General features: G+C 64.4%; 52 protein-coding genes and 1 pseudogene (1 of these 53 only partly in view). 28 read left to right on the top strand and 25 right to left on the bottom strand.

The genetic code is table 11. The annotated features are described in order from the left end of the window. From mobF to AX725_RS18250, 6 genes and pseudogenes are all read right to left on the bottom strand, one after another. Window positions 1–2579 carry the 5' portion of a MobF family relaxase gene (mobF, locus tag AX725_RS18270; protein WP_066114616.1) on the bottom strand. 220 nt of this gene lie to the left of the window's left edge, so the window shows 2579 of its 2799 coding nt (coding positions 1–2579); the start codon lies at window positions 2577–2579; the stop codon falls past the left edge of the window. After that, window positions 2579–4390 carry a type IV secretion system DNA-binding domain-containing protein gene (locus tag AX725_RS18265; RefSeq protein ID WP_066114618.1) on the bottom strand — a complete coding sequence of 604 codons (1812 nt, stop codon included), beginning with the start codon at window positions 4388–4390 and terminating at the stop codon, window positions 2579–2581. The genes mobF and AX725_RS18265 overlap by 1 nt, the downstream gene beginning before the upstream one ends. Further along, window positions 4387–4752, bottom strand: a complete 366-nt coding sequence (locus AX725_RS21725) for a ribbon-helix-helix protein, CopG family (RefSeq protein ID WP_066114620.1) — start codon at window positions 4750–4752, stop codon at window positions 4387–4389. Before AX725_RS21725 ends, AX725_RS18265 begins: the two co-directional genes overlap by 4 nt. A 172-nt stretch (window positions 4753–4924) precedes the next feature. Further along, entirely contained in the window at window positions 4925–5227 is a 303-nt protein-coding gene (locus AX725_RS21050; protein WP_155645856.1) for a hypothetical protein, read from the bottom strand. A 69-nt stretch (window positions 5228–5296) separates the two neighbouring features. After that, a pseudogene (locus AX725_RS18255) lies at window positions 5297–5941 on the bottom strand (magnesium chelatase domain-containing protein); the annotation flags it as partial. 77 nt (window positions 5942–6018) lie between these two features. Next, entirely contained in the window at window positions 6019–6687 is a 669-nt protein-coding gene (locus tag AX725_RS18250; protein ID WP_230962426.1) for a winged helix-turn-helix transcriptional regulator, read from the bottom strand. A gap of 127 nt (window positions 6688–6814) precedes the next feature. Between AX725_RS18250 and AX725_RS18245 the strand changes: the two genes are divergently transcribed. The 8 genes from AX725_RS18245 to yghU all read left to right on the top strand — a co-directional run bounded on the left by AX725_RS18245 (window position 6815) and on the right by yghU (window position 11960). After that, complete coding sequence (locus AX725_RS18245) at window positions 6815–7306, top strand: VOC family protein (RefSeq protein WP_060977394.1); 492 nt, start codon at window positions 6815–6817, stop codon at window positions 7304–7306. Window positions 7307–7342: 36 nt separating this feature from the next. Next, window positions 7343–7726, top strand: coding sequence for a DUF1428 domain-containing protein (locus AX725_RS18240; protein WP_060977393.1), 384 nt, complete (start codon window positions 7343–7345; stop codon window positions 7724–7726). 15 nt (window positions 7727–7741) lie between these two features. Beyond that, entirely contained in the window at window positions 7742–8527 is a 786-nt protein-coding gene (locus AX725_RS18235; RefSeq protein ID WP_060977392.1) for a VOC family protein, read from the top strand. After that, complete coding sequence (locus tag AX725_RS18230) at window positions 8524–9183, top strand: glutathione S-transferase family protein (RefSeq protein ID WP_060977391.1); 660 nt, start codon at window positions 8524–8526, stop codon at window positions 9181–9183. The genes AX725_RS18235 and AX725_RS18230 overlap by 4 nt, the downstream gene beginning before the upstream one ends. A gap of 18 nt (window positions 9184–9201) precedes the next feature. Next, on the top strand, window positions 9202–9666 hold the full coding sequence (locus tag AX725_RS18225; RefSeq protein ID WP_060977442.1) for an SRPBCC domain-containing protein: 465 nt from the start codon (window positions 9202–9204) through the stop codon (window positions 9664–9666). 164 nt (window positions 9667–9830) lie between these two features. Further along, entirely contained in the window at window positions 9831–10541 is a 711-nt protein-coding gene (locus tag AX725_RS18220) for a hypothetical protein (RefSeq protein ID WP_060977390.1), read from the top strand. 122 nt (window positions 10542–10663) lie between these two features. Beyond that, entirely contained in the window at window positions 10664–10885 is a 222-nt protein-coding gene (locus AX725_RS18215) for a hypothetical protein (RefSeq protein ID WP_060977389.1), read from the top strand. A gap of 187 nt (window positions 10886–11072) precedes the next feature. Then, window positions 11073–11960: a glutathione-dependent disulfide-bond oxidoreductase gene (gene yghU, locus AX725_RS18210; RefSeq protein WP_060977388.1), complete on the top strand. Its 888-nt coding sequence runs from the start codon at window positions 11073–11075 to the stop codon at window positions 11958–11960. A gap of 6 nt (window positions 11961–11966) precedes the next feature. On the opposite strand, the gene AX725_RS18205 is transcribed toward yghU, so the two are convergent. Genes AX725_RS18205 through AX725_RS18195 form a run of 3 tightly spaced genes read right to left on the bottom strand, consistent with a single transcriptional unit; the run spans window position 11967 to window position 16460 of the window. Continuing rightward, window positions 11967–12842: an ROK family protein gene (locus AX725_RS18205; RefSeq protein ID WP_060977387.1), complete on the bottom strand. Its 876-nt coding sequence runs from the start codon at window positions 12840–12842 to the stop codon at window positions 11967–11969. Further along, window positions 12832–13980, bottom strand: a complete 1149-nt coding sequence (locus tag AX725_RS18200) for a glycoside hydrolase family 68 protein (RefSeq protein ID WP_060977386.1) — start codon at window positions 13978–13980, stop codon at window positions 12832–12834. The genes AX725_RS18205 and AX725_RS18200 overlap by 11 nt, the downstream gene beginning before the upstream one ends. 2 nt (window positions 13981–13982) lie before the next feature. After that, the gene (locus tag AX725_RS18195) at window positions 13983–16460 is read right to left on the bottom strand and encodes a TonB-dependent receptor (RefSeq protein WP_066114623.1); all 2478 of its coding nucleotides are present in this window, start codon (window positions 16458–16460) and stop codon (window positions 13983–13985) included. A gap of 180 nt (window positions 16461–16640) precedes the next feature. On the opposite strand from AX725_RS18195, the gene AX725_RS18190 reads away from it, so the two are divergent. The 4 genes from AX725_RS18190 to AX725_RS18175 all read left to right on the top strand — a co-directional run bounded on the left by AX725_RS18190 (window position 16641) and on the right by AX725_RS18175 (window position 23887). Next, complete coding sequence (locus AX725_RS18190; protein ID WP_060977384.1) at window positions 16641–18005, top strand: MFS transporter; 1365 nt, start codon at window positions 16641–16643, stop codon at window positions 18003–18005. 62 nt (window positions 18006–18067) lie between these two features. Next, window positions 18068–18694 (top strand): ATP-dependent Clp endopeptidase proteolytic subunit ClpP, encoded by a 627-nt coding sequence (gene clpP, locus AX725_RS18185; RefSeq protein ID WP_060977383.1) that lies wholly within the window; start codon window positions 18068–18070, stop codon window positions 18692–18694. Window positions 18695–18857: 163 nt separating this feature from the next. After that, window positions 18858–20132 (top strand): ATP-dependent Clp protease ATP-binding subunit ClpX, encoded by a 1275-nt coding sequence (gene clpX / locus AX725_RS18180; protein WP_023838127.1) that lies wholly within the window; start codon window positions 18858–18860, stop codon window positions 20130–20132. Between the two features lie 443 nt (window positions 20133–20575). Continuing rightward, the gene (locus tag AX725_RS18175; RefSeq protein ID WP_060977382.1) at window positions 20576–23887 is read left to right on the top strand and encodes a TonB-dependent receptor; all 3312 of its coding nucleotides are present in this window, start codon (window positions 20576–20578) and stop codon (window positions 23885–23887) included. Window positions 23888–24035: 148 nt separating this feature from the next. Here AX725_RS18175 and thrS read toward each other — a convergent pair whose 3' ends face one another. Continuing rightward, complete coding sequence (gene thrS / locus AX725_RS18170; protein WP_060977441.1) at window positions 24036–26033, bottom strand: threonine--tRNA ligase; 1998 nt, start codon at window positions 26031–26033, stop codon at window positions 24036–24038. Between the two features lie 574 nt (window positions 26034–26607). Here thrS and AX725_RS18165 point away from each other — a divergent pair. The 4 genes from AX725_RS18165 (at window position 26608) to AX725_RS18150 (ending at window position 28373) form a co-directional block, all read left to right on the top strand. Beyond that, window positions 26608–26787 (top strand): hypothetical protein, encoded by a 180-nt coding sequence (locus AX725_RS18165; RefSeq protein WP_060978616.1) that lies wholly within the window; start codon window positions 26608–26610, stop codon window positions 26785–26787. Next, window positions 26787–27209, top strand: a complete 423-nt coding sequence (locus tag AX725_RS18160) for a hypothetical protein (protein ID WP_060978615.1) — start codon at window positions 26787–26789, stop codon at window positions 27207–27209. The genes AX725_RS18165 and AX725_RS18160 overlap by 1 nt, the downstream gene beginning before the upstream one ends. Then, on the top strand, window positions 27206–27397 hold the full coding sequence (locus AX725_RS18155; RefSeq protein WP_060978614.1) for a helix-turn-helix transcriptional regulator: 192 nt from the start codon (window positions 27206–27208) through the stop codon (window positions 27395–27397). The genes AX725_RS18160 and AX725_RS18155 overlap by 4 nt, the downstream gene beginning before the upstream one ends. A 208-nt stretch (window positions 27398–27605) precedes the next feature. After that, window positions 27606–28373: an alpha/beta hydrolase gene (locus AX725_RS18150; RefSeq protein WP_060976909.1), complete on the top strand. Its 768-nt coding sequence runs from the start codon at window positions 27606–27608 to the stop codon at window positions 28371–28373. Between the two features lie 85 nt (window positions 28374–28458). Here AX725_RS18150 and AX725_RS18145 read toward each other — a convergent pair whose 3' ends face one another. Continuing rightward, complete coding sequence (locus tag AX725_RS18145) at window positions 28459–28866, bottom strand: acyl-CoA thioesterase (protein ID WP_060976908.1); 408 nt, start codon at window positions 28864–28866, stop codon at window positions 28459–28461. 13 nt (window positions 28867–28879) lie between these two features. Then, complete coding sequence (locus AX725_RS18140) at window positions 28880–29170, bottom strand: hypothetical protein (RefSeq protein WP_060976907.1); 291 nt, start codon at window positions 29168–29170, stop codon at window positions 28880–28882. Between the two features lie 144 nt (window positions 29171–29314). Here AX725_RS18140 and AX725_RS18135 point away from each other — a divergent pair, with 144 nt between their 5' ends. Then, window positions 29315–29743, top strand: a complete 429-nt coding sequence (locus tag AX725_RS18135) for a CBS domain-containing protein (protein WP_060976906.1) — start codon at window positions 29315–29317, stop codon at window positions 29741–29743. A gap of 136 nt (window positions 29744–29879) precedes the next feature. On the opposite strand, the gene AX725_RS18130 is transcribed toward AX725_RS18135, so the two are convergent. From AX725_RS18130 to AX725_RS18115, 4 genes are all read right to left on the bottom strand, one after another. Further along, complete coding sequence (locus tag AX725_RS18130; protein WP_066115100.1) at window positions 29880–31463, bottom strand: helicase HerA-like domain-containing protein; 1584 nt, start codon at window positions 31461–31463, stop codon at window positions 29880–29882. Between the two features lie 213 nt (window positions 31464–31676). Further along, a complete protein-coding gene (hemH, locus tag AX725_RS18125; protein WP_060977612.1) occupies window positions 31677–32675 on the bottom strand; it encodes a ferrochelatase in 999 nt (332 codons plus the stop codon). A gap of 26 nt (window positions 32676–32701) precedes the next feature. Further along, window positions 32702–35005, bottom strand: coding sequence for a xanthine dehydrogenase family protein molybdopterin-binding subunit (locus AX725_RS18120; RefSeq protein WP_060977613.1), 2304 nt, complete (start codon window positions 35003–35005; stop codon window positions 32702–32704). A gap of 4 nt (window positions 35006–35009) precedes the next feature. After that, window positions 35010–36002: an Mrp/NBP35 family ATP-binding protein gene (locus tag AX725_RS18115; protein ID WP_060977646.1), complete on the bottom strand. Its 993-nt coding sequence runs from the start codon at window positions 36000–36002 to the stop codon at window positions 35010–35012. Between the two features lie 185 nt (window positions 36003–36187). On the opposite strand from AX725_RS18115, the gene hflK reads away from it, so the two are divergent. From hflK to phbB, 4 genes are all read left to right on the top strand, one after another. Continuing rightward, window positions 36188–37303 carry an FtsH protease activity modulator HflK gene (hflK, locus tag AX725_RS18110; protein ID WP_208597852.1) on the top strand — a complete coding sequence of 372 codons (1116 nt, stop codon included), beginning with the start codon at window positions 36188–36190 and terminating at the stop codon, window positions 37301–37303. Further along, entirely contained in the window at window positions 37303–38154 is an 852-nt protein-coding gene (gene hflC, locus AX725_RS18105; RefSeq protein WP_060977615.1) for a protease modulator HflC, read from the top strand. Before hflK ends, hflC begins: the two co-directional genes overlap by 1 nt. A gap of 145 nt (window positions 38155–38299) precedes the next feature. Further along, on the top strand, window positions 38300–39826 hold the full coding sequence (locus tag AX725_RS18100; RefSeq protein WP_196490654.1) for a Do family serine endopeptidase: 1527 nt from the start codon (window positions 38300–38302) through the stop codon (window positions 39824–39826). Between the two features lie 179 nt (window positions 39827–40005). After that, entirely contained in the window at window positions 40006–40728 is a 723-nt protein-coding gene (gene phbB, locus AX725_RS18095; RefSeq protein WP_060977648.1) for an acetoacetyl-CoA reductase, read from the top strand. 58 nt (window positions 40729–40786) lie between these two features. On the opposite strand, the gene AX725_RS18090 is transcribed toward phbB, so the two are convergent. After that, window positions 40787–41980, bottom strand: coding sequence for an ABC transporter permease (locus tag AX725_RS18090; RefSeq protein ID WP_060977616.1), 1194 nt, complete (start codon window positions 41978–41980; stop codon window positions 40787–40789). Continuing rightward, entirely contained in the window at window positions 41973–42917 is a 945-nt protein-coding gene (locus AX725_RS18085) for an ABC transporter ATP-binding protein (protein ID WP_060977617.1), read from the bottom strand. The genes AX725_RS18090 and AX725_RS18085 overlap by 8 nt, the downstream gene beginning before the upstream one ends. Before the next feature lie 78 nt (window positions 42918–42995). Here AX725_RS18085 and queG point away from each other — a divergent pair, with 78 nt between their 5' ends. From queG to dapD, 3 genes are read left to right on the top strand one after another with little or no spacing between them, the layout of a single operon-like run. Further along, window positions 42996–44141, top strand: coding sequence for a tRNA epoxyqueuosine(34) reductase QueG (gene queG / locus AX725_RS18080; protein ID WP_060977649.1), 1146 nt, complete (start codon window positions 42996–42998; stop codon window positions 44139–44141). Between the two features lie 13 nt (window positions 44142–44154). Further along, a complete protein-coding gene (locus AX725_RS18075; RefSeq protein ID WP_060977618.1) occupies window positions 44155–44829 on the top strand; it encodes a pyrimidine 5'-nucleotidase in 675 nt (224 codons plus the stop codon). Then, window positions 44826–45668, top strand: coding sequence for a 2,3,4,5-tetrahydropyridine-2,6-dicarboxylate N-succinyltransferase (gene dapD, locus AX725_RS18070; protein ID WP_060977619.1), 843 nt, complete (start codon window positions 44826–44828; stop codon window positions 45666–45668). The genes AX725_RS18075 and dapD overlap by 4 nt, the downstream gene beginning before the upstream one ends. A 27-nt stretch (window positions 45669–45695) precedes the next feature. Here dapD and gltX read toward each other — a convergent pair whose 3' ends face one another. Genes gltX through AX725_RS18050 form a run of 4 tightly spaced genes read right to left on the bottom strand, consistent with a single transcriptional unit; the run spans window position 45696 to window position 49333 of the window. After that, window positions 45696–47021, bottom strand: coding sequence for a glutamate--tRNA ligase (gltX, locus tag AX725_RS18065; protein WP_060977620.1), 1326 nt, complete (start codon window positions 47019–47021; stop codon window positions 45696–45698). Window positions 47022–47065: 44 nt separating this feature from the next. Further along, window positions 47066–47350: a HigA family addiction module antitoxin gene (locus AX725_RS18060; protein ID WP_060977621.1), complete on the bottom strand. Its 285-nt coding sequence runs from the start codon at window positions 47348–47350 to the stop codon at window positions 47066–47068. Window positions 47351–47361: 11 nt separating this feature from the next. Further along, window positions 47362–47640, bottom strand: coding sequence for a type II toxin-antitoxin system RelE/ParE family toxin (locus tag AX725_RS18055; protein WP_060977622.1), 279 nt, complete (start codon window positions 47638–47640; stop codon window positions 47362–47364). 37 nt (window positions 47641–47677) lie between these two features. Next, entirely contained in the window at window positions 47678–49333 is a 1656-nt protein-coding gene (locus AX725_RS18050; protein ID WP_060977623.1) for an NAD+ synthase, read from the bottom strand. 147 nt (window positions 49334–49480) lie between these two features. On the opposite strand from AX725_RS18050, the gene AX725_RS18045 reads away from it, so the two are divergent. Genes AX725_RS18045 through hisN form a run of 4 tightly spaced genes read left to right on the top strand, consistent with a single transcriptional unit; the run spans window position 49481 to window position 52486 of the window. Next, on the top strand, window positions 49481–50416 hold the full coding sequence (locus AX725_RS18045) for a ribose-phosphate pyrophosphokinase (RefSeq protein ID WP_060977624.1): 936 nt from the start codon (window positions 49481–49483) through the stop codon (window positions 50414–50416). Between the two features lie 7 nt (window positions 50417–50423). Further along, on the top strand, window positions 50424–50855 hold the full coding sequence (locus tag AX725_RS18040) for a cupin domain-containing protein (RefSeq protein ID WP_060977625.1): 432 nt from the start codon (window positions 50424–50426) through the stop codon (window positions 50853–50855). Next, window positions 50852–51652 carry an arylamine N-acetyltransferase family protein gene (locus tag AX725_RS18035; RefSeq protein ID WP_060977626.1) on the top strand — a complete coding sequence of 267 codons (801 nt, stop codon included), beginning with the start codon at window positions 50852–50854 and terminating at the stop codon, window positions 51650–51652. The genes AX725_RS18040 and AX725_RS18035 overlap by 4 nt, the downstream gene beginning before the upstream one ends. A 48-nt stretch (window positions 51653–51700) precedes the next feature. Beyond that, on the top strand, window positions 51701–52486 hold the full coding sequence (gene hisN / locus AX725_RS18030) for a histidinol-phosphatase (protein WP_060977627.1): 786 nt from the start codon (window positions 51701–51703) through the stop codon (window positions 52484–52486). A gap of 85 nt (window positions 52487–52571) precedes the next feature. Here the strand turns inward: hisN and AX725_RS18025 are convergent, their stop codons facing one another. From AX725_RS18025 to AX725_RS18015, 3 genes are all read right to left on the bottom strand, one after another. Continuing rightward, window positions 52572–53579, bottom strand: coding sequence for a DUF6607 family protein (locus AX725_RS18025; protein WP_060977628.1), 1008 nt, complete (start codon window positions 53577–53579; stop codon window positions 52572–52574). A gap of 39 nt (window positions 53580–53618) precedes the next feature. Next, the gene (locus AX725_RS18020) at window positions 53619–55820 is read right to left on the bottom strand and encodes a TonB-dependent hemoglobin/transferrin/lactoferrin family receptor (RefSeq protein WP_060977629.1); all 2202 of its coding nucleotides are present in this window, start codon (window positions 55818–55820) and stop codon (window positions 53619–53621) included. 176 nt (window positions 55821–55996) lie between these two features. Next, the gene (locus tag AX725_RS18015) at window positions 55997–56443 is read right to left on the bottom strand and encodes a cupin domain-containing protein (RefSeq protein WP_060977630.1); all 447 of its coding nucleotides are present in this window, start codon (window positions 56441–56443) and stop codon (window positions 55997–55999) included. Window positions 56444–56547 lie beyond the last annotated feature (104 nt).

Here is a 56547-nt window from a genome sequence, read left to right as displayed (position 1 = left end):
CTTTCCAAATGTGCCATCACCCGCTCACAAGTGACGCCTTGTGCTGAATGGACGGTTTGAACCCAAGCAGGACGAATGTGGCGGTCGCGGACTGTGGCCATGTCAAGTTGCTGACGCTTCCCACCCTTCAGGCGAACGGTGACAATGGCGTTATCGAAATCGATGGCGAGAACCTCAGCTGTGCGGCCATTGAGGCGCTTTGCAGCATAATCGTTACGAGTGAACTGAATGCGATCACCAGTGCGAAGCTCTTGGGCTATCTCTGTATATATGTCGGCTTCGACACTACCGCTGGCGGCGGGAGACCAGAGCATTGGCTTACCACCGGGATCAAGGAGCTTCAACGTGCCAGTTTCCGCGTTGACCTGTTCGACGCGGTAGCCAGTGTTGCGACGTGGAGTGCCATCCTCGCCGCCCTTGCGAAAAATGATAATGTTGCCCGGACGATAATTGGCGGCATGGGCACGCGCAGCCTCAGTAAAACCAAGTGATTCCAACATGGGGACTATAATTGCACGCTTGCCCAGCGTTCCGTCGCTAACCAGTTCGGTGCGGATAGCGTCTGTGAGTGCTTGACGCCCTTCACGGGTCGGATCGAGGATGAGAGTCCGCGCGCGTTCTTGCGGCGCTAAGCGGGCAAAGTCGCGAGCGAGCCTTAATCGACGCTCGTGATGGTCAGCGCATGAAATGACCTCGCCCCCACCTTCGTTGAGTGCCGCGAACGCGGTCGTGGCATCACCCGCGAGCAGCGATTCAACAGCGCATTTGGTTTTGGCATTGGATTGACGGACGATCTCGGCAAGCTTGGCGGTCTGCATGCCCGCCTCTTGAAGCTGAGCGAATGCCCGACCGGCCGCAACGCTGCCAAGTTGCTGCACGTCACCGACTAGAACGATGCGCGCGCCCTGCGATTGTGCGTGCGCAAGAAGTTCTTCAGTGTCACGAGCACCCGTCATGCTGGCTTCATCGACGATCCAGACCTCGGGTTTTCGTTCACCGCCTACCATACCAGGTGCAGCCGTGAGCATGAGTTTGACGGTCAATGGTTGAGCGCCGATTGCTTGTGCCAATTCATCAGCAGCCGTTGCTGTCGGCGCTAGCGCACGCACGATAAACCCTTGCGATTTTGCCGCCTCGGAATAGACGCGCAAAACAGTTGTCGTTTTTGCAGTGCCGGCGCTGCCTTGTACACCGACAACTCTATTGCGAGAAGTTAGCAACGCCTTGGTGGCACAACGCTGCCCTTCGGTCCACTTGTGACCGTTCTTCGCAGACACAGTCTCCGCCTTAGCTACCGTGTAGCGCGCGACATAATCATCACATATCGGATGAAGGGCGCCTCGACCAGCACGCTCCAGGTTTAGCATCCGTTCTTCGGTCGCAATGGCTTCGGGGGTGGTGAAGCCTACGACGCCCCGCGCCATCCGTGGAGCATCCCGGATAACAAGCTCGTGACGCCGTTTAGCGCGAGATATTGCAGCCACGATGTCGCTAGGGAAGACCTTGCCGCAGGCATAGTTGCCCGCTTCACGCTCAAGGACGGCAGAGGCGAACACGGCGTCATGCTCGCTGATATGGGCCTTGGCGTATGCAACGGCCTGGTCGGCGAGGCGCATCCTATTTCTGGCGCTAGGGGCAGTCTCAGCCCTTGCTTCGGCCTCGTTCAGAAGAGTGCGGCGGACATCTTCGGTAAAGCCTAGCTGATCGGCGCGCATGCGCCACGCGGTTCTAAGCAGTTGGTGATCCACGGCCTCCTTCGGATTGCGGGTGTCGAGTGCGATCACGGCCTTTTCGGCCGCCGTAGCATCGGCCCTGGTCAGGCCTCGCGCGGCAAGCGCCGCCTCGATCTGGTTGGAGCGGTTCGCGAAGGCTTCGATGACCTCGGGAGCAATGCCATCAAGTTCGAAGAGACCATTATTTCCAGTTAGATGGACCGTGTAGCCCAGTCGCTGCACCTCAGCCGCCAGATGTTGATGATATATGGCACCAACAGCCATCTGGAGCGCATAGAGCGGCTGCGTTTCGAGGCTGCGCCATGTTTTGTTTTCGTCGCACGTGGCGTTGAGGATGACGCAATGAGTGTGAACCTGTGGGTCCGGCAATTTCTCTGTTTCGCGGGCGGTAAAGTGCGGGAAAGTAGCAACGGCGAAAGTTCCGGTCGCTACCCGTTCGCCTATATTGCTTCTGTCGCTTTGGCGGATTCGGGTAACGGCCGCGTGCCTTTCGGCGTAGTCGAGCGCTGCGCGCACTGCACGGTCATGGGCATCAAGCAACCGACGGTCGCCAACGACTAAGGCCGCGACTGACACAGATTTAGGTGCTGAGCAGGTCAGATCCCAACCCGGTCTATGTTGGCGCTGGCCGTCGCGACTGCTGCCGAGTACAGCGTTGTTTGGAAGCTTTCCCTCGAGCATCGCGGCGAACATCTCTGGCGTGACCTCGCCACGAAGCCCTAGCTTGGCTGCACCACGGCCATACCAAGCTGAGGGCGCCTTGCTATCGCCCACATAATAATCATCTGCCTCGTAATAGCCGATTGCGTCGCGGGAGCTCGTAAGATTTATGAGGGTGGCAACCATTACCGGGCACCTATGGTGAGCCAGTCATCCCGATCCTCAATGCGGGCAGGATTTGGAATTACATCCCCGAAAGTTCTGGTGACCTCAGAGGCCGCAGGGGATGTGGGCACCCATGCGGGTGCGATCGGCAATATGGTTGGGCCTGGCGCGATGGTAACCTTGGCGAGCGGAAAGCCAGAAAGGCGGAGAAATGCCTCACCTGTCCTGAGCTCCATGACTTCGCTATCGAGAATAAGGGCCTTTCGTTCGCGTTGCATGGCAAACGACCCACGATCGCCTTTGGCGTTGTCATCCAGCGACTCGGTTGTGCGCTGATTCTCAACCTCAACTTGACCACACAACTCTACCGCCCACGTCGCGGTTGGGTGGTCGCCCACGGACATGATCAACTGGGTCGCGGTCTGACCGGTTATGACATGTACACCCTCTGGGCCGTATTTGTCCCGAAGCTGCGCAACCGATTGGAAGGCTATGGTGATTGCGGCTCCAAATTTCCTGCCCTCGGGGAAAAGCGTCATCAGTGACGTAATCGGGGGCAGTGAAGGCAACTCATCCAAAATCAGCCATGCCCGGCAGGGGGCGTCGATGTCGCGCTGCAATATGGCGGATGCGGCAGCGTCGAGCCACGCCGTTACAACAGGCAGGCCAGCGTCGCGGTAGCGACGTGGAGCTGCAAGGAAAATAAATGGTTTTGGTCCGATGTGTTGATCGAGCGAAGCGTAGAAGGCATCAAAGCTGAAGGCTGGGGAGTCGCTTGGATGCTGCGCCAGCATCGCAACGATGCGAGCAGGCTGGCTCAGCATAAAGGCAACGCTAGAGGCTGCGCGTTCAGCTCCCGGCTCAAACGCACGTGCAGCCTCGGTTTTCGCGACGAGTTCCCTTAACGTGTCAACATTGGCAGCGGTCAGGGTGTTGGCAAGCTCGTCTAAATCAGTGCGGCCTTCGCGCACGAATCTGTAAATGATGCGGGCGATAACCGCGCGCGCCTGTTCATACCAGATGTCGTTGTCGCTGCGACCCTTGGGAACAGGGAGCAGGATGGCAGCCAGCCGATAGGCGTCTGCGGGATCGGCGATGTCCGCCAAAGGATTCCACCGCGCTGTCCTTGCATCCCAGACGTTGAGAATAATGTCGCCCCTCTCGGGGCGGTAGAAGCTGCGGATATATGAGCCATCGGGGTCATATATGAGCGCATGCTCGGCTCGTTCGGCGACCTGACTGATTAAATTGCGTAAAGCGGTGGTTTTGCCCGAACCCGATTTGCCGACCGCCAACAAATGCCGCGTTTCGCTCTCCAAAGGGATAGGCACTCCGCCTAACTCGATTGGTGGTGTATCGTTCTTCCTTGCCCATAGGAGCTGTTTGGCCAGTTCATTGGATTCAACGACGCAGTTGCCGCGCTTCACTTGATCGCGCGCCGCCTCTCGTGAAGCTTTGACCCACTGGCGAGCAATCAAGGCAGGAATTCCGGGCCCAAACAGAGCCATGAGCGGTAGGACGAAAAATGCGAGCCGGTAGAGAACTCTGATGGCCGCGGCCTGCTCCGGCGATTGTTGTACATCGACATGGTGCGGAGGGGTTTGCTGCCATTGCAGCATCATCGTAGGGTTCAAATACAATCTGGCCTGTTGGCGTAGCCAAGATTGCGTCAGCAGCCAGTCCTCGCCTCCGATGGTCGCCCAAGTTAGCGCAGTGCCGAGGGCAATGCCGCAGAATACCCCTAATACACCAATGCGAAGCAGAGTTAGGGTTGTGTTCGAGCGGTGTGCTTCAATAGCGCGACCTTGGCTCGCCTCAAGTGCTCGGCTCATGGCCGAACCACCTTGGCGACATTGGGAGCAAGCTGTTCGACGAACGTTAGCTGCTGATCCCGTGGCAGTGATTTGAGTGCGTATAGGCGCGAAGTTGCATATGCCGCAAATGCGTTCACAGCCGCGAGCTCGCTAGCTTCTTGGCACTCGTCGATCTTAACTGCGAGATGAGCTAGCGTATCCAAGATGCGATCTATTTGCGGGTCAATGGTTGGAACGATCTCCTGCCCCGCTGCTAGGGACGTCGCCAATAGATCGCGAAGAAACTCGGCTCGGCTCATATTGGCGCTATTGGCCCGCTGATCGATGGATTTGACGAGGGAGTGATCAAGTCGGACTTGAATGGGGACAGTAGTGGGCATGGTGTGGCTCGATATTTCAATAAATATGTCGTGTTTTCAGCTACTTACTCAAGGCGCATACAAATCGATACGCCTAAGCCACTGAAAACGCTTATTCTTTGGGGCTCGATTCGAGCGTGGGGTGTGCTCCTCATTCTAAGAATACACAGCGCCGCGCAGGACCAGCAGACGGTCATTCGGGAAGCAGCCTTGCGTCGAAGAACGTCGGTTCGCTCACTTCCTGGCGATGACGGTAATCGTTGTTGTTCCAAGGCTGCTGCGACATAAAATGAGTGTTCGTTGCGCCAGAGTTCGAGCGGTCATCCGTCGTCATATCATGACAGGACACTCGGCCGAGGAGGCCCATGACGGTCACGGCACGTCTGTACAGGCTGGCTCGATCTATAAAATACTCGGCCGGGTAACGATGGTGCGGCGGCTCAACGGTTAACCAGTAGCCCCACGTGCCATCCCGTAAAATGATCGTGCGATTCATAGACATTAGGACTGCTCCAGATTTGAGCCGAGCTTGATCGCTGCGACTCGCAGGTGTAGCAGTATGTCATATTACCATGTTATGCCCCCCGGCCGCGGCGATCTCGAGCGCGCGCTTGGCGGTCTCCTGCCCCTTGACCTGTTTGAGGTCGGGGCCGGGGACAGGCTCTTCGGCGATGCCGGGCTTGGGCGGGCTGAGGCGGCCGTTGCCCTTCAAATGGTTGAGCAGGGTGAGCAGGTCGGGCGCGGCAATCACGTCGATGCCGCCCGCCCAGGCGGCCTCCGCGCCCTGCGCCGCCGGGCAGATCAGACCCTTTCCGCAAGCCGAGGCGTGCAATGCCGCGAGCAGCACGCCCGGCGAAGCGGCAATGCGGCCGTCGAGCGCGAGTTCGCCCACCGCGACATATTCGCCGACCAACTCGGCATCGATGATCCCCATCGCTGCGAGCAGCGCGAGCGAGATCGGCAGGTCGTAATGCGACCCTTCCTTGGGCAGGTCCGCTGGCGAGAGGTTCACGGTGATGCGCTTCGGGGGAAGCGAGAGGCCGAGCGAGGCGATCGCGGCGCGCACCCGCTCGCGGCTTTCGCCCACCGCCTTGTCGGGCAGGCCGACCACCGCGATGCCCTTGTTCATGCCGGGCGAAATCTGCACCTGTGCCTCGACGCTGCGCGCCTCGAGCCCCAGATAGGCGACGGTCTGGACGATGGCGACCATGCGCTGCCCCCTGTTTGTTCCAGAGGCGAGACTGGCGCGACGCTATCTTCGAGTCGAGCGGAATCGGCGGAATTGCTTCATTCCGGATGCAATTCCACCTTTTCGGGCAACGGAAACAGGGTGAGAAAACGGACGATCAGCTGGGGGTCGCCCGTGACGGTCAGCTGTCCACCGCTTTGCAACTCGGCAAGCGGAACCCCGCCATAGACTGCGCCCGCCAGCGCATGCGGCGTGCCGGTAAAGACGAGGTCGCAGCCCTCAGCCTCGCCGCGTGCGATCGCGATGCCGGTGCGGTCAAGCTCGCCGACATAGGTCATGTCGCCAAACACGAAGCCGGCGCGAATGGCCAGGTCTCCGACCCGCGCGCGGTCGATCATCGTGCGGAAGGAGAGCATCACCGAAACCCCGCTGATCGGCAGGGTCGGATCGTGCCAAGGCGATCGTGCCGCCCAGCGGCCGAGCATCTGCACCAAAGGTTCGGCCTCATAGCCCCAGGGGGTCAGCTCATAAACTTGGGCGGAGGCGGGCGGCGGCAGGCGGCGGCGGACGAGCAGATGCTTTTCCTCCAGCCCCTCGAGCCTTTGGGTCAGCACATTGGCGCTGATGCCGGGAAGGTCGGCGCGCAGCTCGCTGAACCGGCGCGGCCCGAGCATCAGCTCGCGCATCACCAGCAGCGCCCAGCGCTCGCCGATCAGTTCCAGCGCATGCGCGGTGCCGCACGCATCGTCATACAGCCGCTTTGGCAATGTTACTCCCTTTGAGGTTATAAATAATAACTAAGCAGTTGCTTTTTGTAACACACGCTCACACGCTCGGCAACGACAGCTCCCGAGTCGCAGAAACAGGCGGCCGGGCCAAGCGAGGATGTGCCGCATGCGGAAGATAGCCCCCAAGATCGCACCGTGCCTGTGGTTTGACGGCGCGGCGGAAGAGGCCGCGCGCTTCTATGCCGGCCTGCTCCCCGACAGCCGGATCGACCGGGTGGTGCGCGCGCCATCGGACAATCCCTCGACCGCTGAAGGCGCGGTGATCCTGGTCGAATTCACGCTGGCCGGCCAGGCCTGGGTCGCGCTCAACGGCGGGCCGGGCAAGCCGCATGGCGATGCGATCTCGTTCCAGATCTATACCGAGGATCAGGCCGAGACCGATAGAATCTGGGACGCGATCGTCGGCCATGGCGGCGCGGAAATCGCCTGCAGCTGGTGCCACGATCGCTGGGGCGTACGCTGGCAGATCGTGCCGCGGCGGATGATGGAACTGCTCTCTGATCCCGATCCCGCGCGCGCCAAGGCGGCCTTCGATGCCATGTCGGCGATGGTGAAGATCGACATCGCCGCGATCGAGGCCGCCGCCGACGCTGCCTGAAAACTGCTTTCCCTTCTGCGACAAGGAGCAACACCCATGACCTATATCGATGGTTTCGTCATTCCCTGCCCCGAGGCCAACCGCGACAGGTTCATCGAGCATGCGCGCCAGGGCGACGCGGTGTTCATGGAGCTGGGCGCGCTGCGCATCGTCGAATGCTGGGGCGATGACGTGCCCGACGGCCACACCACCGATTTTCGCCGTGCGGTGAAGGCGGAAGATGGCGAGGCGGTGCTGTTCAGCTGGATCGAATGGCCCGACAAGGCGACGCGCGATGCCGCGATGGCGAAGATGCAGGAGATGATGACCGATCCGTCCAAGCTCGATCCGCGCATGGACCCGGAAAGGAACCCGATGCCCTTCGACGGCAAGCGGCTGATCTTCGGCGGCTTTGTCCCGGTCGTCGAACTGACCGCCTGAACGGGAGCGCCGATCATGAGCAACCGACAGGGCGAATTCGTCTGGTACGAGCTGATGACCCGCGATGCCGATGGGGCCCAGGCGTTCTACGCCGCGCTGCTCGGCTGGACCTATGGCGATTCGCAGCAGCCCGATCTCGACTATCGCACCATCCGCGCTGGGAACGAGGAGATCGGCGGCATCCTGACGCTGACCCCGGACATGCTTGCGGGCGGCGCGCAGCCTTGCTGGCTGGGCTATGTCGCGGTCGACGATATCGATGCGGCGCTCGCCAGCCTGCGTTCGCTTGGCGGTACCGTGCATATGGGGCCGCGCGACCTGCCCGGTACCGGGCGCCTTGCCATGGTCGCCGATCCGCAGGGTATTCCCTTCTACCTGATGCAGGACCAGTCGGGTCAAACGTCGCGCGCCTATGTCTGCAATGGCGGCAAGCCCGGCCATTGCGCGTGGAACGAGCTCAGCACCACCGATCAGGCGGGAGCGATGAAATTCTATTCCACGCTGTTCGGCTGGGTGAAGGATGGCGAGATGGATATGGGGCCGATGGGGGCCTACGAATTCCTGCGCCATGGTGAGTTGATCGGCGCGATGATGACCAAGCCCGACGACATGCCCTGGGCGGGCTGGGCGCATTATTTCTATGTCGAGGACATCGATGCCGCCGCGCGCACCATCCCGCTGCGCCAGGGCGAAATCCTGTTCGGCCCGTCCGAGATTCCGGGCGGCGACTATATCATCACCGGGCGCGATCCGCAGGGCGCGACCTTCTCGCTCGTCGGGCCCCGGAAGGCCGCCGTATGACGCTGCAGCTCTTCGCACATCCCTTCTCGTCCTATTGCCAGAAGGTGCTGATTGCGCTGTACGAGAACGCTATCCCGTTCGAGTTCCGCATGCTCGGCCCCGATCAGCCGGAGAACCAGGCCGAATTGCACCGCCTATGGCCGATCGGCAAGTTCCCCGTGCTGCGCGATGGCGATCGGACGGTGATCGAGGCGAGCACGATCATCGAGCATCTGCAGATCGCGCATCCCGGCCCCGCGCCGATGATCCCGGCCGATCCGGTGGCAGCGCTCGAGGTGCGGATGCTCGACCGGATCATCGACAATTACGTGATGAGCCCGCAGCAGAAGACGGTGTTCGATGCGCTCAGGCCCGAAGACCAGCGCGATCCTGCCGGGCTCGCCGATGCCAGGGCGATGCTCGATACCATTTATGGCTGGCTGGACGCGCATATGCAGGGCCGCGTCTGGGCGGCGGGAGACGCCTTCACGCTGGCTGATTGTGGTGCGGCCCCGGCGCTGTTCTACGCCGACTGGTCGCACCCCATTCCCGAGCATTTCACCGCCCTCAAAGGTTATCGCGCCCGGCTGATCGCGCGACCATCCTTTGCCCGCTGCATCGAGGAAGCGCGGCCCTATCGCGGTTTCTTCCCGCTCGGCGCACCCAACCGCGATTGAATGGCAGGAGAAAAGACCATGACCGAAGCCACAGACGAACCCGGTTACCCCCTTCGTGTTACCCGGCACATTGCCGCGCCGCCCGAACGGGTCTGGCAGGTGATGACCGGACAGCTGGAAGATTACTGGTGCCCGCGCCCATGGCGGACCGAGATCGTCGAGATCGACTGGCGGTCGGGCGGGCGGATGGCGACGATCATGCGCGGTCCCGATGGCGAGAGCCATGAAGGCGATGGCGTGCTGCTCGAGGTGACGCAGGGCCAGCGCATCGTCTTCACCGATGCGTTCCGCAAGGGCTGGATTCCGCAAACCGCGTTCATGGTCGGCTGCCTGGAGATCGCGCCCGAGGGCGAGGGCACGCGGTACACCGCCACCACCTGGCACTGGACGAAAGAGGCGTGCGAGCAGCACAGGACCATGGGGTTCGAAACAGGCTGGGCGACCATGGCGGACCAGCTGGCCGAGCTGGCCGAGGCGCGCTAACCAATTTGAGGCGGCTCAAGCAATTGTAGAATATGCATTTTCTTGAGAGCAGGGCGAGCAGGTAAGCCTGGCTTAACGGTCTGCCCTGACCATGTTTCGCAACCCTTCGGCAAACCGGCAGGCGCATCGGTGGAGCATCATCCACCCCCGTCCGATGCCCGCTCATGCCGCTGCCGCGTTTTCTGCCCGCCATTGTCCTGTTCGGTCTCTTGCTGTGCCCCGATCGCATCGAGGCGCGCGAGGTGAGCCTGGGCGGCGCGGCGCTGGCGCTCGACACTACCGCGATCGCCTGGCACGAGGAGCTCAGCTGGACCGAGATTGCGGCCCCGGCGATCGAGGCGCAGGCGAAGCCCGCGCTCGCCACTTTCGGCCCGTTCCGCGTGACCGATCCGCGCAGCGCGGATATGATCGGCGTGGTCGATTCGCGCACGCCGGACCAGTTCGTCGCCATGCTGAAAGCCTTTCCGGGCATCGCGACGTTGCGGATGATCGAATGCCCGGGATCCGACGATGACGAGGCCAATCTGCGCCTTGCGCGGATGGTGCGGCATGCCGGGATCGAAACACTGGTCCCAGCCGGTGGTTCGGTGCGTTCGGGCGCGGTCGAGCTGTTCCTGGCGGGCGTGCGCCGCCGCGCCGATTCGCGCGCAGAGTTCGCGGTTCACAGCTGGCGCGACGATCTGGGACGCGAAGCCGACGATCTGCCCGAGAGCGACCCGGTGCATCGCGAGTATATTGATTTTTACCGTGAAATGGGGATGAGCGACGATAGCGCTCGGCGATTTTACGCACTGACCAATAGCGTATCGTTCGATGATGCGGTTTATCTTGCGCCGTTACAGATGGCGGCCATGGGTTTGCTCGATCTGTTGTAAAGACTTCAAATCCCCCAAAAACTGCGGTGAATTTCCAGATAATTGCGCTGAACGCATGTTGCATTTGCTAAGCAGCTGTGGAATATGGCGATCGCTAGCAGCATGTCTGAAGGGACAATCCTATGAAACTTGCAAAGACCGCACTGGCTGCGCTTGCTCTGACCGCAATGGTCGGCGCTCCGGTTCTGGCACAGGCTGCGACCTCCGCAGCTCGCGCCAGCGCTTCGGGCGAAGAGAGCGACGCAGAAGGCAGCACCGGCATCATCATTGGTGTCGTGGCAGCCGCCGCCGTGATCGGTGGCATCATCGTCATCGCTGATGACGATGAGCCCAACAGCCCCTGATAGCTGCAAGGCAATCAGGTACTGATTCGGGAAAGGGCGGCCAGCGATGGTCGCCCTTTTTCGTTGCGCGGTCATCGCGAGGCGATGCCCTTGACTGAGTCTTGCGCACCGCCATCTTGTCGGGCGACGCCCCTGTCGTCGCGATCCGGCCTGTCGAATCGCGATCGAACCGCGAAAGGCCCGATCCATGACCAACTTCCCCGAAGATTACACCCCGCCCGCCATCTGGACCTGGAACAAGGACAATGGCGGCGCCTTTGCCAATATCAACCGCCCCATCGCCGGCGCGACGCACGACAAGGAGCTTCCGGTCGGCAAGCACCCGCTGCAACTCTATTCGATGGCGACGCCCAATGGCGTGAAGGTGACGGTCATGCTCGAGGAGCTGCTCGCGGCAGGGCATGCCGGCGCGGAATATGATGCCTGGCTGATCGATATCCGCCAGGGCGGCCAGTTCGGCAGCGATTTCGTGGCCATAAACCCCAATAGCAAGATTCCCGCGCTGATGGACCGCAGCGGTGCAGAGCCCGTGCGGCTGTTCGAATCGGGTTCGATCCTGCTGTATCTGGCCGAAAAGTTCGGTGCCTTCCTGCCCACCGATCCGATGAAGCGCACCGAGGCGCTCAACTGGCTGTTCTGGCAGATGGGCAGCGCGCCCTATCTGGGCGGAGGTTTCGGCCATTTCTATGCCTATGCCCCGCTCAAGATCGAATATTGCATCGACCGCTTCACGATGGAGACCAAGCGTCAGCTCGATGTGCTCAACCGGCATCTGGCGGACAACGAATATATGGCGGGCAGCGACTATTCGATCGCCGATATCGCGATCTGGCCGTGGTATGGCGGCGTGGCGACCGGCCAGGTCTATAACGCGGCCGAATTCCTCCAGGCGCACGAATATACGCATCTGCTGCGCTGGGCCGAGCAGATCGGCGAGCGCCCGGCGGTCAAGCGTGGGCGGATCGTCAACCGCGCGTTCGGCGATGACCTGAGCCAGCAACTGCACGAGCGCCACGATGCCAGCGACTTCGAACTGCGCACGCAGGACCAGCTCGCCGCCGCGTCGGCCGAATAATCCGGGTTACAAAAGGTCCGCCGCGAGCAGAACTGCACCCGCCAGCCCCGATATCGGGGCGAGCGCGGGGCGGCGGATCACCTTTTCGGCGCATAGCGCAAAATAGCCGCCATCGCGTGCGGCCGCCTGGGCGACGATCCGGTCGAACAGGCCCGGCGTACCCATTACCCCGCCGCCCAGCACGATCGCATCGGGCGCCAGAGCGGCGCGCAGGCTGTTGCACATTTCGGCGAGATAGCCTGCGATGGCCCCGTGCGCTGCATGATCGGGTGCAAGGTGCGAAAGCGACTGGCCCCATCGCGCGATGATCGCCGGGCCGCTCGCCAGCCCTTCCAGGCAATCGCCATGGAAGGGGCAATGGCCGGGAAATTCGTGGTCGTCCGCCGCGCGGCGCGGGCGCATATGGCCGAGCTCGGGATGGCCCTGGCCGCCGATGATCCGGCCATCGGCGATCACCCCGCCACCGATGCCGGTGCCGATGGTGACATAGACGCTGACCTTGGCATCGCGCGCCGCGCCCAGCCGCGCCTCGGCCAGCGCGGCGGCGTTGACATCGGTATCGAAACCGATCGGAACGCTAAGCGCGCGCGCGATCGTTCCTGCAAAATCGCAATCGCTCCAGCCGGGCTTGGGGGTTGCGAGAATATGCCCCCATTTCGCCGCGTCGCGGTTCCGTTCGAGCGGGCCGAACGAGCCGATGCCGATCGCGGCCAGGCCGGGGTGCCTGCGGAAAAAGGCGATCGTCTCGGCCAGCGTCGTTTCGGGATCGCGCGTCGGGATCTGCACCTGCTCGATGATCGCGTCGGGACCGGTGCCGATGCCCAGCACGAACTTGGTGCCGCCCGCCTCGATCGCGCCGAGCAGCGGAGCCTCAGCCGGCATTGCAGACCGCATGCAGCCGGTCCATCGCGAAGACCTCGACGATTTCCGAGCGATCGGCGTCGAGCGCGAGGCGCACCATCGGCGCGGGCGTGCCACCGAACGTCTCGGCAGCGACCAAGGCAGTGTCCGAAGGCTTGCGCCCCTTGAGGCCCCAATGGTCGATGAAGCTGCATACCAGCAGATCGGACGTGGCGAACCAGCTATAGGTCTGCATCGGCTCCTCGTCCGGATTGGCGATCACCAGCCCGGTGCCGTTGAGCGGCCGCCAGGGGCCGGTCAGCGTTTCGGCGACCATGCCGTAGAAGCCGGTCGGCCCGGTCGGACCATCGGGGTTGAACACCGAGCGTTGCGTGGACCAGAAGGCATAATAGAGCCCCTGATGCGCGATGATCTGCGCGCGCTCAAGCTCGTTGTTGAGCGTATCGGCATGGATGATCGGCGGCAGCAGCTGCCATGCGCCGTTCTCGTCCGCCTTCGCCAGACCCACCGCGCCGTTGAACGCATGATCGGAGGCGGCGAGCGTGCCGGTAAACACCAGATAGCGCGCGTCATCCTTGGGATCGACGAAGAAGGCCGGATCGCGGAACGCCTTGACCGTGCCGGGAGCGCCCTCGTGCTTGTCTGCGGCAAGATAGACCCCGCCATCGGCGACCACGCTTTCGCGGACTGCCGACCAGCCGGTGATGCGGCCATCGGGCTGCAAAGTTCCGGTGGTCTCGGCAAGCCTTTGCTGGAAACCGCCGGGGCGATCCGCATAGCCGGCAGCCGTGAAATAGAGCGTGCACTTGTCACCCTCGAGCACCGCCGAGCCCGACCATTCGCGCTCGAAATCGCCCAGACCTTGCGGAAGCATGTCGCCCAGATCGTGCCAGCCATCGGCGTCGAGGTGCAGCAGCCGGATCTTCGCCTCGAAATGGCGCAGGATCGGGTCGCCCCGGTCGGGCGCGGCGAGCACCATCCACAGGCTGCCGCCGTTCACCTCGGCGAGTCGTCCGTCTGCCTGCTGCAGCGGCCACATGTCCCAGAGCAGCAGGTCGGGCAGGATGCGCCGCGCATCGTCCTCGCCGATCAGCCCCGGCACAGGCAGGGGCTCACCTTCGAGAGCGGCGACATGCGCGGCGGTCCAGGCGGTGGTCATTCTCAGAAGTCGTAGCGCAGCGTGGCCGAGATGGTGCGCCCGTTGATCGAGCGCGCACGCACGATGCCGTTGGCCGGGATCGCGCCCTCTTCTGCCTCGGTAAAGCCGCGCGTGTCGAACAGGTTGTTGGCGTTGAGCGACAGCTGCACCCGGTCGAACGGACGCACCGCGACGAACGCGTTGACCTGGGCGAAGCCGGGCAGCACGAGCAGGTTGTTGTCCTGCGCGAAGCTGTCGGTGGTGCCGACCATGTTCGCACCCAGGGTGAACATGTCCTCTTCATACTGACCGCTCAGCTGATAGATGAAATCGGCCTGGCGGCGCGGTGTGTTGCCGACATTGCCGGGGTTGATGCGGTCGCGGCTGATTTCGGCATCGGTATACGTGCCGCCCGCGCTGAAGGTGAAGCCGCCGGTGCGGTACGAGGCTTCGAGCTCCACACCATAAGCCTTGAACTGACGGTCGAAGGTCTGCTGGGTGGTTGCCTCGAAATTGGTTTCCTCGGTCTCCGCATAGAAGCCGGTGGCATAGAGCGCGAGGCCGCCCGAACGGTATTTCACGCCCGCTTCGGCCTGCTTGACGAAATCGACCGCGATGCCTTCGCTGCGGATGTCGCCGGTGACGAAGTTGACATTGTCGTTGTTGAACAGGATGCGGTCGGCATTGGCTCTGCCGCCCTTGCTGTAGCGCGCGAACAGCGCGAGATCGTTCGACACGCGATAGTTCACGCCGAGCGAGTAGCTGAAATAATTGTAGCTGTAATCGACCAGAGCGGGCGCGTTCAGCGGGATGGTCGCGGTCTGCGCCTCGGCCGGGCTGATCGCGCCGTTGCGGTTGAAATCGAAGCTGGTGATGCCGACGCGGCCGCCGCCCAGATCCGATCCGAAGGTGCGGCCCGAGGCATCGCCGAAATCGTAACGGATGCTGCCGTCGAGCGTCAGCTTGTCGAATTCGAGCGAGAGCGAGGCAAAGGGCGCGTTGGTATCATATTGCAGGTCGTAGCTGCGGCGGCAGCAATTGCCGAAGAAGCTCGCCGAATAGGCCACGGTGCCACCGTCGCTGCGGCGCTGGCCATTGGCGGCGACCACATCGATCAGCGCGGCATTGCCGCCCCCGCGCACCTCGAGCAGGTGCGAGGTCCACAGCCAGTCGGTGTTGATGTCCTGGCGCGACTTGTAGAAGCCGGCGGTCAGCGTCGCATTGCCGCTGCCGATGTCGAAATCGCCGGTGATGCGCAGATCGTTGGTGATGTTGTCGAGGCTGTTGAGCCGGGTGTTGAACAGCACCACGCTCGCCACCAGCGCGTTGCCGGGCACGTTCTGACCGGCCTGCAGGCCATTGGCGAAGACCAGGCGCGATCCGGCGCCAGCAAGCGCGGTGGCGGTATTCGCGGCGGTATCGACAGAGCCCGGTAAGGGCGAGGCGAAACTGCCCGACACGTCGGAGAAGCGGAAGCGGTTGGTCACCGTCCAGCCATCGGCCACCTCGAACTCGCCCTCGAAGCCGAAAGCCTTGACCAGCGGGCGCTGACCGGCGGTAATGTCGAAGCGCTGCGGCTGGTTGGCGCCGTTGAGGCTGAGCGCCGAACGGAAGAAGCGCGAATGCAGGCTGTCGCCGCTGATGTCGAACCCGGGAACGTTGCGATAGTTGGGATTGGCATTGGTGCCAGTCACCTGCACCGGATTGGGCAGATAGGCGACGGCGCGGTCGTCCAGATACTTGCCGTGGAAGCGGATGAAGCCGCCGGTGAACTCCTTGGTGATGTTGATCTTGAACTGGCCGCCGCGATTGCCGTCATAGCCGATGTCGCGCGGGCCTTCGCCCTGGCGGACGAAGCCGCCCATATGGAAATACAGGTCGTCGGCCAGCGCGCCGCCATAATCGAAATCGAAGCGCTTCTCGTCATAGTCGAGGCCGAGCGTCGCCTGGATCGTGCCGCCGTCCTGACCCTTGCCGGTCTTCGAGATCATGTTGATCACGCCGCCGGGCGAGTTGGAGGCGAAGGTCGAGGCCGAACCGCCGCGAATCGCCTCGACCCGCGCGATGTTGAGGTCCGAGCGCAGGAAGATGTCCGAATTGCCGAAGGTGATGTCGCCGAATTCGAGGATCGGCAGACCATCTTCCTGCAGCTGCAGGAACTTGGCACCGCCCGAGGCGATCGGCAGGCCGCGCACCGCGATATTGGCATTGCCTTCGCCGCCCGACGATTCGGAGCGGATGCCCGGGATGTTACGGAAGATTTCCGCCGCGCTGCGCGGCGCGGTGGTGGCGATCTGGTCCGCATCGATCGCGCTCACCGAGACCGAGCTGTCGAGCACATTGGCGCCGCGCGCGACGGCGGTCACGACGATGACGTCGCTTTCGGCGCTGTCATCCTGCGCGGCGGTGTCCTGCGCGAAGGCGGTGGTGGTGAAGAAGAAGCTTGAGGCGGCAAGGGCCGCAGTGGCGCTGGATGCGCGAAGAGCCTTGGAAATCGACATCGTTTCTCTCCTGAACCTGCCGGTTGATCGGCTATGACCATCGAAGCTAGCAAGATAGCAAACGATTGCAAGCAGAATTTGCAATCGTTTGCAAAAAAGCTTGCCAAGCGGTGTGGCCTGGGCATAGCATCAGGCTCAAGGCGCTAGGCAAGACGCCGTTTCCACGACAAGGAGAGGGTGATGACCAGCGCCACGCACGCTTCCGCCGACGATTTCGCCGCGCCGCGCCCCGCGCCGCCACGGCTGTCGCTGCCGCGAATCGTCGAGATGAATCTCGGTTTCTTCGGCCTGCAGTTCAGTTTCGGGCTGCAACAGGCGAACATGACGCCGATCTACACCTTTCTGGGCGCGGATGAGGCGACGATGCCGCTGCTCTGGCTGGCAGGGCCGATGACGGGCCTTCTCATCCAGCCGATCGTCGGTGCCTTGTCCGATCGCACCCGTTCGAAGCTCGGCCGCCGCACGCCCTATTTCCTGATCGGCGCGGTGATCTGTTCGCTCTGCCTGTTCCTGATGCCCTATTCGAGCGCGCTGTGGATGGCCGCAAGCCTGCTCTGGCTGCTCGATGCGGGCAACAACATCACCATGGAGCCCTATCGCGCCTATGTCGCCGACCGGCTCGAGCCTGGGCAGCGGCCCGCAGGGTTTCTGGTGCAGAGCGCGTTCACCGGCCTCGCGCAATGCCTGTCCTATGCCGCGCCCAGCCTGCTCGTCGGCTTCGGCATCAGCCAGAACCTGGTCGATATGAACGGCATTCCGGTGATCGTCCGCATCGCCTTCGTCATCGGCGCTATCCTGTCGATCTCGACGATCGTCTGGTCGGTGCTGCGCGTGCCCGAATTGAAGCTCTCCGAAGCCGAACTCGCCGAGATGGCGGCAAAACCGATGGGGGCAGGCGCGGCGCTCGCCGAGATACGCGATGCGTTCATCGCCATGCCCAGGCCGATGCGCCAGCTCGCCTGGGCGATGCTGTGCCAATGGTATGCGATGTTCGTCTACTGGCAGTTCATTGCGCTGTCGGTCTCGCGCACATTGTTTCCGGCAGGCGAGGGCGCAAAGGCGTCGAGCGCGGACTTCATCTCCGCCTCGCTCACCGCGCAGCAGATGGGCGTCGCTTACAATGCGGTGTCGTTCCTCGGTGCGCTGGCGCTGATCCCGATCGTGCGCAAGTTCGGCGCAAAGCCGGTGCACGCGCTGTGCCTCGTTGCCTCGGGCCTTGCGATGCTGAGCCTGCCGATGCTCGACAATCGCCTTGCGATGTTCGTGCCGATGATCGGCATCGGCTTGGGCTGGGCGGGCATGATGGGCAATACCTATGTGATGCTCGCCAATTGCATCCCGCCCGAACGGATCGGCGTTTATATGGGCATTTTCAACATGTTCATCGTCATCCCCATGCTGATCGAGACCATGACCATGCCGCTGATCTATGCGCCGCTGCTTGGCTCCGATCCGCGCAACGCCATATTGCTGGCGGGCGTGCTGATGCTGTGCGGCGCGCTCGCCACGCTGATGGTCGGGCGGGGGCAGCGCATCGGGGCTTGAACTTGCGCGCAAACAGGCCGATTTAGGCGGTCGAAACAAAAGCGCAGAAAGAAGGCTTCCTTATGTACGATACCGTCCGCGATGCCCTGGTCCCGATTGTCATCGAACAGTCGAATCGCGGGGAGCGCAGCTTTGACATTTTCTCGCGGCTGCTGCGTGAACGGATCGTGTTCGTGACCGGCGAGATCGAGGACAACATGGCCTCGCTTATCGTCGCGCAGCTCTTGTTCCTGGAATCGGAAAATCCGAAAAAGGACATCTTCATGTACATCAACTCGCCGGGCGGCGTGGTGACGGCAGGCATGGCGATCTATGACACCATGCAGTATATCCGTCCGCGCGTCGGCACGGTGTGCATCGGCCAGGCGGCATCAATGGGCAGCTTCCTGCTCGCTGCGGGCGAACCCGGCATGCGCACCGCGCTCGCCAATGCGCGCATCATGGTGCACCAGCCTTCGGGCGGCGCGCGCGGCATGGCATCGGACATCGAGATCCAGGCGCGCGAAATTCTGCGCATTCGCAAGCGGATGAACGACCTGTACGTCAAGTTCACCGGCCGCAAGCTCGAGGAAATCGAGAAGGCGATGGACCGCGACACCTTCCTCGAAGCGGAAGAGGCCAAGGAATTCGGGCTGGTCGATCATGTCATGGACAAGCGTCCCGCTCCGTCGGACGAGGCAGGAAATTAACAAGGATTGCGCCCTATCAGGGGCGCTGCAGGCCCTGGACCATGCAGGATTCGCCGCAACATCCGTCTGCCGGACGGGTGTTGCGTGTTGAATTTCGCATTTTAGGCACTAGGCTGAAACGTTACGTTCCGGGCATAATGCAGCCGGAACAGAAGGAAATGCTATGACCAAGCTGAGCGGTTCCGATTCGAAGAGCACCTTGTATTGCTCTTTCTGCGGAAAATCGCAGCACGAAGTGCGCAAGCTCATCGCCGGACCCACAGTGTTCATCTGCGACGAGTGCGTCGAGCTGTGCAACGACATCATCCGCGAGGAATCCAAGGCGGGTCTCGCCGGCAAGAAGGATGGCGGAGTGCCCACGCCGCAGGAAATCTGCGACGTGCTCAACGATTATGTCATCGGCCAGGACCGCGCCAAGCGCGTGCTCTCGGTGGCGGTGCACAATCACTACAAGCGCCTCAACCATTCGGGCAAGGGCTCGGGCGAGGTCGAACTCGCCAAGTCGAACATCCTGCTCGTCGGTCCTACCGGCTGCGGCAAGACGCTGCTCGCGCAGACGCTCGCCAAGACCTTCGACGTGCCCTTCACCATGGCCGATGCGACGACGCTGACCGAAGCCGGCTATGTCGGCGAGGATGTCGAGAACATCATTCTGAAACTGCTCCAGGCCTCGGACTATAATGTCGAGAAGGCGCAGCGCGGCATCGTCTATATCGACGAGATCGACAAGATCAGCCGCAAGGCCGAGAACCCGTCGATCACGCGTGACGTGTCGGGCGAAGGCGTGCAGCAGGCACTGCTCAAGCTGATGGAAGGCACCACCGCCTCGGTTCCGCCCCAGGGCGGACGCAAGCATCCGCAGCAGGAATTCCTGCAGGTCGACACGACCAACATCCTGTTCATCTGCGGCGGCGCGTTCGCGGGTCTGGAAAAGATCATCGGCGACCGTTTGCAGGGCAAGTCGATCGGCTTCGGCGCGCATGTCGCCGCGCCCGAGGAGCGCAAGACCGGCGAACTGCTGCGCCAGGGCGAGCCCGAGGATCTGCTGAAATTCGGCCTGATCCCCGAATTCGTCGGGCGTCTGCCGGTCATCGCGACGCTCGAGGACCTTGACGTCACCGCGCTGGTGAAGATCCTCAAGGAACCCAAGAACGCGCTGATCAAGCAGTATCAGAAGCTGTTCGAGCTCGAGGATGTCGAGCTCAGCTTCACCGACGACGCGCTCGAGGCGATCGCCAAGAAGGCCATTGAACGCAAGACCGGCGCGCGCGGCCTGCGCTCGATCGTCGAGGCGATGCTGCTCGACACCATGTTCGAGCTGCCCGGCATGAAGGGCGTGGCCGAGATCGTGGTCGACCGCGAGGTGGTCGAAGGCCGCAAGGACCCGGTCCAGGTGTTTGCCGCCAAGGACAAGGTTGGCGCAGGCGACGCGGCCTGATCGCATCGTTCCGGCAAACCGGAAAATCTAAGCTTATCAAGGGGACGCAGGCCATCGGCCTTGCGTCCCCTTTTCGAATCCACCCGACTCGTCGCCAGATCGGGGCAAATGTGACAGTGCGCCCCGCTGCAACGATCGTCAGCGTGTCATTTATGCCGCAGTTGCGAATAAAACGTCATGACGGCGCCAACGGCAACATGCCGCCGCGCCGCTGACACACGCCATATCCAAGCAATTAATATAGTTATTTCAATGACCTAACGCAGCTGCGAACGATTCCTGCCAAACCTGTCATATCGTGACTTAAAACTGTAATATTTCTTTCACATTCATTTCGCTTTTCTGTCCTTAGCGCCGCCTAGTGCGCCGCTCATCTCTTGATTTTTGAGAGCGCTTTCATCGCCGCCAGTGTCCCAAGGGTGGCAAGAAACGGGGAAAGACACATGCAGATTCGCTATTATCTCGCGGCAAGCGCCGCGGCGCTTTCGCTGGCCACCGTCATGGCCGCACCGGCGCATGCGCAGGAAACGACTTCGTCGATCCGTGGTTCCGTCACCGGAGACGGCGCGCCGCTGGCGGGCGCCGAAGTCAAGATCATCCACACGCCCTCGGGCACGACCGCAACCACCACAACCGACAGCGACGGCAATTTCAGCGCCGTCGGCCTGCGTCTCGGCGGTCCGTTCACCGTCGAAGTCAACGCGTCGGGCTTTGAACAGTCGTCGGTCACCGACATTTTCCTCCAGGCCGGCCAGCCCTTCCGCGTTCCGGTCGAGCTGCAGTCGCAGGCCGTGATCGTCGTGACCGCCTCGTCGGTCGCCAATGTCACCCCGCTCGAATCGGGTGCAGGCACGGTGCTGAGCGCGCGCGACATCGCAGGCGTCTCGAACGTCAACCGCGACATCCGCAACCTCGCCGCACGCGACCCGCGCGTGAACCTCGACCCCACCAATGGCGGGGCAATCTCGATCGCGGGACAGAACAACCGTTTCAACCGCTTCACCGTCGATGGCGTTGCCTTCGGCGATCCCTTCGGTCTCGAAGCGGGCGGCCTGGTTTCGACCCGTGGCCCGGTTCCGCTCGATGCGATCGGCGAATTCTCGGTCGAAGTCGCCCCCGTCGATATCCAGCAGGGCTTTTTCCAGGGCGGCGCGCTCAACGCACAGCTCAAGTCGGGTAGCAACAGCTTCTCGGGCCTGGCCGGTTTCTATTACGGCGATGACAGCCTGCGCGGTGATACCGCCCGCGGCGTGACCCGCACCGGTGCCTATGAATCGAAGATCTACACCGCTCAGCTGGCGGGCCCGATCATCAAGGACAAGCTGTTCTTCGCCGTGACCTATGAGCGGCTGCGGGACATCATTCCTGCCCCGATCCTGCCTGGTGCGCTCGGTATTACCGATGCCCAGCTCAGCAACATCAGCGCGATCGCCCAGAGCGCCTATAATTTCGACACCCAGGGCATTGGCGGCAACATTCCCGAAAAGGACGACAAGCTCGTCGCCAAGGTCGACTGGAACATCGCCGATGGCCACCGCGCGACTTTCACCTATATCTACAACAAGGGCAACGTGACCGCAGGCCAGACCGGCATCGGTGCGTTGACTGCGACTAACCCGACCTTCTCGTACCTGTCGAACAACTATAACCAGGGTGCGACCAACCATTTCGGCATCGTTCAGTTCAACGACCAGTGGACCGACAGTTTCTCGACCCAGCTGCGCGTGTCCTATGCCGATTATCTGCGCATTCAGCAGCCTTTTGGCGCAGCGTCCTTTGGTGAGTTCCGCACCTGTCTCGACCCGACCTCGCCTGCGCCGATCACTGGCCAGACCGTGGCTGCGGCAGCGCTCGCCTGTACTGTTGGCCAGCGTCAGCTCACCTTCGGCCCGGACATCAGCCGTCAGGCAAACGAACTCGACGCACAGTCGCTGAATATCGAGTTCCAGGCTACACTGCAGCTCAACAACCACACGCTCAAGCTGATCGCCGAGCGCCGGACCCAGGATATCCGCAACCTGTTCGCCCAGCGCGTCTCGGGTGCCTGGTATTTCGACTCGATCGCCGGTCTTCAGGCGCGCCAGGCGAACGAGTTGAACTTCTCGGCACCGCTGCGTGGTGGTATCGAGACGGTCGCGGCCAATTTCGAGAATAACAGCTGGACCTTCGGTCTGCAGGATACCGTGGACGTCACCGACACGCTGGTGGTGACTGCTGGCTTCCGCTGGGACCTGTTCGACACGCCCGATCGTCCGTTCGTCAACAACGACTTCTTCAACCGCTACGGCTTCACCAACGCCCAGACCCTCAATGGTCGCCAGCTGTTCCAGCCGCGCTTCGGCCTGAACTGGAAGCCCACCGATCGCCTGACCTTCCGTGGTTCGGCGGGTCTGTTCGGTGGCGGCAACCCGAACGTCTGGATCTCGAACAGTTATTCGAACCCCGGTCCGACGCTGGGCAACGTCCAGGTCCGTCGCGTTCCCGGCGTGAACGGTGCTCCTGATACGTTCACCGTCTCGGGCATCGCCGGGCTGTCGGCAGCGCAGCAGAACGCGATTGGCGCAGCTACGCTGAACAACGTTTCGGGAGGCACCGGCATTCCGCAGGCGCTGATTGACGCGATCCGCACCACCGGCACCGCGCAGGCACCGACCAACGCGCTCGATCCGAACTACAAGATCCCGTCGCAGTGGCGCGTTTCGGGTACGCTCGAATATAACGCAAATCTCGGCTTCCTCGGTGACGACTGGCAGTTCGGCGTCGATGTCATCTGGTCGAAGGTCAAGGACGCTCTGACTTGGACCGATCTGCGCTCGGTGGCGACCGGCGTGCTCCCCGATGGCCGCCCGCGCTACAGTGCGCTGCCTGGCCAGGGCACGACCACCAATACCGATATCCTGCTGACCAACGACGGTCGTGGTTACAGCTGGAACGTGGTGGCGCGGGTCGACAAGCGTTGGGACAACGGTTTCCGTCTGGGCGCTTCGTACACCTATCAGCGTGCCAAGGACACCAACTCGGGCACCTCGTCGGTGGCGTTCTCCAACTACACCAACGCGGCCGTCATTGATCCCAATTTCGCAGCTTATGGCATTTCCAACTACCAGCGTGATGACGCCTTCCGCATCGTGATGGGTTATGATGCCAAGCTGTTCGGGGACAACACGACCCGGTTCGAGCTGTTCTTCAACTCGCAGTCTGGTCAGCGTTACAGCTACACCTTTGCCGACCAGGCATCGGGCAACCTGCGTTCGGCGGTCTTCGGTGTCACCGGCACCAACAACCGCTACCTGATGTATGTGCCCAATGTCTCGTCGCGTACGGCTGATCCGCTGGTAACCTATGCAGCGAACTTCGACTTTGCCGGCTTCCAGAACTTCGTGCAGAATTCCGAACTGAACAAGTATCAGGGCCGCATCGCGCCGAAGAACATCGGGAAGTCGCCGCGCTACAACAAGCTGGACCTCTCGCTGCGTCAGGAAGTTCCGTTCTTCCTGGGCACCAAGGTCGAACTGCTGGCGGACGTCGAGAATGTGCTCAATCTGCTCGACTCCGATTGGGGTACCATCCGTCAGGTCGGTTTCCCCTATTACGGAACGCTGGCCAACGTGACCTGCGTTGCGCAGGGCACCAACACCTGCGCTCAGTATCAGTTCGCCAACCGCACCGGCACGACCTTCCAGGCTCCGGCCGAGGCGGTCGACCTGCGCGGTTCGCTCTGGGCGGTGCGCTTCGGGGTTCGCCTCACTTTCTAATATTCCCCTCGGGGAGAGGATCGGGGGCGCGGTGGGTAACCATCGCGCCCTTTTTCCTGAGCGGAACCCCGCGGAAGCGCAGGCATGAAAAAGCCCCCTGATCCGACGCTGGATCAGGGGGCTTTTCATTGACCGTTACGAAGGCGGATCAGCCCTTGAGATCGGGCGGCAGTGCTTCCTGTTTCAGCATCGCCACCGCCTCGTCGAGCGAGAGGAACTGCTGCTGCTGTTCGCCCAGGCGGCGCAGCGCGACGGTGCGCTTCTCCGCCTCCTGCTTGCCGACGACCAGGATGTTGGGCACGCGGCCCACCGAATGCTCGCGCACCTTGTAGTTGATCTTCTCGTTGCGCAGATCCTCCTCGACACGGATGCCCGCCGCCTGGAGCTCCGCCACCACCTCGCGCGCATAATCGTCGGCATCCGACACGATCGTCGCGACCACCGCCTGGACCGGCGCGAGCCATAGCGGGAACTTGCCCGCATAATGCTCGATCAGGATGCCGATGAAGCGCTCATAGCTGCCCAGGATCGCGCGGTGCAGCATGATCGGGCGGTGGCGGTTGCCGTCCTCGGCGACATAGCTGGCATCGAGCCGCTCGGGCAGCACGGTATCGGTCTGGATCGTGCCGACCTGCCAGGTGCGGCCGATCGCGTCGGTCAGGTGGAACTCCAGCTTGGGCGCATAGAACGCGCCTTCGCCAGGCAGCTCCTCCCAGCCCCATTCGGGCGTGTTGCGCCCGGTCGCCGCGACCGCATCGCGCATCGACTGTTCGGACCAGTCCCACATTGCGTCCGAGCCGAAACGCTTTTCGGGGCGCAGCGCGAGCTTGATGGCATAATCGCCAAAGCCCAGATCCTTGTAGACCACGTCGAGCAGGTCGCAGAAGCGGCTGATCTCGTCGACCAGCTGGTCCTCGCGGCAGAAGATATGCGCATCGTCCTGCGTGAACTGGCGCACGCGCATCAGGCCGTGCAGCGCGCCATGCGGCTCGTTGCGGTGGCAGCAGCCCATTTCGGCGAGGCGCAAGGGCAGGTCGCGATAGCTCTTGATGCCCTGGCGGAAGATGAGCACATGCGCGGGGCAGTTCATCGGCTTGAGCGCCATCCAGGCGGCGTCGTTCGACACCACCGGGCCTTCGTCCTCGGTATTGGGTACTTCGTCGGGGATGACGAACATGTTCTCGCGATACTTGCCCCAATGGCCGGACTGCTCCCACTGGCGCGCGTCCATGACCTGCGGGGTCTTCACTTCCAGATAACCGGCGGCATCGAGCCGGCGGCGCATATAGGCCTCGAGCGCGCGATAGATCACGAAGCCGCGCGGGTGCCAGAACACGCTCCCATGCGCCTCCTGCTGCAGGTGGAACAGGTCCATTTCCTGCCCGATCTTGCGATGGTCGCGCTTGGCCGCCTCTTCCAGCCGCAGCAGATGCGCGTCGAGCTGCTTCTTGTTGAGCCAGCCGGTACCGTAGATGCGCGACAATTGCGGGTTGCGCTGGTCGCCGCGCCAGTAAGCGCCCGATACGCGCGTCAGCTTGAACGCTTGCGGGTCGAGCTTGCCGGTCGAGGCGAGATGCGGGCCGCGGCACATGTCCATCCAGTCCTCACCCGACCAGTAGACGCTGATTTCCTCGCCCTGAGGCAGCTCGGCGGCCCATTCGGCCTTGAAGGTTTCGCCCTGCTCGCGCCAGCGCGCGATCAGCGCATCGCGGTCCCAGACCTCGCGGCGCAGCGGCTTGTTCGCGGCGATGATGCGGCGCATCTCGGCCTCGATTCCCGGCAGGTCCTCGTCGGTAAAGGGCCGGTCCTTGGGCGCGAAATCGTAATAGAAGCCGTCATCGGTCGACGGGCCGAAGGTGATCTGCGTGCCCGGAAACAGGTTCTGAACGGCTTCTGCCAGCACATGCGCGAAATCGTGCCGGGCGAGCTCGAGCGCATCGGCCTCGTCCTTCGCGGTTACCAGGGCCAGCGTCGCATCGCCGGTGAACGGCCGGGTGATATCGCGCAGTTCGCCATCGACGCGCGCGGCGATCGCCGCCTTGGCAAGGCCGGGGCCGATCGCGGCGGCGACATCGGCAGGGGTGGACCCTTGCGGCATCTCGCGCACCGAACCATCGGGCAGGCTGATCTTCAAAAGCTGGGACATGGCCGTGTTTCCTGTTGTTCCGCCCATTTGTTCCGCAGCGCCATGGCACAAAGCGCCGCGCCCCAAAAGGGGTTACGCGCCTGTTTGATCTGCCGGAAAGTGCGGGAGGAGCCGACGCCGCGCCACCCGCTCCGGGGTGGCAGGCCGCGTGCCCTTCAGCCCACGCAGCCCCGCCCCCGGTCGCCCGGAGTGCTGGTGGTGCTAGTGAGGGTGCGGTTGCTCGCCATGCGCGCGGTATAGCGGCTAAGGGTGAAGGAGTCACTACAGGCGATGGGGCGCTATCCGCAAAGCCCTCCCCCTTGATGGGGGAGGGTTTGGGTGGGGGTGATGGCGCCGGATCAAGCATGCATCGCGAAGCCGCGCCCAGTCGCACGATCACCCTCACCGCTGCGACTAGCCAGCAAGCTGGCAAGTCTCGCTACCTCTCCCATCAAGGGAGAGGCGTAACGTGGTTACCTGCCATCGAGAGAGGAAAACAGGGTGACAACCACCCCAATCAAAATATCAAGGACTCTTGACATCAGGCGCGCCAAATGACAAACACCCTTTACATCGAATCAAGGGAGCTTGACCCATGAATGCCTATCTCCTCGCGCTCTGCTGGGCCCTGCCGATGCTCGGTCTTGCCATATTGAACGTCTATGGTCTGGTATCCGACGACGCGATGAAAGTGATGCTGGCGATCACGCCCGCACTTGCCGTCGTCTCGATCAACAACGCCCGTTGCTGCGCCAATTCCGAGGCAGTCGACTGATGCGCGCCAAGGATCATCCGGCGATGCGGCGTTATGTCCGTCGTTTCGTGCCGATCACCTTTGCCTATGTCGCGAGCATCGCGCTGGCGACCTTCATCGTGGTGGACAATGCGCCCGCAAACGGGCTCACCATCGGCATGGCACTGCTGCCGGGGCTTGCCGTGCTCGGCTGGCTCTGGGCGATGGCGCGGCTGCTCGTCGAGCTCGACGACGAATATCTGCGCATGCTCGAGGTGCGCAAGATGCTGGTCGCCACCGGGCTCACGCTCGCGATCACCAGCGTCTGGGGCATATTGGAGCTCTATTCGCCCGAAATTCCGAACATGCCGGTGTTCTTTGTCTTCCCGATGTGGTGCCTCGGGTTGGCGATCGGCCAGCTCGTCAACCGCTTCGGCTTTGGCGATGCAGGGGATTGCGGATGAAGAACCGCCTCAAGGTGCTGCGCGCCGAGCGCGACTGGACGCAGGGCGATCTGGCCGATGCGCTCGGCATCTCGCGCCAGAGCGTCAATGCGATCGAAACCGGCAAATACGACCCCTCGCTCCCGCTCGCCTTCCGCATCGCCGACCTGTTCGGCGTCCCGATCGAGGCGATCTTCATGCGCGATTGAATGGCTCTTCAAAGCCCTCCCCCTTGACTGAGGGGGAGGGTTGGGTGGGGGTGAGGGTGCGGGATGATGCCGGGGTGCCAGAACGCACGATCACCCTCACCGCTGCGACTAGCCAGCAAGCTGGCAAGTCTCGCCGCCTCTCCCATCAAGGGAGAGGCGGATGCGGTGCGGCTGGCCAGATCGGCGATGCTCGGCTAAGCCGCAGCGCATGACCAACAGCCTCTCGTTTCTCGACCGCGCCGATCGGCCGCGCCTTGTCTATTCGTTCCGCCGCGCCGCGCCCGAGCGCGCGGATGCCCCCACCCTCGTCTTCCTGCCCGGCTATGCCAGCGACATGACCGGCACCAAGGCGCTGGCGCTCGATGCTTGGGCGGGAGCGCAGGGCCTGGCGATGCTGCGCTTCGATTATGCCGGGTGCGGGGCGAGCAGCGGGGCGTTCGAGGACCAGGCGCTGGCCGATTGGCGCGATGACGTGCTCGCGCTGATCGATACGGTGGTGAGCGGGCCGGTGCTGCTGATCGGATCGTCGATGGGCGGCTGGCTGGCGCTGCTGGTCGCGCTGGCCCGGCCGCAGCGCGTCGCGGGAATCGTCGGCATCGCCGCCGCACCCGATTTCACCATGTGGGGTTTCTCCCAGGAAGAGAAGATGACGATCCTCACCGAAGGGCGGCTTGAGCGGGTCAGCGAATACGGGCCCGAGCCGATGGTGACCACGCGCAAGTTCTGGCAATCGGGCGAGGGCAACCGCGTGCTGATTGGAGAGATCGCCTATGATGGCCCGGTGCGGCTGATCCAGGGGCAGAACGACGCCGACGTGCCGTGGCAATATGCGCTGGAAACGGCCAAGCAGCTGCGATCGGCCGACGTGCAACTGCTGCTGATCAAGGATGGCGACCACCGCTTGTCGCGCGATGGCGACATCGCGCTGCTGCTGCAGACGGTGGGGAATTTGCTGGCCGATATTGCCCGCAACTAACCCGTCACCCCCGCGAAGGCGGGGGTCCCGCTTTTGCACATCGGTTGGTGAAGAAGCGGGATTCCCGCGTTCGCGGGAATGACGATCAGACCAGGGGAGTCTCGCGCACGATCGGCCTTGGGCGATGGTTCTCATCCAGCGCGACGAATGTGAACAGCCCGCTGGTCACGCGCACCTCCTTCGCATCGCGTCCGCGCGTGGCGATCACGTCGAGCCGGATCGCGATCGAGGTGCGGCCCACCCGCTCGACCTCGCCATAGATCGAGATGATGTCGCGCAGCAGGATCGGCGCGAGGAACTGCATCGTCTCGATCGCAACGGTGGCGCACGGCCCCTGCACCTCGCGCCCGGCGACGATGCCGCCTGCGATATCCATCTGCGCCAGCACCCAGCCGCCGAAGATATGGCCGTTCGAATTGATGTCGGCAGGCGCGGGCACCACGCGCAGCACGGGTTCGCGTCCCGCGGTCAGCGATCCGGTCGGTTCGGACATGAAAAAGACCCCCTCAAGGCGCGTCTGGATCGAGCGCGTCGTCTATCGATTCGTCATGGCCGGTGCCGCTGGAAAGGAACACCAGCCCCATCAGCGCCGCCGTCAGCAGCATGGTAAAGCCGATGCCGAGCGCTGCGGCAATATAGAGATGGATCGAGACCAGCCCGTGCAGCAGGAACAGGGTGCCCAGGATCAGTCCGATCGCCAGCGTGGTCACCGCCGTCATCCAGCCCATCACCCGCCAGTATCGGCCCCAGGCGAAACGGGCATAGGCAGGGTCATCGAGATTCGAATAGCGCGGCATGGGCAGGGATATAGGTGCTCGCGGCTTTTCTTTCCAAGCATTTCGTGGGACGATGCTTCTGCCTTGAGTCGCTCTGGCGGCGCTCATGTTTCGGCGCTGCCTCCCCAGAAGGCGACCGGGCCGTGCCCAAGGAGAGCGCCTGCCATGACGATTGCCCATATCCTTTCCGGCCGCGACGGAACCGTCCACCAGTGCGCGTGCAGCGCCACGGTGCGCGATGCCGCCAACCTGCTCGCGGAAAAACGCATCGGCGCGCTGCCCATCGTGCGCGACGGCGAGGTGGTGGGCATCTTTTCCGAACGTGACCTGGTCTACAAGCTGCACGCCCACGGGCCCGAAGTGCTTGACCAGCCGGTCGAGGCGGCGATGACCGCGCCGGCGATCACGGTCACGCCCGATACCCAGGTCATGTCCGCGCTGTCGCTGATGACCCGGCGGCGCATCCGCCACCTGCCGGTGGTGGAGGGGACGACGCTGATCGGCTTTGTGTCGATCGGCGATCTGGTCAAGTATCGCATCGACAAGATCGAAAGCGAGGCGGCGGCGCTCAGGGATTATATCCAGAGCGTTTGAACCGGGGGATTGGGTCCCGACGTCCCTCGACTTCGCTCGGGAACTCGGAAAAGGTCGTTCAAAGGCGAGACGCACCCCCCTCCGTTTTGTCCCGAGCGAAGTCGAGGGACGTGTGCGCAACCCTCGCTGCGTAAGCCTATCGCATCAGTCCGCCGAGCAGGTTGCGCGCGAAGCGGCCGAGGCCCGGAAAGCCGAACGCCTTGCCGATCTCGGTGGCGACCTCGCCCGCGGCCGCGCTGGCCGCCGACGCGACCGGGCGCGCGCTGCTCTTCTTGCCGCGCAGCGCGCCTGCGATCACCGCGCCTGCCGATGCCGCCGCAGCGCCTGCTGCGGCATTGCCCGCCTTGGCCCAGACCGAGGTGGTCTTGCGCGGCTGCTTGGCCACCTCTTCCTTGCCTTTCGCCTCGACCTCCTCGGCCACGGCAGCGGCATCGGCAGCCTTTTGCGCCAGCACCTCCATCGCCGATTCGCGCTCCACGCGCGTGTCGTACTTGCCGTCATGCGGCGAGACCGACTGGATGATCGCGCGCTCCTTGGGGCTGAGCGGCCCCAGCCGCGAGCGCGGCGGCTTGATCAGCGTGCGCTGGGTGATCGAGGGCGATCCGTCCTCCAGCAGCGTCGAGACCAAAGCCTCGCCGACCTTGAGCTCGGTGATCGCGGTGGCGACATCGAGATCGGGGTTGATGCGGAAGGTATCGGCGGCGGCGCGGATCGCCTTCTGGTCGCGCGGGGTGAAGGCGCGCAGCGCGTGCTGCACCCGGTTGCCGAGCTGGCCTGCGACCTTTTCGGGAATGTCGATCGGGTTCTGCGTGACGAAATAGACGCCCACGCCCTTGGAGCGGATCAGGCGCACGACCTGCTCGATCTTCTCTTCCAGCGCTTCCGGCACGTCATCGAACAGCAGATGCGCCTCGTCGAAGAAGAAGACGAGCCTGGGCTTTTCGGGGTCGCCCACTTCCGGAAGCGTCTCGAACAGTTCGGACAGCAGCCACAGCAGGAAGGTGGCGTAGAGCTTGGGGCTCTGCATCAGCTTGTCGGCGGCGAGCACGTTGATATAGCCCCGGCCCTGCTCGTCGCAGCGCAGGAAATCGTCGATCTCGAGCGCAGGTTCGCCGAAGAATTGCGCCGCACCCTGGCTTTCGAGCTGGAGCAACTGCCGCTGGATCGTGCCGACGCTCGCCTTGGTGACATTGCCGAAGCGCGCGGACAGCTCGGCGGCGTTCTCGGCGGTATAGGCGAGCACCGATTGCAGATCGGCGAGGTCGAGCAGCAGCAGCCCCTGTTCGTCGGCAAAGCGGAAGGCGATGTTGAGCACGCCTTCCTGCGTGTCGTTGAGGCCCATGAGCCGCGCGAGCAGCAGCGGCCCCATTTCGCTGATCGTGGTACGAATGGGATGGCCCTGCTCGCCATACAGGTCCCAGAACACGGCGGGATTGTCCGAATAGGCAAAACCTTCGAGCCCTATCTCGGCCGCGCGCGCGACGAGTTTTTCGTGCGCCTTGTGGGTCGGCGAGCCAGGTATGGCGATTCCGGCGAGGTCGCCCTTCACATCGGCGACGAAGACGGGGACGCCCTCGGCAGAGAAGCTCTCGGCAATGCCCTGCAGCGTGACGGTCTTGCCGGTGCCGGTCGCCCCCGCGATCATCCCGTGCCGGTTGGCGCGCGACAGGATGAGCATCTGCTTCTCGCCGCCGCCCAGGCCTAGAAAGATGTCGGACATGGCAAAGGCTCCCCGTGCAGATGATGTTGCGAATGATATGCCGCGCGAACGGGGGCAAGTCGAGGGTGGGGGTGTGTAAAAGCCTGCTCTCTCCCCTTCAGGGGAGAGATGCGGAGGCTTATCAGCTTGCTGATTAGCCGAAGCTGAGAGGGGCCTGAGTCGCGCATGCCCCTCTCCCAACCCTCTCCCCTAAAGGGGAGAGGGCTTCAAAGGTTACACCCACCCCCCCAATTCCCGCCGCACCAGCGTCTCGAGCATGTCCATGCCTTCCTCGCTCGCATTGAGGCACGGCAGGTAGGCGAATTTCTCGCCGCCCGCGTGCTCGAACTGCTCGCGGCCCTGGATCGCCAGTTCCTCGAGCGTCTCGAGGCAATCGACGGAGAAACCGGGCGCGACGATGGCGATGCGCTTGACGCCCTTCCTGCCCAGCGCCTCGAGCGTCGCGTCGGTCGCGGGCTCGAGCCATTTGGCGCGGCCGAAGCGCGACTGGAACGACACGATCAGGTTGCGCCCCATCGCCTCGCTCAACAGGCGCGCGGTCTTGCGGCACTGGCAGTGATAGGGATCGCCCAGATGCAGCGTGCGCAGCGGCATGCCGTGAAAGCTGGTGACGATCTCCTCGGGCTCGAAATCGAGCGAGGCGATGGCATGCTCGATATTGCGCTTGAGCGCTTCGATATGCGCGGGGTCGTCATGATAGGCGGGCAGCGTGCGGATCGCGGGCTGCCAGCGCATCGCCTGCAGCACCTCGAACGCCTTGTCATTGGCGGTGCCCGTCGTCGCGCCCGAATATTGCGGATAGAGCGGCGCGAGCAGGATGCGGTCGCAGCCCGCCTGCTTCATCGCGGTGAGGCGCGATTCGATCGACGGCTGGCCATAGCGCATCGCGAGATCGACCAGCACGCCGTCGCCCAGCCGCTGCTGCAGCGCCTCGGTCTGGCGGCGCGAATAGACCATCAGCGGCGATCCGTGATCGGTCCACACCTCGGCATAGGCGGCGGCGGATTTCTGCGGCCGGGTGTTGAGGATGACGCCGCGCAGCAGCGGCTGCCAGACGATCGCCGGGATCTCGACCACGCGCTTGTCGGACAGGAATTCGCCCAGATAATCGCGCACCGCCTTGGTCGTCGGCGCGGCGGGCGTGCCCAGGTTGATCAGCAGCACGCCGACCTTCGGCTTCAGGATCGGCGGATGCTCGGGCGGCGGGGCCATGCCCGAACGGGAGATTTCAGCTTCGCTCACAGGCCACCTGATAGCAGGGGCAGCTGACGCAGCCGCAGGCCGGTCGCAGAGGCCAGCGCGTTGGCGATGGCAGGGGCCACGGCGGGCACGCCGATCTCGCCCAGCCCCGCAGGCGGCTCCTGGCTTTCGATAAGGTCCACACGGATCTCCGGAATGTCCGCGAGCAGCGGCAGGGAAAGGTCGTTCAATGCTCTGGCATCGGGATAGCCATCGGTCCAGCCGGTGGCGCACCCCATCGCCATCGCAAGGCCGAATATCATGCCGCCCTCGATCTGTTGCAAGGCTATGTCGTGATTGATGATGCGTCCGGCATCGACCACCGCGGAAAGCCGCTCGACCCGGAAGCCGCCGCGCCCGGTGCCGCCCTCTGCGCCGTCGCTCGCGCGCGAGGCGCTGGCGATTACAGCGATATGCGCGCCATTCCACGAACAGCAGGCGACCCCCTGGCCGCTATTGTCCATGCCGCCATCCCATTCGCCCAGCCCCGCCACGCGCGTCAGGCAATTGGCGAGGCGGATATTCTGCCCCAGCATCTGCACCCGATATGACAGCGGTTCGCGGCGCCCGCGCGCGGCCAGCTCGTCGATAAACGTCTCGGTGACGAAAACGCCATAGCTCGCCGCATTGCCGCGCCAGCGTGCCGTCGGCACGTCGATGCGGACGGGATAATGATCGATGGCAAGGTGCGGGATGTCATAGGGCACCATCGCGCCTGCCACCGCCATGCGGTCGGCCTCGCCGCTGGTCGCCTCGATAGCCTCTGTGGGGTGGGCGTCGTTGAACAGGCGCTGGGCGAACTCCCGCGCGCTGGGCGGACAGGCGATCTTGATCGAAAGCGCGCGGATATTCGCCTCGGTATCGGTGAGCGCGGCGATGCGCGCGGCAGCCGGCGTGCGGACGGGATCGCGCGCCGATTCCTCCAGGCGCGAGCGCATCAGCTGCACCGGGCGGCGCAGATCGCGGGCGAGGATGGCAGCAGGCGCGGCGAGATCGTCGTCGAGTCTGCGGTCGAACGATCCGCCTGCGGGCATCGGATAGATCTGTACATTGGCGTGTGGAATGCCGAGCGCGGCAGCGGCGCGGCGGCGCGCGACCTGCGGGGCCTGGCTCGCGATCCAGAGTTCGAGGCGATTATCGGCAAAGCGCGCGGTGACCGCGCCGGTCTCCAGCGTCGCATGCGGCGCAGCGGCGATGGCATAGCGCGCCGCCAGGCCCTTGGCGGAAGCAAAGCCTGCATCCTCCTCGCCGCGCGCGAACAGGCGATAGCCGGTGCGCCCGCCCTTGTCCGGCCCGTCGAGTGCCTTGTCGAGCCTTTCGGCGATCTCGTCACCGCTGAGCCTGCCGCCGACCGAAGCAAAGCGCGGGCGCAGCAACCGCACTGCCTTGTCCGCGCCCCACCAGTTCGTCGCGACCGCAGCGACCCAGTCCTCGCCCTTGACCACATCGATCAGCCCGGTGACGCCGTCTGCCGGCTTTCGGCTGACGCTTTCCAGCCGCACCGCGCCGACCGGCCCCTGGCGGATCGCGGCATAGACCATGTCGGGCAGGCGGACATCGCCCGCAAAGCTCGCGCTGCCATCGACCTTGGCGGGTAGATCGAGCCGCGCGAACGGGGGCGCATCGCCGATCGGTTCGGCGCGGACATTGCCGGGCAGGGTGGTGCGCAAGGGTGCTGGATCGGGCACGGGATAGCCCACCGCTTCCTCCGCCAGCTCGGCAAAGCGCAGCTTCTCGTTGCCCCAGACGACAAAGCCGTCGCGGGTGTCGGTTTCCTCGACCGCCGCGCCCCAGCGATCCGCCGCCACCTGGCACAGCATCGCGCGCGCGGTCGCCGCCGCTGCGCGATAGCCCGGCTCGTAGGCGGTCACTTCGGTATCGCCTGCGGTCACGACAAAATCGCGCATCGCCGCCCAGCGCTTGATCAGGATGTCGTTCTCGTCGGGCTGCAGCGTCCAGCCGGTCGGCATCAGCAGCGGCATCCATTCGCTCGCCAGCCGATTGTTGGCGAAGACCGGGGCGGGCGGCGCGGGCTCGAGCGCGATGGTCCGCCAGTCCGCGCCCAGTTCCTCGGCGACGATCTGCGCGAGCACGGTGCCTGTGCCCTGGCCCATTTCGCAATGCGGGTTGCCGACGATCACCGTGCCGTTGGTGGCGATGCGCAGGAAAGCGCCGAACGCCGCCTCGCCCTCGGCAAAGCCAGGAGGATCGTCATAACGGCGCGGCCAGAGCGTCCAGGCGACGGTCAGCCCCGCCCCGGCCGCCGCCGTGATCAGCAGCCCGCGCCGCGTGATCAGCGCCATGCGCTCAGCCCCCCACTCCCGACCGCTCACCGAAGCGGTTGTCGATCCAGGTCGAGATGCGCGCGGCGATGCTGCCGAACGCATCGGCGATCAGCCCCTCGCCCGAGGCCGGCGGCACGCCCGCGTCCGACGACTTGCGGATCGCCATGTCGAGCGGCACACGGCCAAGAAACGGCAGGTTCATCGACTTTGCCGCCGCTTCCGCGCCGCCGATGCCGAACGGATCGGACAGCTCGCCGCAATGCGGGCAGACATAGCCCGCCATGTTCTCGATCAGGCCGATAATGGGCACGTTGCCCTGTTCGAACAGGCTGATCGCGCGCACCGCATCCATCAGCGCCAGGTCCTGCGGGGTGGACACGATCACCGCGCCGGCGGGCTTGTGCTTTTGCAGCATGGAAAGCTGCACGTCGCCCGTACCCGGCGGCAGGTCGACGATGATGTCGGTCACATCGCCCCAATGCGCGTCGATCAGCTGGCCCAGCGCATTGCCCGCCATCGGCCCGCGCCACGCGATCGCCTGGCCAGGCTGCACCAGATGCCCCATCGAAAGGATCGGCACGCCAAAGTCGTTGGACACCGGCACCAGCTTCTGGTCGCGCGCGGTGGGCTTCACGTCCTCGCAATCGAAAAGGCGCGGCTGGCTGGGCCCATAGATATCGGCATCGACCAGCCCGACCTTGCGCCCCGCACGGTGCAGCGCGACCGCGAGATTGGCCGAAAAGGTCGACTTGCCGACGCCGCCCTTGCCCGAGCCCACCACGATCAGCCGGGGCGGGCGACGCTCGGCGGTCATCGCGACCTGCACCTTCGTCACCCCCTCGATCTTGAGCAGCGCGCCCTTGACCGCGATCTCCAGCCTGTCGCGCGCCAGCCCGTCGAGCCCGGCGACGTCGAGCACCAGCGATACCACGCCGCCTTCGCGCAGTTTCACCGCGCTCGCCCGACCCTCGCTGGCACCTGTCGCTACGGCTTCGATCTCGTTCAGCTCTGCCATCATTCCCTCGCGCTTCATGCGATATCCGCTCGTCCGGCCAGCCTGTCCGTGGACGTTTCGCCCCGCCTAGACGAAATGCGGGCCAACGCACAATACAAGCGCACGAACCCCCTGTTTTTTGCGAAGGCACAACCTATAAAGGTCTTATGACAAGACTGACCGGGTGGTTCCCCCGCATATTGACGATGGCCAATAACAGCCCCTGGGGCAGCGGATCGGGAGGTTCGGGCGGCTCCGGCGATTCCGGTTCGGGCGGCAGCGACGGCGGTTCCAATGGTGGTGGCGGTCCGCGCAACCCCTGGCAGCCCTCGGGCAATGGCGGCAATGGCGGTCGCAAGCCCAGCAATATCGAGGATCTGTTCAAGCGTCGTCCCGGTGGCGGCGGCGGTGGCGGTTTCAGGGGCGGCGGCTTTGGCGGCCTGCCCAAGCGCCCCAATGGCAAGAGCTATGTGCCGATCGCGATCGGCGTGGTCGTAGTCGCCTGGCTGGTGCTGTCGAGCTTCCACCGTGTCGGTCCGCAGGAGCGCGGCGTCGTCACCTTCCTCGGCAGCTATTCGCGCACGGTCGAGCCCGGCATTGCGCTGACGCTTCCCGCACCGATCGAATCGTTCGAGACCGTCGACGTGCAGAACATCCGCACCATCGATATTCCGGCGGCCGGCACGCAGGAAAACCTAATCCTCACCGGCGACCAGAATCTGGTCGATCTCGCTTATTCGGTGCGCTGGACGATCAAGGACCCGACGCTCTACCTGTTCCAGCTCGCCGATCCCGAGGCGACGATCCGCGAAGCCGCCGAGGCCGCAATGCGCGCGAGCGTCGCCGAAGTGACGCTCGACGATGCGATCGGCCCCGGCCGTATCGAGGTCGAGCAGAAGGTCGAGCAGCGGATGAAGGAGCTGCTCGATAGCTATCGTTCGGGCATCCAGGTGCAGGGCGTCGCGATCAAGAAGGCCGACCCGCCCGAAGCGGTGAACGAGGCGTTCAAGGCCGTGTCCGCCGCGCAGCAGGAAGCGCAGACCTATCTCAACGAGGCGCGCGCCTATGCGCAGCAGCTCACTGCCGCTGCCCAGGGCGAGGCCGCTGCGTTCGACAAGGTGTACGAGGAATATCGCCTCGCGCCCGAAGTGACGCGCCGCCGCATGTATTACGAGACCATGGAGCGCGTGCTGTCCAAGCTTGACAAGACGATCATCGAACCGGGCAACGTGACCCCGTATCTGCCGCTGCCCGAGCTGCGCAAGAAGATGCAGGAGAGCACCACCGTGGAAGCCCCGCGTGCGCAGGGAGGGTCGAACTGATGAACGGCCTGATGCAACGCCCCATGCTGCTGCTGGGCCTTCTCGCCCTGCTGCTGATCGTTATCGCCAGCTCGGTCGCGATCGTGCCCGAGACCAAGCAGGCGGTAATCGTCCGCTTCGGTCAGCCGGTGCGCACCTTCAACGTCTATCGCGACAATGAGGAATTCGGGAAGACCGGTGCGGGCCTGATCGCACGCATTCCCTTCGCCGAACAGATCGTGTGGGTCGACAAGCGCGTGATTGCGGTCGAGATGGAGCAGCAGCAGGTGCTCTCCACCGACCAGCTGCGGCTAGAGGTGGACGCCTATGCCCGCTTCCGCATCGTCGATCCCGAGCGCATGTACGTGTCCGCCGGCAGCGTCGAACGGGTCGCGGCAGAGCTGCGTCCGATCCTGGGTTCGGCGCTGCGCAACGAGCTTGGCAAGCGGCAGTTCGCGGCATTGCTGAGCCCCGAGCGCGGCGGCATCATGGACCGCATCCAGGCCGGGCTCGATCGCATCGCGGCGCAGTACGGCGCGCAGATCGTCGATGTGCAGATCAAGCGCGCCGACCTGCCCCAGGGCACGCCGCTGCAGAGCGCCTTCCAGCGCATGCGCACCGCGCGCGAGCAGGAGGCGCGCACCATCACCGCGCAGGGTCAGAAGAACGCCCAGATCATCCGGGCGGAAGCCGATGCATCCGCATCGCGTACCTATGCCAACAGCTTCGGCAAGGATCCGTCCTTCTATGAATTCTACCGCGCGATGCAGAGCTATGAGCGGACGTTCCTGGGCGGATCGGGCGACACCTCGATCATCCTGTCGCCGAACAACGAATATCTGCGGGAATTTCAGGGTCGGGGGAACCGATAACAGCCTGGGCGCGTGAATGCGCGCCCGCCATTCAATCTGCGTTCAGGCGTGGATTGCAAACCGAATATTGCCATGGCGTGTGCCGGTTTTCCGGCGTTCTGGGGCACGCCGATGGTCGCTTCTTGTGGATGAAGAGGATTTGTACGTGCGATATGCCTATGCAGTGACGTCGGCCCTTTTGCTGGGTGGCAGCGCGATCGTTCTGGCGACCGGCCAGCCGCTGGGCGCGCAGGTGGCGCAGAACGACCAGAGCGCGATGCTCGCCGCCGCTCCCCGGCCCGGCGCGCCGATGAGCTTTGCCGATCTGACCGAGCAGTTGCAGCCTGCCGTGGTCAATATCTCGACGCGCCAGCGCGTGCGCGTGCCCAACAACCCGTTTGCCGGAACCCCGTTCGGCGGCCTGTTCGGCGCACCCGAGGGCGGTGGCGGCGGCACCCGCGAGGCGCAGTCGCTGGGTTCGGGCTTCATCATCTCGGCCGACGGCTATGTCGTCACCAACAATCACGTGATCGCCGCCGAGGGCAATGCGTCGGTCGAATCGATCACCGTGACCATGCCCGACGGCACCGAATATCCCGCCCGGCTGATCGGCCGCGATCCGCAGTCGGACCTTGCCGTGCTCAAGATCAGCGGCACCAAGCCCTTCCCGTTCGTGCGCTTCGGCGATTCGACCAAGACGCGCGTCGGCGACTGGATCATCGCGATCGGCAATCCCTTCGGCCTCGGTGGCACGGTGACCTCGGGCATCATCTCGGCGGTCTATCGCAATACCGGCCAGGGCGGCGCCTATGACCGCTATCTGCAGACCGACGCCGCGATCAACCGGGGCAATTCGGGCGGCCCGATGTTCGACCTCAACGGCAATGTCATCGGCATCAACAACGCCATCATCTCGCCCACCGGCGGCAGCGTCGGCATCGGCTTTGCGATTCCCGCAGAGGTCGCCGCCCCGATCGTCGAGAAGCTGCGCAGTGGTGCTGCGATCGAGCGCGGCTATCTGGGCATCGGCATCAACCCGCTGACCGATGACCTTGCGGCATCGCTCGGCCTGCCCAAGCGTCGCGGCGAGTTCGTCCAGCGCGTCGAGCCGGGCGAGGCTGCCGAAAAGGCGGGTATCAAAGCGGGCGACGTCGTCGTTTCGGTCGATGGCAAGGATGTCACGCCCGACCAGACGCTGTCGTTCATTGTCGCCAATACCGCGCCGGGCAAGAAGATCCCGGTGGTCGTGATCCGCAATGGCGAGCGGCTGACGCTCAACGCCACCGTGGGCCGCCGTCCGAGCGAGGAAGAGCTCGCCGCGCAGACCTTCAACCCCGAAGCGGCAGAGGATTTCTCCGATCAGGATGAGCAGGACAGCGAAACCGCCACCCGCCAGGCGCTGGGCATGGCGGTGACCGAGCTGACGCCGCAGATCGCGCGCCAGATCGGCGTGCCGCCCGAGATCAAGGGCGTGGTCGTGGCGGCGGTCGATCCGTCGGGCGATGCGGCAACCAAGGGTATCCGTCGCGGTGACGTGATTCTGTCGATCAACAACCGTCCGGTGGTCACCTCGGCCGAGGTCGACCGCGTGATCGCCGAGGCGCGCTCGGCCAATCGCGAGGCCGTGCTGCTGCGCGTGCAGCGCCGCACCGGCCAGCCGCAGTTCCTGCCGGTGCGCCTGCGCACCAAGTAACGGCGAATTTTTCGCGAGAATGCAAAGGGGCGGTGCCGCAGGGTGCCGCCCTTTTTTTGTTATCTCACCCGAAACAAATACCACCCGACACTTCCCGTCCGCGTCAACTTGTCTTGCGCGCGACGCCTTCCTAGTGTGGCCTCGAATGCACCGATTTCCGGGCAAGGAGGAGGATGAATATGGGTCGTATCGCAATCGTGACTGGCGGAACCCGCGGCATTGGCGAGGCGATCAGCCTGGCGCTCAAGGATGCCGGCGCGCATGTCATCGCCAGCTATGGTGGCAATGACGAGGCGGCCCGGGCCTTTTCCGATCGCACCGGCATTGCCGTGCAGAAATGGGATGTGGGCGATCATCAGCAGAGCATGGATGCGGTCGCGAAGATCGAGGCGGATTACGGCCCGGTCGACATTCTGGTCAACAATGCCGGCATCACCCGCGATGCCACGATGATGAAGATGACCTGGGAACAGTGGGACGAGGTGATTCGCGTCGACCTCACCGGCTGCTTCAACATGGCCAAGGCGTGCTTCCCCGGCATGCGCACGCGCGGCTGGGGCCGCATCGTCAATATCGGCTCGGTCAACGGCCAGGGCGGGCAGATCGGCCAGGTCAACTATGCCGCCGCCAAATCGGGAATCCATGGCTTCACCAAGTCGCTGGCGATGGAAGGCGCGAAATATGGCGTCACCGCCAACGCGATCGCGCCGGGCTATATCGCCACCGAAATGCTCTCGACCATTCCGCAGAACGTGATGGACAAGATCGTCGCGCAAATCCCGGTCGGACGGCTCGGCCAGGCCGAGGAAATCGCGCGCGGCGTGGTGTTCCTGACCGCCGAAGAGGCCGCGTTCATCACCGGATCGACGCTGTCGATCAACGGCGGCCAGCACATGTACTGATTTGGCCCAGCAGCCACCAGAAGGGCCGCGCCGGGATGCCGTCGCGGCCCTTTTTGCGTCAGTTGCGCGCGAACATCCCTGCGATCAGCCCACGCTTGCCGCCACCTGACTTGAGCACGTTGCGGCGGAACAGCCGTGCGCCGAAGCGGATCAGCAGCAGCACCCAGAAGGCCTGCCAGCCAAGCGCGAGCAGATGCTGCCACAGCACGCCCTGCTGCGCTGCGCGCGCGAGCATCGCGAAAGGCGAGCTGAACGGAAAGATCGCCGCAAACAGTTCGATCGGTTCACCCAGTCGCGTGATCGAGAACGAGGCCAGGAAGAAGAACACCAGCTGGCCCATGGTCGCGGGCATCGACAATGTCTGCACCTCGCGGACGGTGCTCGCCATCGAACCGATGCCGAGGAACAGCGATCCGAGCAGCAGATAGGCCATGGCGAAATAGGCGACGCCGAGCGCGAGGAAGGCGGGCCAGCCGATCGCGGGGAGTGGCAGTTGCGGCAGGCCGTCTGCGGCAAGCAGGATGGCAACCAGCGCCAACGAGGTCCAGCAGGCAATGCCGATCAGCGCCATGCCCAGCATCGCGAACAGCTTGCCGAGAAAGATCGCGTCGATCGGTACCGCTGCGGCGAGAATCTCGATGATCTTGTTGGTCTTTTCCTCGACCAGATTCGACAAAACCATGCCTGCAAGCAGCATGGTGAGCAGCACCAGCAACGCCTGGCCGACCTGCGCGGTCACCAGCCGGCCCTGCTCGACCGAGCCGCTGCTCTCGGCCACCAGCCGCGTCGTGATCCGCGCCGGGGCGGCGCTATCGCCCTCGCGCGCGCGTTCGACCAAAAGCTCGAGCGGGCCTTTCCACCGCTCCACCTCGTCCCTGGTACCGATCAGCCTCGGCTCGGCCAGGCTTCCGGTCAGCACGCCCAGATAGCGCGTGTCCTTGCCCGAAGCGATCACGCTGTCGGGATCGCCTGTTTCGACCGCAACAAGCACAGGAACGCGCGGCTCGCCCAGCTGCTTCGCCAGGCTGGCGCGCGCCTCGAGCGCGGCCGCACTGTCGGCCGCATCCATCACCAGCGCGAAGCTGTTCTTGTCGATGTCGCGCGCGACCTGTCCACCGATGCTGCCCGCCGCGATGCCGATCGCCAGCGGGAAGATCGGGCCGAGCAGGAAGAAGAAGAACGCCTTGGAAAAGATGATCGCGGCAAAGTCGCGCCGGGCGATGACCCAGGAGGCGCGCAGGAGTTCAGGCATCGGCGCTCTCCTGCTGCTGGTCTTCCTCGAGCTGGCGCGCGGCATCGGCTCCGGCGATCGCGACAAAGGCATCGTGCAGCCCGGGCCGCTCGATCGAAAGCGACTGAATGCCCGCCTCGCCCTCGATCAGCGCGCGCAGCAGCGGCTCGACCCCGGTTTCGGGCAGGGTGAAATGCCAGAAATGCCCCTCGGGCACCGCATCGGCGGGAATTGCCGCGCGCCAGGGTCCATCCAGCGCGCGTGTCTCGAGCCGCACCTGCGGACGCAGCCGGTCGCGCGCTTCGGATACGGAACCGGCAAAGGGCACCTTGCCGCCCGCGATGATCGCGATTCGCTCGCACAGCCGTTCGGCATGCGCGATGACATGCGTCGAAAAGATCACGGTGACGCCGCGCGCCGCCTGGGCGCGGATCATCCGTTCGAGCTTGGCCTGGTTGAGTGCATCGAGGCCGGAAAATGGCTCGTCGAGCACGATCAGCTCGGGCTCGTGCACCAGGGTGCCGAGCAGCTGCACCGTCTGCGCCATGCCCTTGGACAAGGTGCGCACCTCCTTGTCCGCCGCCTTGCCCAGGCCATGCTCCTCGAGCATCGCACGCCCGCGCTTGCGCCCCTCGGCGAGCGGCAGCCCGCGCAGCGCGCCCATGAAGGCAATGGCATCATAGGCCTTCATCGAAGGGTAAAGCCCGCGCTCCTCGGGCAGATAGCCGACCCGGCGCGCGACATCGAGCGGATGATCGGTGCCGAGCAGGGTGCGCGTTCCCTCATCGGGATCGACGATACCCAACAGCATGCGCAGCGTGGTCGTCTTGCCCGCACCATTGGGCCCCAATATGCCGAAGATGCTGCCGGCGGGAACGGTGAGGTCCACCCCGTCCACCGCGCGCTGCCGCCCGAAAATCTTGACGAGGCCATGCGCTTCGATGGCGTTGGCGGTCACGGGCGATCCTTGCTCAAGCGTCTCTCCGGGCGGGCCGTCGCACTTGGTGGAAGCCCATGAATCGGGTAGCGGATGAGCATGGCGAGCGGCAAGCGAAACCTTGAGGCCGAGATAGCAGCAGAAGCGGCGAAGCTGGGCTTTGCCGATTGCGGCTTCGCGCCTGCCGCTCTCGGCCCGGAAAACGCCGCGCGCTTCCAGGCCTGGCTCGATGCGGGCTGCCATGGCGACATGCTGTGGATGGAGGGGCGCAGCCACCAGCGCGCCGAGCCCAAGGTGCTGTGGAGCGATGTGCGATCGGTCATCATGCTGGGCATGAGCTATGCGCCGGGACGCGATCCGTTCGCGCTGGAGGCGCAAGCGGATCGGGGCCGCATCTCGGTCTATGCGCAGGGCGGGGACTATCACAAGACGGTGAAGTCCGCGCTCAAGGCGCTCGCCCGCTGGATCGTCGCGCAGGCGGAAGACGTGCAGGTGAAAGTGTTCGTCGATACCGCGCCGGTGATGGAAAAGCCGCTGGCGATGGCGGCAGGCCTCGGCTGGCAGGGCAAGCACACCAACCTGGTCAGCCGCAGCCATGGCAGCTGGCTGTTCCTCGGCGCGATCTACACCACGCTGGAGCTGGCACCGAGCGGGGCAGGGCGCGATCGCTGCGGATCGTGCACCGCCTGCCAGGACATCTGCCCGACCGATGCGTTCCCCGCGCCCTACAGGCTCGATGCGCGACGCTGCATCTCGTATCTGACGATCGAGCATGAAGGACCCATTCCGGCCGAGCTGCGCGCAGGCATCGGCAACCATGTCTATGGCTGCGACGATTGCCTGGCGGTCTGCCCGTGGAACAAGTTTGCCGATGCGGCGCACCGGAACCAAGCGTTCCTTCCGCGCGCGGAGCTGGTCGCGCCCTCGCTCGCCGATCTGCTTAGCCTCGACGACGCCGCGTTCCGGGCGCTGTTCTCGGGCTCGCCGATCAAGCGCAGCGGGCGCGGGCGGATGGTGCGCAACGCTCTGATTGCGGCGGGCAATAGCGGCGATGGCGCATTGATCGCGCCGGTGGCAGTGCTTCTCGACGACGCGGACCCGGTGGTGCGCGGCGCGGCGGTCTGGGCACTGTCGAGGCTCGATCCGGCGCGGGCGGGGGCCGAACGCGCGGCCAGGGCTGCGCACGAAACCGATCCGCAGGTGATCGCCGAATGGCAGCTTGCCGACGCGCCGCAGCCGGTCTAGGCGCAGCTTCATCATGCGCCCGCCCTTCGATCATGTCCGCACCTGGATCTTCGATCTCGACAACACGCTCTATCCGGCGGAGACCGACCTGTTCGCGCTGATCGACGAGCGCATGGGGCAATATGTCTCCGATCTGATGCAGGTCGATCTCGCCGAGGCGCGGCGAATCCAGAAGGATTATTATTACCGGCACGGCACGACGCTGGCCGGCCTGATGCTCGACCATGGCGTCGATCCGCACCATTTCCTCGATTATGTCCACGATATCGACATGGGCCGCGTTTCGCCCTGTTCGATCACCGCGCAGGGCCTGGCGCGGCTGCCGGGGCGCAAGCTCATCTTCACCAATGGCGATGTCAAATATGCCTCGCGGGTGCTCGACCGGCTCGGTCTCGTGGACCAGTTCGAGGCGATCCACGACATCCACGCGACGCAATACCGGCCCAAGCCGGATGTCGCTGCCTATGCAAGCCTGGTCGATGCGCTCGACATCGATCCTGCGAGCGCCCTGTTCGTCGACGATCTGGCGCGCAACCTCAGACCCGCCAAGCAGCTCGGCATGACCACGGTGTGGATGAACAACGGCTCGGACGGCGGCAATCACGAGCACGATCACAGCTATATCGACCATGAAATTACCGCGCTGGGCGAGTGGCTCGCGGCGCTGACCGAGGAGACTTCTGCATGACCGACACCCTGCAAACCCGGATCGAAGCCGCCTGGGAAGGCCGCGACACGATGGACACCGGCCCCGACAGCGCGGTTCGCGCCGATGTGGCAGAAGCGCTGAACCTGCTCGACAGCGGAGCCGCGCGCGTCGCCGAGCCCGATGGCCAGGGCGGCTGGCAGGTCAACCAGTGGCTCAAGAAGGCGGTGCTGCTCTCGTTCCGCCTCAACCCGATGGACCTGATCAGCGGCGCGCCCGGCGGGGCGAGCTGGTGGGACAAGGTGCCGAGCAAGTTCGACGGCTGGAGCGCGGACGAGTTCAAGGCGGCCGGTTTCCGCGCGGTTCCCGGTGCGGTCGCGCGACGCGGTGCGTTCATCGCCAAGGACGCGGTGCTGATGCCCAGCTTCGTCAATATCGGCGCGCATGTCGGTGAAGGCACGATGGTCGATACCTGGGCCACCGTCGGCAGCTGCGCGCAGATCGGCCGCAACGTGCATATCTCGGGCGGCGTCGGCATCGGCGGCGTGCTCGAGCCGCTTCAGGCCGGGCCGGTGATCATCGAGGACAATTGCTTTATCGGCGCACGTTCGGAAGTGGCTGAGGGCGTGATCGTCGGCGAGGGCGCGGTGCTTTCGATGGGCGTGTATCTCGGCGCGTCCACGAAGATCGTCGACCGCGCCACAGGCGAGGTGCATTATGGCAAGGTGCCGCCCTATGCAGTGGTCGTGCCCGGCGCGATGCCCGGCAAGCCGCTGCCCGATGGCACGCCCGGCCCGTCGCTCTATTGCGCGGTGATCGTCAAGACGGTGGACGCGCAGACGCGTTCGAAGACCGGCATCAACGAGCTGCTGCGGAGCTGATGGCGCGCGGGGGGCCTATAGGCAAACCTATCCCCCCAGCCGCTCCAGCGCCCGGCCCTTGCCGATCAGCGGCAGCAGCTCTGCCATGTCGGGACCATGGTCCATGCCAGTGAGCGCGCGGCGTAGCGGCAGGAACAGCGTCTTGCCCTTGCGCCCGGTGCTGGCCTTGAGCGCTTCGGTCCAGTCCTTCCAGACCATGGGGCCGAATTCGAGCCCCTCAAGAACAGTGCGCGCCTCGCCCAGATAGGCGGTATCGTCCGGCTCGGGCGCGGGCGCGTCGACCGGCCCGGTGATGATCCGCCAGTAATCGCCGACCTCGCCCAGATGCGCGATATTGGGGCGGATAGCGTGCCAGATCGCCTCGTCGATTTCGCCCGGCAGCTGGTCCGCGACCGATGCGAAATCGGCGCTGTGGACAAGCTGGCGGTTGATCCGCTCCAGATCCTCCTCGGCAAAGCGCGCGGGCGCACGCCCGAAGCGTGCAAAGTCGAACGTCTCGAGCAGCGCGGCGCGGTCGTGCAACGGCTCGACCGGGTCCGAGGTGCCCAGCCGGGCGAGCAGCGCGACGATCGCCTGGGGTAATATGTGCTTCTCGCGCAGTTCGCCCACGCCCAGCGAGCCCAATCGCTTGGAGAGCTTGCCCTCCGCGCCGGTCAGCAGCGCCTCGTGCGCGAACGCCGGCGGGGTGCTGCCCAACGCGGTGAACATCTGCAGCTGGACGGCGGTGTTCGAGACATGATCCTCGCCGCGCACGACATGCGTGATGGCCATGTCGACATCATCGATCGCGGACGGCAGCATGTACAGCCAGCTGCCATCGGCGCGGCGGATGACGGGATCTGACAGGCTTGCTGCATCGAACTTCTGCGCGCCCCGGATCAGGTCGTCCCAGGCGATCGGCTCGTCATGATCGAGCCTGAACCGCCAGTGCGGTTTCAGCCCCTGCGCTTCGAGATCGGAACGCTCGGCCTCGGTCAGGTTGAGCGCAGCGCGATCATAGACCGGCGGCAGGCCGCGTCCCAAAGCGATCTTGCGCTTGAGGTCGAGCTCCTGCGCGGTCTCATAGCACGGATAGACCCGGCCCGCGGCGCGCAGCTTGTCGAACGCCGCCTCGTATAGCGCTGAGCGCTCGGACTGGCGATATTCGGCATCGGGAGCGAGCCCCAGCCAGGCGAGGTCCGCGCGGATCCCCTCGACATATTCCTCCCGGCTGCGCTCGGCATCGGTATCGTCGATGCGCAGGATGAAGCGGCCTTCGGTCTTCTTCGCCCACATCCAGTTATGCAGCGCGGTGCGGATATTGCCGATATGCAGATGCCCGGTGGGGGACGGGGCGAAACGGGTGATGGTCATGGGGTAAGGGGGCTCGTTCTTGGGGGCAGTCGAAGATCGCCCGATCACGCCGCAGATTGCAGCGGTTCGACATCAGGCTGGTCATGACCCAGCGCCATGGCAAGATCATAGTTCGCCTGCAAGCTGATCCAGAACCGCGCGGTGCTGACCCCGGCACGCTCAAGCCGGATCGCGAGATCAGGACTGATCGCCGCGCGGCCATTGACGACACGCGAAAGCGCCACGCGCGACATGCCCAGCTTGCGGGCGGTTTCGGTGACGCCCAGGCCCAGCGGCGCAATGACATCATCGCGCAGCATCAGTCCGGGATGGGGCGGGGTCTTCATCATAGCAATCAGCCTCAATGATAATCCTGATAGTCGACAAGTTCGACATCGACTCCGACAAAGCAGAAGGTCACACGCCAGTTCCCGTTCACCCAGATCGACCAATGTCCCGCCAGATCGCCCTTGAGCGGATGCAGACGATAGGACGGAAGGTTGAGTTCCGCCGGAGCCGTGGCGACGTCCAGTGCTGCCAATATGCTGAGCAGCTTGGCCTTGTGCGCGGCCTGAATGCCTCTGGTCGATCCGGTTTCGTACAGCAGGCGCAAGCCCTTGTGGCGGAAGCTGACGATCACGTTGCTTCTATATCGCGTAACGATACAAGATGCAAGTCTATCCCGTCCGGAACCGGTTGGTGATCGGATAGCGCCGGTCGCGGCCGAAATTGCGGATCCCCAGCTTTACCCCCGGCGGCGCCTGGCGGCGCTTGTATTCGGCGAGGTAGAGCAACCGCTCGATCCGGGTGACGGTCGCCTCGTCAAAGCCGCGCGCGACGATCTCGGCGACGCTCAGCTCCTCCTCGACCAGGCCGTGCAGGATCGGGTCGAGGATTTCATAGGGCGGCAGGCTGTCGTCGTCGCGCTGATCGGGGCGCAGCTCTGCGCTGGGCGGCTTGGTGATGACGCTTTCGGGCATGACCGGGCCGTCGGGGCCAAGTCCGAGCGGCGGCTTGTTGGCATTGCGCCAGCGCGACAGGTCGAACACGGTGAGCTTATAGGCGTCCTTCAGCACATTATAGCCGCCCGACATGTCGCCATAGATGGTGGCATAGCCGACGCTCATCTCGCTCTTGTTGCCGGTGGTAAGCAGCATCGGACCGAACTTGTTGCTCAGCCCCATCAGCGTGACCGCACGGATGCGCGACTGGATATTCTCTTCGGCGAGGTCCGGGGCGCGGCCTTCAAAGCTGGGGGCCAGCATTGCATCGAAGGCATCGACCGCGGGCGTGATTCTGATCGTGTCGAGCCGACAGCCCAGCAGCCGCGCGCATTCGGCGGCATCGTCGAGGCTGGCTTGGCTGGTATAGCGGCTTGGCAGCATCACGCACCACACCCGGTCCGCCCCCAGCGCATCGACCGCGACCGCAGCGGACAGCGCGCTGTCGATCCCGCCCGACAGGCCGAGCACCACGCCCGGGAAGCCATTGGCATTCACATAATCGCGAAGCCCCACGATCATCGCGTGATAGACGTCCTGCGGAAATGGATCGAGCGAATGGATCTCGCCTGGCGCGCAGACCCAGCCGCTTTGCCCTCGCGTCCATTCGGTGCGTACGGTCGCCGCTTCCCAGTCGGGCAGTTGATGCGCCAGAGCGCCGTCCGCATTGACCACGAACGAGGCGCCGTCGAACACGAGCTCGTCCTGCCCGCCGATACGGTTGAGGAACACGAGCGGCAATCCGGTTTCTGCGACGCGGGCGCGCGCCACATTGTGCAGGCGGCGGTCGTCTTTCTCGATCTCGTAGGGGCTGCCATGCGGCGCGATCAGCAATTCGGCGCCCATCGCTTTCAGATGCCCGCACACCTTGGGGAACCAGATATCCTCGCACAGCGGCAGGCCCAGCATCACGCCCCGGAACGGCACCGGCGACTGCAGCGGGGCCGAAGCGAACAGCCGCTTTTCGTCGAACGTGCCGTAATTGGGCAGTTCGTGCTTCAGCCGCACCGCCGCAATCGCTCCGCCGTCGAGCAGCGCGATGCCGTTGTACAGCGCGCCCTCACGCTGGAACACGCTGCCCACCAGCATTGCGGGGCCGCCATCTGCCGTGGCCGCCGCGAGCCGCTCGAGCTCCGCCTCGGCGCGTGCGATCAGCGCAGGTTTCAGCACCAGGTCTTCGGGCGGATAGCCGATCAGCTGCAACTCGGGAAAGACGACAAGGTCGCAATCCTGCGCCTCGGCGCGCGCCTGCAGCATCGCATCGGCATTGCGTGCCAGATCGCCCATGGTCTGCCCGCACTGGACAAGCGTGATGATAAGCCGGTCGGTCATGGCTGCGGGATAGGGGCTGGCCAGGGGAGCGGCAACAGCTTTTGATGGGAAGGGGAGAGCCGCCGCCTGCATTTCATCAAAGTTTCATCTTCCGGTTTGCGGACCATCTGGCTAAGGCGGGCGCGATCAAGGCAACGGGGAAGCCATATGAAAATCCTTTCCGGCAACAGCAACCTGCCGCTGGCGCGCTCCATTGCCGCCTATCTGGAAATGCCGCTGACCGATGCCAGCGTCCGCCGCTTTGCCGACGAGGAAATCTTCGTCGAAATCCACGAGAATGTGCGCGGCGAAGACGTGTTCGTCATCCAGTCGACCGGCTATCCCGCTAACGACAATCTGATGGAACTGCTGATCTGCATCGATGCATTGAAGCGTGCATCGGCGCGGCGCATCACCGCAGTGATCCCCTATTTCGGCTATGCCCGGCAGGACCGCAAGCCCGGCCCGCGCACGCCGATCTCGGCCAAGCTGGTCGCCAATCTGATCACTGTCGCAGGCGCCGACCGCGTGCTTTCGGTCGATCTGCACGCCGGACAGATCCAGGGCTTTTTCGATATCCCCACCGACAACCTTTATGCCGCGCCGGTGATGGCGGCGGACATCCAGGCGCGGTTCGGCGAGCACAAGCTGATGGTCGTCTCGCCCGACGTGGGCGGCGTGGTGCGCGCGCGTGCGCTCGCCAAGCGGCTCGACAACGCGCCGCTGGCGATCGTCGACAAGCGCCGCGAACGCCCGGGCGAATCGGAAGTTATGAACATCATCGGCAATGTCGAAGGGCGCTTCTGCATCCTCATCGATGACATCGTCGATTCGGGCGGAACCTTGTGCAACGCGGCCCAGGCGCTGAAGGATGCCGGCGCGGTCGATGTGGTCAGCTATGTGACGCACGGCGTGCTGTCGGGCGGCGCGGTCGCACGCGTCAACAACAGCGCGCTGAAGGAACTGGTCATCACCGATTCGATCCAGGCGACCGAGGCCGTCACCGAATCGAGCCGCATCCGCAGTCTGCCGATGGCAGCGCTGATCGGCGAGGCGATCCGCCGCATCGCCGACGAAAGCTCGGTTTCCAGCCTGTTCGACTGATCGGCCCGTGCGCCCGAGCCTGCCCGTGCTGATCGCGCTGGCAGCGGGGCTGGGCGCTTGCGCTTCTCCCGGTCCGCAGGGTGCCGTGGTGTATCAGCCCAAGCCAGGCATCACCGAGGTTCTGTCCGGACCGATTCAGGCCGCGCCCGGCCATCACCTTGTGACCGGTGATCTGAATATTCCCGCCAATGCCCCGATTCCGCGCCATTACCATCATGGCGAGGAATTTCTCTACATCCTCGGCGGCAGCACGGTGATCGTGCGCGAAGGCCAGGGCGAACTGACCTTGCTGCCCGGGCAGGCGATCCGCATCGCGCCGGGCACCGTGCACTGGGGCAGGGCGGGGCCGCAAGGCCTGCGCGCGGTTTCGAGCTGGGTCGTGCCCGATGGCCAGCCGCTGCGCGTGGCCGTGCCGGAGCAAACGGGCACGGCGCGTTGAGCGATTATCTCGAACGCTATCTCGCACGGCTGGCTCTGACGCAGCGGCCAGCGGCCGATCTCGCCGGGCTCGATGCGCTGCTCTGGGCGCAGCGGCTCGCCATTCCTTATGATGCGCTTGACCCCAGGCTCGGGCGCGGGGTCGATGTCGCGCCCGATGCGATTGCCGCCAAGCTCTTCTCGGGAACGCGCGGCGGCTATTGCTTCGAGCTCAACCCGCTGTTCCAGCGCGGGCTCGAGGCGCTGGGTTTTCGCGTCGATCCGCTGCTCGCCCGCGTCTGGTTCCGCCAGCAGCCGGGCGATCCGGTTCCGCCGCGCACGCATATCGTGCTGGCCGTCTGGCTCGAGGGCGAGCGCTGGCTTGCCGATGCGGGCTTTGGCGGCGGGCATGTCCCCGCGATGCGGATCGCCGATGGGGCACAGGCCGCAGGCAATGACGGCGCGGTCCATCGGCTGCGCCACGACGACATGTTCGGCTGGATGCTCGAGCGCCATTTCGGCGGCGAGGTCCGCCCGCAATACAGCTTCACCGACGAGCTTGCCCATCCCACCGATATCGCCATGTCCAACCACTGGACCGCGACCTCGCCCGAATCGCGCTTCATCCGCAACGTGCTGGTCAGCCAGGTGACGCGCAACGGGCTCAAGTCGATCACCAACGATCAGTTCAGCGTCCAGCGCGGGGCGGAGACCGAGCGATTGCCGATTGCCGGTGTCGGGGCGATGCGCGCCCTGCTCGCGGACGAATTCGGCATACTGCTGTCCGACGCCGAGGTGGCGGCGCTCGGCCTGTTCTGACGCCATCGCCTCTGGCCAAGCGTTCCGTCAGTCCCTAGCTAGATCATCATGATACACAGCAAGGATATCGAGCTCGCGCAGCGGCTCGCCGATGCGGCGGGGGAGGCGATCCGTCCCTTTTACCGCGCCGATTTCACCACCGATCGCAAGGCCGATGCGTCGCCCGTGACCGAGGCCGATCGCGCTGCCGAGGCGGCGATGCGCGCCATCCTCGATGCCGAGGCCCCGCGAGACGGTGTGATCGGTGAGGAATATGGCGAGAAGCCCGGAACGACGGGCCGGGTCTGGGTGCTCGATCCGATCGACGGCACGACGAGCTTCATCGCCGGACGCCCGATATTCGGCACCTTGATCGCCTTGATCGCCGAGGAATGGCCGGTGCTGGGCGTGATCGACCAGCCGATCGGGCGCGAGCGCTGGGTCGGCGCGACCGGTCGCGGCACCACGTTCAACGGCAGGCCGGTCAAGGCGCGGCTCTGCCCCGAGATCGGCGATGCGGTGCTCGCCACCACCAGCCCGCACCTGTTCAGCGATCATGACGCGATGCATTTCATGGCGCTCGCCAAGCAATGTGATACGCGGCGGCTGATCTGGGGCGGCGATTGCTATAATTATGCGCTGGTCGCGCAAGGATCGGTCGATCTGGTCTGCGAAAGCGGGCTCAAGCTGCACGATTTCGCCGCTCTGGTCCCCGTGGTCGAAGGCGCAGGCGGGCATATGTGCGATTGGAACGGCGATCCGCTGCACAAGGACAGCGACGGACGTGTCGTCGCGATGGGCGATCCGGCGCGGCTCGAAGATGTGCTCGAGGCGCTGTCGCAGCACGATCACTGACATGGAATGTCCCCCGCCCGCCGTGTCCAGGCGGCATGGCGGGGGACGGGTGGCGCTCCAACAGGGGGCGGAGCGCCGAACCTGACTACCGGGCGCTGGCGACCTGTTTCGTGTCGATCGCCCTCGTATTGTCGCCGATCAGCTTCTGCGCCTCTGCAATGGCCTTGGCCGGGCTCAGCTTGCCCTCGACAATCTCGTCCGCCATCGTCAGCAGCCGGGCGCTGATAATGGTTCCGGCCTGTGCTTCTTCCTGGATCGCGATGCCGCCCTTGGTGCTCGCCACCTTGTCCCATTCGGCGCGCACAGCGGCCCAATAGTCCTTGGTCGCGGCCCAGTAATCGTCCGCTGCCTTGACGTTATAGCCATCGAACTTGGTGTAGGTGTTGAGCACATATTCCTGGACGATCGGCTGCAGCTTTCCGTCCTTCACGCCCATTTTCATATTGTCCTGCCAGTGCACCCAGCCATCGGGCGTGGGTTGGTGGCGGTTGATCGCGTAATAGCGGTCATAGACCGGGTTGCGCACCGCATCGCGCCGGGCGAGCGGACGCCAGGTCCAGTTGGAGCGCCAGCGGCGCACCCCGCCCTGCTGCTCGAACTGGCCCCAGCCGGCATAGCGCGGGCTGTCATCGACCTGCCACACGGTCTGCGACCAGCGACCGCGCCGCATCTTTTCGGGCACGTCCTCCCAGGTCCAGGCATTGCGGTCGGAATAGACCAGCACCTTGGCGGGCTCGTACTCCCAGTCCTGCCGCCAGTGCTTGGTGATGTGCGGCTTGCCGTCGATCTCGCTGACCAGAATGTGCTGCAGCACGATGCGGCGGCCGGTATCCTCGATCACGCGCACGACCTCGTGCCCGCCCGAAATCTTGCGGTCGAGCGGGGTGTAGCCGCTGGTCCAGGGCGTCGCTTCCTGCATGTCGAAGCGCACCTTGAAATTGCCCGCCATCGCCAGGATGTCGGCGCGATCGGCTTCGAAAGCGGCGGCCTCTTCCTGTGCGGGACGTTCGGCAATCGGCGGATGGGCAAGCGCGGTGGTGGAGGCCAGCGCGACGAGGCTGGCGGCGGCAAAGGCGATGATCCTGCTCTTCATATGAGAACCCCTGCTATTTATTGATAACGGTATTGCGACTCAGAAGCGATAAGTCAACGAAACACTGCCGTTGCGGCCCGGCTGGGTAAAGGCATCGGCGATGGTCGTGGTACTGGCGAGCCCGCGCACGTCGGACCACCAGGCGTATTTGGCGTTGGTGAGGTTGAACAGACCCGCACGTAGCGTTACCGGCCCCAGCGCGATGAATGCCGTCGCATCGAGAATGGTGAAGGCCTCGGGGCGGAAGCACGAGGGGGTGCACACGCCCGCGCTGCGTTCCTCGGACTTGCGCGCGCTGTGCGTGGCGATCAGCTGCCCGCCGAACCGTCCCTTCGGGTCGCGCCAGCCGATGCCCGCGACCAGCTTCAGCGGATCGACCGTCGCCAGCGGCACGCGCGTGCCTGCCTGCGGATCGATGACGTCGCCCGTGGCATAAGAGAGTGCGACCTGCCCATTGAGCCCGTTCCTGTCGCGCAGCTCGAGCCGCGCCTCGGCGCCTTCCACCTTCACCCGGTCGAGGTTGATGAACTGGAAGATCGCGGGATTGTTCGGCGTGAAGCCGCCGCCGACCACTTCCTGGCTGATGAAATCCTTGTAGCGCGCGCTGAATGCGGTGGCGCTGAGGCTCACCGCCTCGCTGGTGAAGCGGATGCCGCCCTCGATGCTCTCGCTGCGTTCCGGCCCCAGATCGGCATTGGGGCGCGAGGTATAGCCTTGGGCGAGATTCTCGAAGAACTGGTTGATCTGCGAGGGCTCGGGGGCTCGGAAGCCTTGCGCATAATTGGCAAACAGCCGCACCTCGCTGTTCAGTTTCAGCACCGCGCCCATCTTGGGGCTTAAGCGGTTGCCCGACTGGCCGGTGGTCACGAACGTCGCCGGCAGCAGCGGGTCGCTTTGCGGCGAGAGCTTGTAATAGTCGAAGCGCAGCGCCGGAAACAGCGTGAGCGGGCCGACGCTGATCTCGTCGCCCAAAAAGAGCCCCGCGAGCGTATAGTCGGTCACCGGAAAGGCGGAGGACGGGAAGCGCTCTCCTGCGGGCGGCACGGTACCGTCGCGAAGGCCTTCCTGCCGGGTGAAGCTGGCATCGCCGCCGAAGACCAGCTTGTGCGTCAACGGGCCAGTCGTGAACGCGGCGCGCGCTTCGGCCGAGGCACCATAGACGCGGTTGTCGAAGGTGTTGAGCCGGGTGCGATCGGCGAGCGGGGTGCGGTCTTCCTGCGTGAACTGGCGATCCTTGGCCGATTGCCAGTACAGGCTTGCCCGCGCCAGCTCGATCACGCCGGTGCCTTCCCAGGTCCAGTCGCCCGCCACGCGCCAGCGCTTGCCGGTGTCGCGCGCGACCAGATTGTCGACCGTTGCCGATCGGCCCGAGAGCAGATCGGTGACCATGCGGTTGTCGAGATATTCGCCGGTAAGCCGGAACTTGTGGCCACCGGCGGGGTCCCAGACCAGCCGTGCGGTCGCAGCGTTGCTTTGCCCGTCCTGCGGATTGGGCGTGGTGCGGTTCGCCCCCAGCACGTCATTGGTGCCGCGATTGTCCAGCTCCTCGAAATCGCGCCGCGTATAGGCGATCATGGCCGACAGCTCGCCGCTGCGCCCGGCCAGGATCGCGGTTTCGGCAAACTCGTTGTCGGCGCTGGCATATTGGCCGCGCACGAGGCCAGCGACCGATTTGCCCTTCAGAATGTCCTCGGGATCGCTGAGCGTGAAGCTGACCGCGCCCGCCAGGCCATCGCTGCCATAGAGCGCGGAAGCCGGACCGCGCAGGATCTCGACCGATTTGACCAGTCCGATATCGACCGAATCGCCCCGGCCCACGCTTTGCGCTCCGAAGCTGAAGCCCATCGGCTGGCGCACGCCATCGACCTGGATCAGCACGCGATTGCCGCCGATGCCGCGTATGGTGAAATCCTCATTGCCCGCGCGGCCGGTGGTTCCCAGTGCCGCGCCAAAACGGGCGGGCTGGCGGCGGACGCTGACACCGGGTTCGAAGCGCACCAGGTCCTTGATGTCGGTCGCTAGCTCGTCGGCGATCTCCTCGTCGGTCTTGGCCGAGATGGTGACGGGGGCCTCGTCGATGGTGATGGGCGTGCGCGTGGCCGAAACCACGATGGTGCGCCCGTCGCCAGCCTCGGCTTCGTCGAGCGCCTCGGTCTCACCCTGTGATCTCTCTGCTGCGAGGAGCGGTGCTTGCGCAACACATAGGGCCACCAGCCCTGCCGATACCAACCAACGTGTCATGAAAACCCCTTTTGCTAATGCTAGCGATTCGCAATAGCCTATTAAGTGTTTTCGGCCTGCGGTCAACCGCGCAAGGTCAGGGCATGGAGGATCGGTGCCTGCCATTTGGGGCAGGTTGTGACGTGCGGTCATCGCAATAGGGGCGAGCTGGCCCTCAGGGGATCAGGAAACAGGCTTCAGAAAGGGGTGCCATTTTTGCGGCGTTTGTCGCCCGCACCGTTCTCATGCATGTCGACATCGGGATAATGGCAGGGGCCATTGACGCTCTGGCCGATCACCAGGAACGTGCAATCCACATCGCTTTCGTTGACCAGGCAATGCGCATTGGGCTCGCCCTTGGGAAAGGCCGCGATATCCCCGGCAACCAGCGGCGTTCGGCCATGGTCATCGACCAGCACCGCCTCGCCGGACAGGATCACCAGAATCTCGTCCTCGTTTTCATGCCAGTGGCGCTGGGCAGACCAGGCCCCGGGCTTGAGCACGACATGGCTCGCGCCGAAATCGGTCAGGCCGAGCGCGGGCGACAGGCGGCGATACCAGCGGCCTTGGACCACATCGGCCAGATGCGGCGGATATCCGGTGGCGTTGGTTTGCGGAACCGCTTGCAGGTCGACTTTGGGCATGGCGCGATGTTAGAGCCAGATTTTGATGGAATCAAAAGCTGGCTCTATATTTCTGTTTTGCCGTGATTTCCGAGCCGTGAAATGTTCCATTTCACTCGAAATCA

This window comes from Blastomonas sp. CCH9-A1 (assembly GCF_001557175.1).
In the GTDB taxonomy this organism is placed as follows: Bacteria; Pseudomonadota; Alphaproteobacteria; order Sphingomonadales; family Sphingomonadaceae; genus Blastomonas; species Blastomonas delafieldii_A.
The sequence above is the reverse complement of the archived record's forward strand: the minus strand, read 5'-3'. Positions and strand labels throughout refer to the sequence as shown.

What these genes read in the sequence shown, in the direction of transcription:
- AX725_RS18265 (WP_066114618.1), bottom strand. Translation starts at nt 4,390, where the DNA reads ATGAGCCGAGCACTTGAGGCGAGCCAAGGTCGCGCTATTGAAGCACAC.
- AX725_RS21725 (WP_066114620.1), bottom strand. Translation starts at nt 4,752, where the DNA reads ATGCCCACTACTGTCCCCATTCAAGTCCGACTTGATCACTCCCTCGTC.
- AX725_RS21050 (WP_155645856.1), bottom strand. Translation starts at nt 5,227, where the DNA reads ATGAATCGCACGATCATTTTACGGGATGGCACGTGGGGCTACTGGTTA.
- AX725_RS18245 (WP_060977394.1), top strand. Translation starts at nt 6,815, where the DNA reads ATGCGGAAGATAGCCCCCAAGATCGCACCGTGCCTGTGGTTTGACGGC.
- AX725_RS18240 (WP_060977393.1), top strand. Translation starts at nt 7,343, where the DNA reads ATGACCTATATCGATGGTTTCGTCATTCCCTGCCCCGAGGCCAACCGC.
- AX725_RS18235 (WP_060977392.1), top strand. Translation starts at nt 7,742, where the DNA reads ATGAGCAACCGACAGGGCGAATTCGTCTGGTACGAGCTGATGACCCGC.
- AX725_RS18230 (WP_060977391.1), top strand. Translation starts at nt 8,524, where the DNA reads ATGACGCTGCAGCTCTTCGCACATCCCTTCTCGTCCTATTGCCAGAAG.
- AX725_RS18225 (WP_060977442.1), top strand. Translation starts at nt 9,202, where the DNA reads ATGACCGAAGCCACAGACGAACCCGGTTACCCCCTTCGTGTTACCCGG.
- AX725_RS18220 (WP_060977390.1), top strand. Translation starts at nt 9,831, where the DNA reads ATGCCGCTGCCGCGTTTTCTGCCCGCCATTGTCCTGTTCGGTCTCTTG.
- AX725_RS18215 (WP_060977389.1), top strand. Translation starts at nt 10,664, where the DNA reads ATGAAACTTGCAAAGACCGCACTGGCTGCGCTTGCTCTGACCGCAATG.
- yghU (WP_060977388.1), top strand. Translation starts at nt 11,073, where the DNA reads ATGACCAACTTCCCCGAAGATTACACCCCGCCCGCCATCTGGACCTGG.
- AX725_RS18205 (WP_060977387.1), bottom strand. Translation starts at nt 12,842, where the DNA reads ATGCCGGCTGAGGCTCCGCTGCTCGGCGCGATCGAGGCGGGCGGCACC.
- AX725_RS18200 (WP_060977386.1), bottom strand. Translation starts at nt 13,980, where the DNA reads ATGACCACCGCCTGGACCGCCGCGCATGTCGCCGCTCTCGAAGGTGAG.
- AX725_RS18195 (WP_066114623.1), bottom strand. Translation starts at nt 16,460, where the DNA reads ATGTCGATTTCCAAGGCTCTTCGCGCATCCAGCGCCACTGCGGCCCTT.
- AX725_RS18190 (WP_060977384.1), top strand. Translation starts at nt 16,641, where the DNA reads ATGACCAGCGCCACGCACGCTTCCGCCGACGATTTCGCCGCGCCGCGC.
- clpP (WP_060977383.1), top strand. Translation starts at nt 18,068, where the DNA reads ATGTACGATACCGTCCGCGATGCCCTGGTCCCGATTGTCATCGAACAG.
- clpX (WP_023838127.1), top strand. Translation starts at nt 18,858, where the DNA reads ATGACCAAGCTGAGCGGTTCCGATTCGAAGAGCACCTTGTATTGCTCT.
- AX725_RS18175 (WP_060977382.1), top strand. Translation starts at nt 20,576, where the DNA reads ATGCAGATTCGCTATTATCTCGCGGCAAGCGCCGCGGCGCTTTCGCTG.
- thrS (WP_060977441.1), bottom strand. Translation starts at nt 26,033, where the DNA reads ATGTCCCAGCTTTTGAAGATCAGCCTGCCCGATGGTTCGGTGCGCGAG.
- AX725_RS18165 (WP_060978616.1), top strand. Translation starts at nt 26,608, where the DNA reads ATGAATGCCTATCTCCTCGCGCTCTGCTGGGCCCTGCCGATGCTCGGT.
- AX725_RS18160 (WP_060978615.1), top strand. Translation starts at nt 26,787, where the DNA reads ATGCGCGCCAAGGATCATCCGGCGATGCGGCGTTATGTCCGTCGTTTC.
- AX725_RS18155 (WP_060978614.1), top strand. Translation starts at nt 27,206, where the DNA reads ATGAAGAACCGCCTCAAGGTGCTGCGCGCCGAGCGCGACTGGACGCAG.
- AX725_RS18150 (WP_060976909.1), top strand. Translation starts at nt 27,606, where the DNA reads ATGACCAACAGCCTCTCGTTTCTCGACCGCGCCGATCGGCCGCGCCTT.
- AX725_RS18145 (WP_060976908.1), bottom strand. Translation starts at nt 28,866, where the DNA reads ATGTCCGAACCGACCGGATCGCTGACCGCGGGACGCGAACCCGTGCTG.
- AX725_RS18140 (WP_060976907.1), bottom strand. Translation starts at nt 29,170, where the DNA reads ATGCCGCGCTATTCGAATCTCGATGACCCTGCCTATGCCCGTTTCGCC.
- AX725_RS18135 (WP_060976906.1), top strand. Translation starts at nt 29,315, where the DNA reads ATGACGATTGCCCATATCCTTTCCGGCCGCGACGGAACCGTCCACCAG.
- AX725_RS18130 (WP_066115100.1), bottom strand. Translation starts at nt 31,463, where the DNA reads ATGTCCGACATCTTTCTAGGCCTGGGCGGCGGCGAGAAGCAGATGCTC.
- hemH (WP_060977612.1), bottom strand. Translation starts at nt 32,675, where the DNA reads ATGGCCCCGCCGCCCGAGCATCCGCCGATCCTGAAGCCGAAGGTCGGC.
- AX725_RS18120 (WP_060977613.1), bottom strand. Translation starts at nt 35,005, where the DNA reads ATGGCGCTGATCACGCGGCGCGGGCTGCTGATCACGGCGGCGGCCGGG.
- AX725_RS18115 (WP_060977646.1), bottom strand. Translation starts at nt 36,002, where the DNA reads ATGGCAGAGCTGAACGAGATCGAAGCCGTAGCGACAGGTGCCAGCGAG.
- hflK (WP_208597852.1), top strand. Translation starts at nt 36,188, where the DNA reads ATGGCCAATAACAGCCCCTGGGGCAGCGGATCGGGAGGTTCGGGCGGC.
- hflC (WP_060977615.1), top strand. Translation starts at nt 37,303, where the DNA reads ATGAACGGCCTGATGCAACGCCCCATGCTGCTGCTGGGCCTTCTCGCC.
- phbB (WP_060977648.1), top strand. Translation starts at nt 40,006, where the DNA reads ATGGGTCGTATCGCAATCGTGACTGGCGGAACCCGCGGCATTGGCGAG.
- AX725_RS18090 (WP_060977616.1), bottom strand. Translation starts at nt 41,980, where the DNA reads ATGCCTGAACTCCTGCGCGCCTCCTGGGTCATCGCCCGGCGCGACTTT.
- queG (WP_060977649.1), top strand. Translation starts at nt 42,996, where the DNA reads ATGGCGAGCGGCAAGCGAAACCTTGAGGCCGAGATAGCAGCAGAAGCG.
- AX725_RS18075 (WP_060977618.1), top strand. Translation starts at nt 44,155, where the DNA reads ATGCGCCCGCCCTTCGATCATGTCCGCACCTGGATCTTCGATCTCGAC.
- dapD (WP_060977619.1), top strand. Translation starts at nt 44,826, where the DNA reads ATGACCGACACCCTGCAAACCCGGATCGAAGCCGCCTGGGAAGGCCGC.
- gltX (WP_060977620.1), bottom strand. Translation starts at nt 47,021, where the DNA reads ATGACCATCACCCGTTTCGCCCCGTCCCCCACCGGGCATCTGCATATC.
- AX725_RS18060 (WP_060977621.1), bottom strand. Translation starts at nt 47,350, where the DNA reads ATGATGAAGACCCCGCCCCATCCCGGACTGATGCTGCGCGATGATGTC.
- AX725_RS18050 (WP_060977623.1), bottom strand. Translation starts at nt 49,333, where the DNA reads ATGACCGACCGGCTTATCATCACGCTTGTCCAGTGCGGGCAGACCATG.
- AX725_RS18045 (WP_060977624.1), top strand. Translation starts at nt 49,481, where the DNA reads ATGAAAATCCTTTCCGGCAACAGCAACCTGCCGCTGGCGCGCTCCATT.
- hisN (WP_060977627.1), top strand. Translation starts at nt 51,701, where the DNA reads ATGATACACAGCAAGGATATCGAGCTCGCGCAGCGGCTCGCCGATGCG.
- AX725_RS18025 (WP_060977628.1), bottom strand. Translation starts at nt 53,579, where the DNA reads ATGAAGAGCAGGATCATCGCCTTTGCCGCCGCCAGCCTCGTCGCGCTG.
- AX725_RS18020 (WP_060977629.1), bottom strand. Translation starts at nt 55,820, where the DNA reads ATGACACGTTGGTTGGTATCGGCAGGGCTGGTGGCCCTATGTGTTGCG.
- AX725_RS18015 (WP_060977630.1), bottom strand. Translation starts at nt 56,443, where the DNA reads ATGCCCAAAGTCGACCTGCAAGCGGTTCCGCAAACCAACGCCACCGGA.